The sequence below is a fragment of the Streptomyces sp. HNM0574 genome (assembly GCF_012726235.1).
Classification (GTDB): domain Bacteria; phylum Actinomycetota; class Actinomycetes; order Streptomycetales; family Streptomycetaceae; genus Streptomyces.
Window position 1 is genome coordinate 55,583 of record NZ_JAASAH010000005.1, and the last position, 57,671, is coordinate 113,253.

General features: G+C 72.6%; 47 protein-coding genes, 1 tRNA gene and 1 pseudogene (2 of these 49 running past the window's edge). 33 read left to right on the plus strand and 16 right to left on the minus strand.

Annotated features, from left to right (window positions below; all coding sequences use genetic code 11):
• The 4 genes from HCC30_RS11300 to HCC30_RS11315 all read left to right on the plus strand — a co-directional run.
• Positions 1–476, plus strand: the 3' end of a protein-coding gene (locus HCC30_RS11300; protein WP_169442321.1) for an aspartate kinase. 808 nt of this gene lie to the left of the window's left edge; the window shows 476 of its 1,284 coding nt (coding positions 809–1,284); its start codon lies off the left edge, out of view; the stop codon is at positions 474–476.
• Between the two features lie 299 nt (positions 477–775).
• The gene (locus HCC30_RS11305) at positions 776–1,372 is read left to right on the plus strand and encodes a SigE family RNA polymerase sigma factor (protein ID WP_169442322.1); all 597 of its coding nucleotides are present in this window, start codon (positions 776–778) and stop codon (positions 1,370–1,372) included.
• Positions 1,369–2,487, plus strand: coding sequence for a hypothetical protein (locus tag HCC30_RS11310; protein ID WP_169442323.1), 1,119 nt, complete (start codon positions 1,369–1,371; stop codon positions 2,485–2,487). Before HCC30_RS11305 ends, HCC30_RS11310 begins: the two co-directional genes overlap by 4 nt.
• Before the next feature lie 75 nt (positions 2,488–2,562).
• Complete coding sequence (locus HCC30_RS11315; protein WP_169442324.1) at positions 2,563–3,486, plus strand: SURF1 family protein; 924 nt, start codon at positions 2,563–2,565, stop codon at positions 3,484–3,486.
• Here the strand turns inward: HCC30_RS11315 and HCC30_RS11320 are convergent.
• Positions 3,422–5,239 (minus strand): prolyl oligopeptidase family serine peptidase, encoded by a 1,818-nt coding sequence (locus tag HCC30_RS11320; RefSeq protein WP_169442325.1) that lies wholly within the window; start codon positions 5,237–5,239, stop codon positions 3,422–3,424. The two genes, HCC30_RS11315 and HCC30_RS11320, sit on opposite strands and share 65 nt — an antisense overlap.
• A gap of 374 nt (positions 5,240–5,613) precedes the next feature.
• Here HCC30_RS11320 and HCC30_RS11325 point away from each other — a divergent pair, with 374 nt between their 5' ends.
• Entirely contained in the window at positions 5,614–6,330 is a 717-nt protein-coding gene (locus HCC30_RS11325) for a MerR family transcriptional regulator (protein WP_169442326.1), read from the plus strand.
• A 10-nt stretch (positions 6,331–6,340) separates the two neighbouring features.
• Here HCC30_RS11325 and HCC30_RS11330 read toward each other — a convergent pair whose 3' ends face one another.
• The gene (locus tag HCC30_RS11330; protein ID WP_169442327.1) at positions 6,341–7,531 is read right to left on the minus strand and encodes a CoA transferase; all 1,191 of its coding nucleotides are present in this window, start codon (positions 7,529–7,531) and stop codon (positions 6,341–6,343) included.
• A 221-nt stretch (positions 7,532–7,752) separates the two neighbouring features.
• Here HCC30_RS11330 and HCC30_RS11335 point away from each other — a divergent pair, with 221 nt between their 5' ends.
• A complete protein-coding gene (locus HCC30_RS11335) occupies positions 7,753–9,030 on the plus strand; it encodes an activator-dependent family glycosyltransferase (RefSeq protein ID WP_169442328.1) in 1,278 nt (425 codons plus the stop codon).
• Positions 9,031–9,078: 48 nt separating this feature from the next.
• Here the strand turns inward: HCC30_RS11335 and HCC30_RS11340 are convergent, their stop codons facing one another.
• The 4 genes from HCC30_RS11340 to HCC30_RS11355 form a co-directional block, all read right to left on the minus strand.
• On the minus strand, positions 9,079–9,786 hold the full coding sequence (locus HCC30_RS11340; protein ID WP_206323693.1) for an O-methyltransferase: 708 nt from the start codon (positions 9,784–9,786) through the stop codon (positions 9,079–9,081).
• 76 nt (positions 9,787–9,862) lie between these two features.
• Positions 9,863–11,065, minus strand: coding sequence for a questin oxidase family protein (locus HCC30_RS11345; RefSeq protein ID WP_169442329.1), 1,203 nt, complete (start codon positions 11,063–11,065; stop codon positions 9,863–9,865).
• A gap of 783 nt (positions 11,066–11,848) precedes the next feature.
• Positions 11,849–11,922: transfer RNA gene (locus HCC30_RS11350), tRNA-Pro, on the minus strand.
• Positions 11,923–12,082: 160 nt separating this feature from the next.
• Positions 12,083–13,015, minus strand: coding sequence for a metallophosphoesterase (locus HCC30_RS11355; protein ID WP_206323694.1), 933 nt, complete (start codon positions 13,013–13,015; stop codon positions 12,083–12,085).
• A 130-nt stretch (positions 13,016–13,145) separates the two neighbouring features.
• Between HCC30_RS11355 and HCC30_RS11360 the strand changes: the two genes are divergently transcribed.
• Positions 13,146–13,610, plus strand: a complete 465-nt coding sequence (locus HCC30_RS11360; protein WP_169442331.1) for a GatB/YqeY domain-containing protein — start codon at positions 13,146–13,148, stop codon at positions 13,608–13,610.
• Positions 13,611–13,676: 66 nt separating this feature from the next.
• Here HCC30_RS11360 and HCC30_RS11365 read toward each other — a convergent pair whose 3' ends face one another.
• Positions 13,677–15,893 (minus strand): transglycosylase domain-containing protein, encoded by a 2,217-nt coding sequence (locus HCC30_RS11365; protein WP_169442332.1) that lies wholly within the window; start codon positions 15,891–15,893, stop codon positions 13,677–13,679.
• Between the two features lie 411 nt (positions 15,894–16,304).
• Here HCC30_RS11365 and HCC30_RS11375 point away from each other — a divergent pair, with 411 nt between their 5' ends.
• The gene (locus tag HCC30_RS11375; RefSeq protein WP_169442333.1) at positions 16,305–16,643 is read left to right on the plus strand and encodes a WhiB family transcriptional regulator; all 339 of its coding nucleotides are present in this window, start codon (positions 16,305–16,307) and stop codon (positions 16,641–16,643) included.
• 274 nt (positions 16,644–16,917) lie between these two features.
• On the opposite strand, the gene HCC30_RS11380 is transcribed toward HCC30_RS11375, so the two are convergent.
• Positions 16,918–18,321 carry an ArsA family ATPase gene (locus HCC30_RS11380; RefSeq protein WP_169442334.1) on the minus strand — a complete coding sequence of 468 codons (1,404 nt, stop codon included), beginning with the start codon at positions 18,319–18,321 and terminating at the stop codon, positions 16,918–16,920.
• The gene (locus tag HCC30_RS11385) at positions 18,318–19,280 is read right to left on the minus strand and encodes an ArsA-related P-loop ATPase (protein ID WP_169442335.1); all 963 of its coding nucleotides are present in this window, start codon (positions 19,278–19,280) and stop codon (positions 18,318–18,320) included. The genes HCC30_RS11380 and HCC30_RS11385 overlap by 4 nt, the downstream gene beginning before the upstream one ends.
• A gap of 44 nt (positions 19,281–19,324) precedes the next feature.
• Here HCC30_RS11385 and HCC30_RS11390 point away from each other — a divergent pair, with 44 nt between their 5' ends.
• The 4 genes from HCC30_RS11390 to HCC30_RS11405 all read left to right on the plus strand — a co-directional run bounded on the left by HCC30_RS11390 (position 19,325) and on the right by HCC30_RS11405 (position 21,763).
• The gene (locus HCC30_RS11390) at positions 19,325–19,483 is read left to right on the plus strand and encodes a DUF4177 domain-containing protein (RefSeq protein ID WP_107421486.1); all 159 of its coding nucleotides are present in this window, start codon (positions 19,325–19,327) and stop codon (positions 19,481–19,483) included.
• On the plus strand, positions 19,480–19,956 hold the full coding sequence (locus tag HCC30_RS11395) for a RidA family protein (protein ID WP_169442336.1): 477 nt from the start codon (positions 19,480–19,482) through the stop codon (positions 19,954–19,956). The genes HCC30_RS11390 and HCC30_RS11395 overlap by 4 nt, the downstream gene beginning before the upstream one ends.
• A 107-nt stretch (positions 19,957–20,063) precedes the next feature.
• Positions 20,064–20,936 carry an NUDIX hydrolase gene (locus HCC30_RS11400; RefSeq protein WP_169442337.1) on the plus strand — a complete coding sequence of 291 codons (873 nt, stop codon included), beginning with the start codon at positions 20,064–20,066 and terminating at the stop codon, positions 20,934–20,936.
• Positions 20,933–21,763, plus strand: coding sequence for an MBL fold metallo-hydrolase (locus HCC30_RS11405; RefSeq protein ID WP_169442338.1), 831 nt, complete (start codon positions 20,933–20,935; stop codon positions 21,761–21,763). Before HCC30_RS11400 ends, HCC30_RS11405 begins: the two co-directional genes overlap by 4 nt.
• Before the next feature lie 74 nt (positions 21,764–21,837).
• Here the strand turns inward: HCC30_RS11405 and HCC30_RS11410 are convergent, their stop codons facing one another.
• Positions 21,838–22,512 (minus strand): Crp/Fnr family transcriptional regulator, encoded by a 675-nt coding sequence (locus HCC30_RS11410; RefSeq protein ID WP_169442339.1) that lies wholly within the window; start codon positions 22,510–22,512, stop codon positions 21,838–21,840.
• A 317-nt stretch (positions 22,513–22,829) separates the two neighbouring features.
• Here HCC30_RS11410 and nth point away from each other — a divergent pair, with 317 nt between their 5' ends.
• The 3 genes from nth to HCC30_RS11425 are packed head-to-tail and all read left to right on the plus strand — an operon-like array spanning position 22,830 to position 25,670.
• A complete protein-coding gene (gene nth, locus HCC30_RS11415) occupies positions 22,830–23,741 on the plus strand; it encodes an endonuclease III (protein ID WP_346776605.1) in 912 nt (303 codons plus the stop codon).
• Positions 23,738–24,457 carry a CoA pyrophosphatase gene (locus HCC30_RS11420; protein ID WP_169442340.1) on the plus strand — a complete coding sequence of 240 codons (720 nt, stop codon included), beginning with the start codon at positions 23,738–23,740 and terminating at the stop codon, positions 24,455–24,457. The genes nth and HCC30_RS11420 overlap by 4 nt, the downstream gene beginning before the upstream one ends.
• Before the next feature lie 13 nt (positions 24,458–24,470).
• Entirely contained in the window at positions 24,471–25,670 is a 1,200-nt protein-coding gene (locus tag HCC30_RS11425) for a MarP family serine protease (protein WP_169442341.1), read from the plus strand.
• Positions 25,671–26,022: 352 nt separating this feature from the next.
• On the opposite strand, the gene HCC30_RS11430 is transcribed toward HCC30_RS11425, so the two are convergent.
• From HCC30_RS11430 to acs, 3 genes are all read right to left on the minus strand, one after another.
• On the minus strand, positions 26,023–26,952 hold the full coding sequence (locus HCC30_RS11430) for an alpha/beta hydrolase (protein WP_169442342.1): 930 nt from the start codon (positions 26,950–26,952) through the stop codon (positions 26,023–26,025).
• A complete protein-coding gene (locus HCC30_RS11435; RefSeq protein ID WP_169442343.1) occupies positions 26,949–27,458 on the minus strand; it encodes a phage holin family protein in 510 nt (169 codons plus the stop codon). The genes HCC30_RS11430 and HCC30_RS11435 overlap by 4 nt, the downstream gene beginning before the upstream one ends.
• A 254-nt stretch (positions 27,459–27,712) precedes the next feature.
• Positions 27,713–29,680 carry an acetate--CoA ligase gene (gene acs, locus HCC30_RS11440; RefSeq protein ID WP_169442344.1) on the minus strand — a complete coding sequence of 656 codons (1,968 nt, stop codon included), beginning with the start codon at positions 29,678–29,680 and terminating at the stop codon, positions 27,713–27,715.
• Positions 29,681–30,061: 381 nt separating this feature from the next.
• Between acs and HCC30_RS11445 the strand changes: the two genes are divergently transcribed.
• A complete protein-coding gene (locus HCC30_RS11445; RefSeq protein WP_169442345.1) occupies positions 30,062–31,324 on the plus strand; it encodes a hypothetical protein in 1,263 nt (420 codons plus the stop codon).
• 55 nt (positions 31,325–31,379) lie between these two features.
• Here the strand turns inward: HCC30_RS11445 and HCC30_RS11450 are convergent, their stop codons facing one another.
• Positions 31,380–32,363 (minus strand): ATP-binding protein, encoded by a 984-nt coding sequence (locus HCC30_RS11450; RefSeq protein WP_169442346.1) that lies wholly within the window; start codon positions 32,361–32,363, stop codon positions 31,380–31,382.
• A gap of 101 nt (positions 32,364–32,464) precedes the next feature.
• Between HCC30_RS11450 and HCC30_RS11455 the strand changes: the two genes are divergently transcribed.
• Positions 32,465–33,289, plus strand: a complete 825-nt coding sequence (locus tag HCC30_RS11455) for an oxidoreductase (RefSeq protein ID WP_169442347.1) — start codon at positions 32,465–32,467, stop codon at positions 33,287–33,289.
• A 324-nt stretch (positions 33,290–33,613) separates the two neighbouring features.
• On the opposite strand, the gene HCC30_RS11460 is transcribed toward HCC30_RS11455, so the two are convergent.
• Positions 33,614–34,438, minus strand: a complete 825-nt coding sequence (locus HCC30_RS11460; protein WP_169442348.1) for an HAD family hydrolase — start codon at positions 34,436–34,438, stop codon at positions 33,614–33,616.
• A gap of 452 nt (positions 34,439–34,890) precedes the next feature.
• On the opposite strand from HCC30_RS11460, the gene ssd reads away from it, so the two are divergent.
• From ssd to HCC30_RS28555, 7 genes and pseudogenes are all read left to right on the plus strand, one after another.
• Positions 34,891–36,042: a septum site-determining protein Ssd gene (ssd, locus tag HCC30_RS11465; RefSeq protein WP_169442349.1), complete on the plus strand. Its 1,152-nt coding sequence runs from the start codon at positions 34,891–34,893 to the stop codon at positions 36,040–36,042.
• Between the two features lie 59 nt (positions 36,043–36,101).
• Positions 36,102–37,250: a TadA family conjugal transfer-associated ATPase gene (locus HCC30_RS11470; RefSeq protein WP_169442350.1), complete on the plus strand. Its 1,149-nt coding sequence runs from the start codon at positions 36,102–36,104 to the stop codon at positions 37,248–37,250.
• A 300-nt stretch (positions 37,251–37,550) separates the two neighbouring features.
• The gene (locus HCC30_RS11475) at positions 37,551–38,402 is read left to right on the plus strand and encodes a type II secretion system F family protein (RefSeq protein ID WP_240979525.1); all 852 of its coding nucleotides are present in this window, start codon (positions 37,551–37,553) and stop codon (positions 38,400–38,402) included.
• Positions 38,399–39,199 carry a type II secretion system F family protein gene (locus HCC30_RS11480; protein WP_169442352.1) on the plus strand — a complete coding sequence of 267 codons (801 nt, stop codon included), beginning with the start codon at positions 38,399–38,401 and terminating at the stop codon, positions 39,197–39,199. The genes HCC30_RS11475 and HCC30_RS11480 overlap by 4 nt, the downstream gene beginning before the upstream one ends.
• Before the next feature lie 399 nt (positions 39,200–39,598).
• On the plus strand, positions 39,599–39,757 hold the full coding sequence (locus HCC30_RS28550) for a DUF4244 domain-containing protein (protein ID WP_346776606.1): 159 nt from the start codon (positions 39,599–39,601) through the stop codon (positions 39,755–39,757).
• Positions 39,744–40,109 (plus strand): TadE family type IV pilus minor pilin, encoded by a 366-nt coding sequence (locus HCC30_RS11490; RefSeq protein WP_169442353.1) that lies wholly within the window; start codon positions 39,744–39,746, stop codon positions 40,107–40,109. The genes HCC30_RS28550 and HCC30_RS11490 overlap by 14 nt, the downstream gene beginning before the upstream one ends.
• A 23-nt stretch (positions 40,110–40,132) precedes the next feature.
• A pseudogene (locus HCC30_RS28555) lies at positions 40,133–40,390 on the plus strand (Rv3654c family TadE-like protein); the annotation flags it as partial.
• A 60-nt stretch (positions 40,391–40,450) separates the two neighbouring features.
• Here the strand turns inward: HCC30_RS28555 and HCC30_RS11500 are convergent.
• Complete coding sequence (locus HCC30_RS11500; RefSeq protein ID WP_169442354.1) at positions 40,451–42,886, minus strand: DEAD/DEAH box helicase; 2,436 nt, start codon at positions 42,884–42,886, stop codon at positions 40,451–40,453.
• Between the two features lie 108 nt (positions 42,887–42,994).
• On the opposite strand from HCC30_RS11500, the gene bldG reads away from it, so the two are divergent.
• The 9 genes from bldG to HCC30_RS11545 form a co-directional block, all read left to right on the plus strand.
• Positions 42,995–43,336, plus strand: a complete 342-nt coding sequence (gene bldG / locus HCC30_RS11505; RefSeq protein WP_169442355.1) for an anti-sigma factor antagonist BldG — start codon at positions 42,995–42,997, stop codon at positions 43,334–43,336.
• 415 nt (positions 43,337–43,751) lie between these two features.
• The gene (locus HCC30_RS11510; RefSeq protein WP_169442356.1) at positions 43,752–44,234 is read left to right on the plus strand and encodes an ATP-binding protein; all 483 of its coding nucleotides are present in this window, start codon (positions 43,752–43,754) and stop codon (positions 44,232–44,234) included.
• A gap of 515 nt (positions 44,235–44,749) precedes the next feature.
• On the plus strand, positions 44,750–47,149 hold the full coding sequence (locus HCC30_RS11515; RefSeq protein ID WP_169442357.1) for a sodium-translocating pyrophosphatase: 2,400 nt from the start codon (positions 44,750–44,752) through the stop codon (positions 47,147–47,149).
• Positions 47,150–47,352: 203 nt separating this feature from the next.
• On the plus strand, positions 47,353–47,937 hold the full coding sequence (locus HCC30_RS11520) for a small secreted protein (RefSeq protein WP_169442358.1): 585 nt from the start codon (positions 47,353–47,355) through the stop codon (positions 47,935–47,937).
• 289 nt (positions 47,938–48,226) lie between these two features.
• Positions 48,227–49,735, plus strand: a complete 1,509-nt coding sequence (locus HCC30_RS11525) for a class I SAM-dependent methyltransferase (RefSeq protein WP_240979528.1) — start codon at positions 48,227–48,229, stop codon at positions 49,733–49,735.
• Between the two features lie 162 nt (positions 49,736–49,897).
• Positions 49,898–50,095, plus strand: coding sequence for a hypothetical protein (locus HCC30_RS11530; protein WP_169442360.1), 198 nt, complete (start codon positions 49,898–49,900; stop codon positions 50,093–50,095).
• Between the two features lie 179 nt (positions 50,096–50,274).
• Positions 50,275–53,196 (plus strand): type I DNA topoisomerase, encoded by a 2,922-nt coding sequence (gene topA / locus HCC30_RS11535; protein ID WP_169442361.1) that lies wholly within the window; start codon positions 50,275–50,277, stop codon positions 53,194–53,196.
• Positions 53,197–53,371: 175 nt separating this feature from the next.
• Positions 53,372–56,455: a dTMP kinase gene (tmk, locus tag HCC30_RS11540; RefSeq protein ID WP_169442362.1), complete on the plus strand. Its 3,084-nt coding sequence runs from the start codon at positions 53,372–53,374 to the stop codon at positions 56,453–56,455.
• A 115-nt stretch (positions 56,456–56,570) separates the two neighbouring features.
• Positions 56,571–57,671 carry the 5' portion of a DNA polymerase III subunit delta' gene (locus HCC30_RS11545; RefSeq protein WP_169442363.1) on the plus strand. The gene runs 117 nt beyond the window's last position, so only the first 1,101 of its 1,218 coding nucleotides appear in the window; its start codon is at positions 56,571–56,573; its stop codon lies beyond the right edge, outside the window.

Genomic DNA, 57,671 nt, shown 5'->3' on the forward strand with positions numbered 1-57,671 from the left:
CGAAGGTCACGGTCGTCGGGGTGCCGGACAAGCCGGGTGAGGCCGCCTCCATCTTCCGCGTGCTGGCCGACTCCGAGGTCAACATCGACATGGTGGTGCAGAACGTCTCCGCCGCGTCGACGGGCCTGACGGACATCTCCTTCACGCTGCCCAAGGCCGAGGGCCGCAAGGCGATCTCCGCGCTGGAGAAGGCCCAGGGCCGCATCGGCTACGACAACCTGCGCTACGACGACCAGATCGCGAAGATCTCCCTCGTCGGCGCGGGCATGAAGACCAACCCGGGTGTCACGGCGACGTTCTTCGAGGCCCTGTCCAAGGCCGAGGTGAACATCGAGCTGATCTCCACCTCCGAGATCCGCATCTCCGTGGTCACGCGCAAGGACGACGTGGACGACGCGGTGCGCGCCGTGCACACGGCCTTCGGCCTCGACAGCGACAGCGACGAGGCCGTGGTCTACGGCGGCACCGGCCGCTGACGCCGGCCACTGGCCACGGCAGTCTGATCTGACCGACAATTTCGCTCCCTGTCCCGCAACCGGCTTGCGGGCAGGGAGCGTCTTTGTGTCAGCTGCCAGGGTCGAAGATGCTGTGAAATTCGGGTCATTGGGGATGGGCTGGTACGCATGAGGAGCACAGCGACAAACAGGACATCTTCGGGAACAGTGCCCTGTGCGTACAACCCTGTTGGGGGGACGGGTGTCCAACAAGCGTGGCAGAGGTACTGGGAATCGGAATCGCGACAGCGTCCGGGCCCTCCGGTGTGTGCACCGGAGGCATGCCCGTGATCGCCCCGTGGTCGGCCGCCCGCCCTGCGCGGGCGGGATCGGCGCACCCGGCGGACGCGGCGCAGCACGTGGACACTGACGACGCCGTGGCCTCAGGCACCACGGTCGACCACCTGACCGAGACGTACCGTGCCCACTACCGCTCACTGCTGGGCCTCGCGGCACTGCTCCTCGACGACACGGCGTCCTGCGAGGACGTCGTCCAGGAGGCGTTCATCCGGGTCCACTCCGCGCGCAAGCGCGTCCGTGACCCGGAGAAGACCCTCGCCTATCTGCGGCAGACGGTCGTCAACCTCTCGCGCTCCGCGCTGCGCCGCCGCATCGTCGGCCTGAAGCTGCTCTCCAAGCCGATGCCGGACATGGCGAGCGCGGAGGAGGGCGCGTACGAGCAGCTGGAGCGGGACGAGTTGATCCGGGCGATGCGCGGGCTCCAGCGCCGCCAGCGCGAGGTCCTGGTGCTGCGGTACTTCGCGGACATGACCGAGGCGCAGGTCGCCGAGGTGCTGGGGCTCTCCCTGGGATCGGTGAAGGCGTACGGCTCGCGCGGCATCGCCGCGCTGCGCACAGTCATGGAGTCCACGTCATGAACGGCGGCCACCACAACGGCGAGCAGGACGACGCCGAGTACGAGAACCGGCCGCGTCCGGAGGGCACCGGTCCGGACGCGGGCGAGGGCGGCGACGAGGACGCGCTGCGGCGGATGCTGCGCGAGAGCGTCGACGGCATCGAGCCCTCGCCCACCTCGCTGGAGAACCTCAAGCGCGCGGTGCCCGCGCGGCGCGCGCAGCGGCGGCAGGCGCTGGTCGGCGCGGCCGCTGCCGTCGTCCTCGGATGCGTCGGCGTGCCGCTGCTGGCCCAGGCGGGCTTCGTGCCCGGCGTCGGCGAGGGCGACCACCCCGTCAACGCGGGCAGCAGCCACCCGCAGACGGAGGTCACCGGCGGCCACGGCGACGGGCAGCCGCACGAGGGCAAGCAGTCCTCGGGCAAGGGCGACGGCGAGCAGGGCGGCGGCGAGCAGGAGCGCGAGGACGACGCCTCGCCGTCCCCCTCGGCGGGCAAGAGCGGCGGCGCCGACGACCCGAACGAGACCCTCGGCGTCAGCTCCCCGGACTGCGGACGCGATCAACTCGGCGGCGGGACGGCCCAGTCGGGCCCGCCGAACGGCCAGGGCCAGGTGTACGGCAGCTTCAGCGTCCGCAACACCTCGGGCGAGACCTGCACCGTGCACGGCCAGGGCGTGGTGACGGCGCTGGAGGCGGGCCGGTCCGACACCTCCCGGATAAAGATCGTCGACCACACCCCGGGGGACGCGGCCGCCGGCCTGCCCGACCCGACGACGGCGCCCGAGTCGCTGGTGCTCCGCGCCGGGGAGTCGTACACGGTCAAGTTCGCCTGGATACCGGACGGCTGCCCGGACGGCGGGCCGACGACCAAGCCGGGCGACGCACAGGACGGCGGCGACAACCCGTCGACCGGCGGCGACTCCGGCGGCACCGGCGGCGAGGGCGACCCGGGCACCGGCGGGGACGGCGACGACGGCACGGGCGGCGGCGGCAGCACCGGCGGCGACGCGGGCGAGGGCCCGTCCGGCGTGACGCTCCTGCACACGCCCGAGGTGGGCGAGCCCGCGGCCGCGGAGACCAGGCTCGACGGCGCCTGCTCCGGCACCGTCTACCGCACCGGAGTCCTCCCGGCGGGCTGACGGGTTCATGCCGTGCGGGCGGGAAGGGGCGACCCTCCGGACATCCGTCGCGGGCCGCCCCGTACCGTGGGGAGCGTGTACCGGTTTCTGCTGACCCCGCGTTGGTGGGGGATCAACCTCTTCGCCGTGTTGGCGATCCCGGTCTGCCTCTTCATGGGCAGCTGGCAGCTCTCCCGTTTCGAGGTACGGGTCGACAGCCACAGGCAGCAGGAGCGTGCCGAGGCCGAGGCGGCGCACGCCAAGGCGGAGCCGCTGAGCAAGGTGCTGCCGGTCACCACCGAGACGGTGGGACGGATGACGGAGGCCACCGGCCGCTACGACACCCGTCACCAACTGCTCGTCCCCGAACGCGAGGTGCGGGACGGCGACGCCCAGAAGCGCGGCTTCTACGTGCTCTCGCTGCTCCGCACCGACGAGGGCAAGGCCCTGCCCGTCGTGCGTGGCTGGCTGCCCGGTTCCGCCGACCCGGGCCGGGTGCCCGAGGCGCCGCGCGGTGAGGTCACGGTGCGGGGCGCGCTCCAGGCGTCGGAGTCGCCGCGTTCGCCCGGGGCCCACGCGGGCGGTCTGCCCGAGGGCCAGATCGGCGTGATCAGCGCGGCCTCACTGGTGAACGTCGTGCCGTACGGCGTCCACGACGCGTGGATCACGGTGCAGAAGACCAGCGGGACGGACGCGGCGCTGAAGCCGGTGCCGCCCGCCGCGCCCGCGAACACCGGGCTCGACATGAAGGCGTTCCAGAACCTCGGCTACACGGCCGAGTGGTTCGTCTTCGCCGGCTTCGTGGTCTTCATGTGGTTCCGGCTCTTCCGGCGCGAGGTGGAACTCGTGAAGGACGCCGAACTCGGGCTCGTACCGGAGGAGCCGTACGGCGGTGACGCCTTGGGCGCGGCCGCCGACGCCGGAGCGACGGCGGCCGCGGAGCCGGAGGACGCCGCTACCGGGCAGCCCCGCCCGGCAGATGACGGAGGGCAAAGTCGATCTCCAGCCTCAACTGCTTGATCCGCTCCTCCACGACGAGCGAGCCGTGCCCCGCGTCGTAGCGGTACACCTCGTGCGGGGCGCCGCGCGACTCCAGCCGCTCGACGTAGTTCTCCACCTGACGGATCGGGCAGCGCGGGTCGTTGACGCCCGCCGAGATGTAGACCGGGGCGCGCACCTCGTCCACGTACGTCAGCGGTGACGAGGCGGCGAAGCGCTCCGGGACCTCCTCCGGGGTGCCGCCGAGCAGCGTGCGGTCCAGCGCCTTCAGCGCCTCCATCTCGTCGTGGTACGCCGTGACGTAGTCCGCGACCGGGACGGCGGCCAGGCCGAGCGCCCAGGCCTCCGGCTGGGTGCCGAGGCCGAGCAGCGTCAGGTACCCGCCCCAGGAGCCGCCGGCCAGCACCAGGCGCTCCGGGTCGGCGAGCCCGGAGGCGACGACGCGCTCGCGCACGGCGGCGATGTCCTCCAGCTCGATCAGGCCGACGCGGTGCTTGAGCGCGTCCGTCCAGTCCCGCCCGTAGCCCGTCGAGCCGCGGTAGTTGACGCGGACGACGGCGAAGCCGTGGTCGACCCAGGCGGCGGGCTGGCCCGCGAAGGAGTCGCTGTCGTGGTGCGTCGGACCGCCGTGCACCTCGAACACCGTCGGGAACGGGCCCTCGCCCGCCGGCTTCTGCACCAGCGCGTGCACCGTGCCGCCGGGACCCTCGACCCACAGGTCCTCGACGGGCACCGTCTCCGGGGCCTTCAGGCCGGGCGGGTCGAGCACGACGGCGCCGGGCGCCTTGGTGGTGCGCACCTGCGGCGGCTGCGCGGCCGAGGACCACAGGTACTCGACGGAGCCGTCGGGGCGCGCCGTCGCGCCGGAGACGGAGCCCGCCGGGGTCTCGACCGGGGTCAGCTCGCCGGAGGCGATGTCGTACCGCCACAGGTCGCTGCGCGCGCGGTGGCTGTGCGCGACGAGCAGCGCGCTCGCGTCCGGCACCCACTCGGCGCTGATGTCGCCGGGCAGGTCGATGGCCAGCTCGCGGGTGGTGCCCGCGACCGGGTCCCAGATCATCGGCTCCCAGCGGCCGCGGCGCTGGTGGCCGACGAGCAGCCGGCTGTCCCCGTCGACGGGCGCGAACCCGAGGACGGCGAGGCCGAGTTCGACGGTGCCGCCCTCGGTGTCGTCGAGCTCGGCGACGGTCTTGCCGTCCGTCGTCACGACGCGCAGCGCGGAGTGCATGGCGTCGCCGTGCTCGGTGTGGTCGACGGCGATCAGCGTGCTGTCGTGCGAGAGGTCACCGACCCCGGCCGACTCGCGGTGCCGGTAGATCTCCACGGGCTCCTCGGGCCTGCCGCGGTGCACGACGTGCAGGGTGGAGCCGTCCTCGTCGGTGGAGCGGCCGATCACGGTCGTGCCGTCGCGGCCGACGGCCAGGCCCGCCGGGTAGGAGGCGGCCAGCCCGGGGACGGCGGGCTCGTCCTCGCCGCCGCCGAACGGCTGGCGCATCCAGACGCCGAACTCGTCGCCGTCGGTGTCCGAGAACCACCAGATCCACTCGCCGTCCGGGCTCAGCATGCCGTCCGTCGTGCCGTTGGGACGGTCGGTCACCTGGCGCTGCTCGCCGGTGGCGCGGTCCCAGGCGTACAGCTCGAAGGTGCCGGTGGCGTTGGAGATGAACAGGGAGCGGTCCGGGGCGTCCTCGGCCCACTCCGGCAGGGAGACGCGCGGCGCCCGGAAGCGCTTCTCCCAGTCGGGCATGGAATCGGTGTTCTCCGTGGTGGTCATGCGCCCATTCTGCGGTGCGGAGCGCCGCGGTGACGAAGAGCCGGTGAGAGTCCGGGGAAGCGGGCACCGGGGCCGGGGCAGGTGCGTACCGTCCGTGTTCGACGGGCGGGAGCGCGGTATGAAACGGTGGATTCTCCGCGATCAGCACTCGTAGAGAGGAGACGGCATGTCGTCGAAGCGCCGCCGCAAGAAGAAGGCACGTCGCAAGAACGCTGCCAACCACGGCAGCAAGCCCCAGTCCTGAGCGCACCGCCAGGTCGGGACCCTACCGGAGGGCTCCCCGTGTGCCGCAGGCGCGCCGCAGCGCGCGGGCACGCGGGGAGCCCTTCTGGTTTCCGTGCCACCGTGCCCCGCGAGACGAGGGAGGGAAGCCGGTGAGTGAGCGCCGGAAACGGCTGCGCCCCGTCGATCTCGCCCGCGCCGCCGGGGCCTCCACCCAGTGGGTCCGGGACTGCGAGGACAGCGGCGTCCTGCCACCCGTCCCGCGCACCGCCTCGGGCTACCGCCTCTTCGACGCCCGCCACCTCGACGCGCTGCTCACCTACCGCGCGCTCACCACGGGGTACGGGACGGCCGCCGCGCGGGAGACGATGCGCGCGGTGCAGGCCGGCGACCTGCCCCGCGCCCTCGCCCTCGTCGACGCGTCCCACGCCGCGCTGCACGAGGAGCGGCGTGCGCTGCGGGAGGCCGGGGAAGCGCTGGAGGCCGTGGCGGGGGAGCGCGCGGACAGTGACGTGCTGCCGGACGCGGACCTGCGGATCGGCGAGGTCGCCGGCTGTCTCGGCGTCCGCACCTCGGCGCTGCGCGTGTGGGAGTCCGCCGGCCTGATCGCCCCCGCCCGCCAACCCGGCACCGGATACCGGGTGTTCAGCCCCGCCGACGTCCGCGACGCCCGGATGGTGCACCTGCTGCGCCGGAGCCACCACCGCCTGCCCCGGATCCGGCTCGTCCTCGACGGGCTCCGCGAGACCGGCAGCCGCGAGGCCCTGCGCGAGGCGCTCGTCCGCCGGGACGAGGCGCTCACCGCCCGGGCCAGGGCGATGCTGGCGGGCTCCGGCGCACTGCACCGCTACCTGAGCGGCGCGGACTGAGGCCCGGGGCTCAGGTCTCCTCCCGGTCGAGCCAGGCGGCGATCTCGTCCGTGTGCTCGCCGAGCCGGGGCGGGCGGCGGTCGTAGCGGGCCGGGGTGCGGGACAGGCCGATGGGGTTGGCCACGGTGTCGACGGCCGCCCCGTCCCCGCCGGTGGCGGCGCGGGGGCCGAGCCCCAGCTCCTCGGCCAGCGCGAAGGCGCCGTCGAGACCGTTCACCGGCCCGCACGGCACCCCGAGCGGGCTCAGCACCTCGCACCATTCGGCCGCCGTGCGCCGCGCCAGCAGCGCCGTCAACTGCCCTGCCAGGGCGTCGACATGGGCGACCCGGTCCGCGTTCGTCGCGTACCGCGGGTCGTCGGCCAGCGCGGGCTCCTCCAGGCCCGCGCACAGCGCCGCGAACTGCCGGTCGTTGCCGACGGCCAGGACCAGGGGACGGTCGGCCGCGTCGAACACCTCGTACGGCGCGATCGACGGATGCCGGTTGCCGAGGATGCCCGGCACCACGCCCGAAACCGTGTAGCCGGCCGACTGGTTGACCATGCTCGACAGCAGCGTGGAGAGCAGGTTCACCTCGACGTACTGCCCCTCGCCCGTCGCCTCCCGCTCGCGCAGCGCGGCGAGCACGCCCACCGCCGCGTGCAGCCCCGTGAGCACGTCGACGAGCGCCACTCCCGCCTTCACCGGCTCGCCCGGGGCCGGTCCTGTGACGCTCATCAGGCCGCCGACCGCCTGGAGCAGCAGGTCGTACCCGGGCAGCGCGGCGCCCTTCCCGGCCCCGAACCCGGTCACGGAGCAGTACACGACGCCCGGGTTGGCCGCGCTGACCCGCGCGTGGTCCAGGCCGTACTTGGCCATCGTGCCGGGGCGGAAGTTCTCGATGACGACGTCGGCGCGGCGCGCCAGCTCCACCGCCCGGCGGCGGTCGGTCGCGTCCCGCAGATCGGCCGTGAAGGAGCGCTTGTTGCGGTTCACGGAGAGGAAGTAGGTGGCCTCGCCGTCGCCCGGGGCGTGCGGCGGGCCCCAGGCGCGGGTGTCGTCCCCGCCGTCCGGATGCTCCACCTTGATCACCTCGGCGCCGAGGTCGGCGAGCAGCATCGTCGCGTACGGGGCGGCCAGCACCCGGCTGAAGTCGGCGACCAGGACTCCCGACAGCGGCAGCCGCTCCGGCGCTCCCTCCGCGGGGTTCGTACTCGCGTCCATGCTCGTGCTCCCCTTCCACCGCGCCCGTGATCAGCCCGCTCATTCTCGGCAGGCCGGCGGTCTCCCGTACAGGGCACGTGCGCGCGTCCCGGACCTACAACTCGGCGTCAACCGGGTTGCCGCCGCTCCCCGGCCGGCCGGAGCCTTGAGCGGTCCCCGGCGCGGGGCACGAAGAAGCCGAGCGGGCCGGCGGAACCGGCCTGCGAAGGGAGCACGTTCCGATGCGCGTTCTGCTCACGATCATTCCGGCCGTCTCCCATCTGAAACAGGTCGTGCCCGTCGCCTGGGCCCTGCAGAGCGCGGGCCACGAGGTCAGGGTGGCCTCCAACCCGGAGATGGCCGAGGCGATCGTCGCCGCCGGGCTGCACGCGGTACCGCTGGGCGAGGAGGAGGACCTCGCCGCCATGGTCGGGGCCGCGGGCACCGACCCGCGTCTCGGGGACGTCATCGACGCCATGGACCTGGAGGCGGACGACCACGACCGCCGCATCGCCCTGCGGAACTACCTGCTGGCGCCGTTCGCGCTGCACTACCCGGCGGAGGAACCGCCGCCCGGCAGCCGCCCGTTCGTCGACGAGCTGGTGGAGTTCGCCCGCTCCTGGCGCCCCGACCTGGTGCTGTGGGACGGGCTGTGGTTCCCCGCGCCGGTGGCGGCCCGCGCCTGCGGAGCGGCGCAGGGCCGGCTGCTGTGGGGCCTGGACCACGTCGGGTGGGCCCGGCAGCGCCTCCTGGAGCGGCTGCGCCTGCCGGACAGCGGGCCCCGGGAGGACCTGATGGCCGCGATGATGCGCCCCACCCTCCGCCGGCTCGGCGTGGACTTCGACGAGGAGCTGCTGACCGGTCAGTGGAGCATCGACCCCACCCCCTCCGGCATGCGGCTCCCCGTCGACCTGCGGTACGTGTCCATGCGCTGGGTCCCGTACAACGGGGCCGCGGCCGTGCCCGGCTGGCTGCGGAAGCCGCCGGAGCGGCCCCGGGTGTGCCTGACGCTGGGGGTGAGCGAGCGGGAGTTCTTCGCCGACAGCATCCCGCTGATCTCGGCGCTCCTGGAGGCGGCCGCCGCCTCGGACATCGAGGTGGTCGCCACCCTCGACCGCGCCCAGCTCGCGGAGGTGGGCACCCTCCCCGGCAACGTGCGCGCCGTCGACTACCTCCCGCTCAGCCAGCTGCTCCCCAGCTGCTCGGCGATCATCCACCACGGCGGCAGCGGCTCCTTCGCCTCCGCCCTCACCCACCGGGTGCCGCAGCTCGTCATCCCCAAGGCGGGCGGCGACTACGCCAACCTCGCGCAGCACGCCGCCGGTTACGGAGCGGGCATCGCCCTGGACCGCACGGGGCTGACCGCGGAGCGCGTCACCGCGGCGCTGTTCCGGCTGCTGAACGAGCCCGCCTTCCAGGAGGGCGCGGACGCGCTGCACGCGGACCAGCTGGCGGCGCCCTCTCCCGCCGAACTCGTCCCCGTACTGGAGAAGCTGGCGGCCGAGCACGCCGCGGTCTGAGACGTCCCGGAGCGGCGTCCCGGGGGACGGGACGCCGCTCCGCGCACGTCAGGCGTTCCGGGGTACGCCCTCGCCGGCGTCACGTTTGCGGGCGAGGGTGAGGCCGTCGGCGACGGGAAGCAGCACGGACTCCATGCGGGCGTCGGCGCGGACCTTGGCGTTGAACCGGCGGATGTCGGCGGCGTTGCCGGTGCACCGGGGGTCGGCCGCCTCACCCGCGTACAGCACGTTGTCCGCGAGCAGCAGCCCGCCGGGGCGCAGGCGGGGCACCAGCAGGTCCCAGTAGGTCGCGTAGCCGTCCTTGTTGGCGTCGAGGAAGGCGATGTCGATCACCGGCTCCTCGGGAAGGGCGCGCAGGGCCTCCTCGGCCGGGCCGAGCCGCAGCTGGACACGGTCGGCGACGCCGGCGGCCTCCCAGGCCCGGCGGGCGATGTCGGTCCACTCGGCCGACAGGTCGAGGGTGGTCACGGTGCCGTGCGGGGGCAGCCCCAGGGCGAAGGCGAGCGTGGAGTAGCCGGTGAAGGTGCCGACCTCGACCACCCTGGTGGCGCCGGCCATCTTCGTCAGCAGCGTGAGCAGGGCGCTCTGCTCGTGCGGGATCTGCATCACCGCCATCTCGCCCAGGGCCCGGGTCTGCTCGGTCAGTTGCCGCTGGACCGGGGTCGGCGGTTCCGCCTGGGCGACGAGATAGCGGTACAGCTCCGGGGTCATGGGAACGGTCTTGACCTCGTCGGCGGCGTGCACGGGCACAGTCATGCGGAGTCTCCAATTCCGTACGGGAACGGTCGGGTTGAGTGCTGCGACGGATCTCCGGGGCGGAGCGGGCGCCGGGTCAGTCCTCGCTCAGGAAGCGGTCGTAGGGCGCGCTCCGGCCGTACTTGGCACGGGACAGTTCGAGATAGCGCGCACCGCGCTGTTCGATCTCCAGGTACATGGTCCGGCCGAGCGTCGGCTCGTACGGCGGGATGCGCTCCTGGGCCGCCTGCGCGGCCGCGGCGTAGCGGGGGTCGGGCCGCAGCGTGTGCTCCCGCAGGCAGGCCTCGGCCACCTTGATGACGTGGTCGTCGCCGTGCTCGACGGCGCGGGCCGCCAGCTCGGCCGGGCCCGGCGCCCCCGAGGCGTCCGCGTCCGTGAGCGCGGTGTCCTCGCTGTTCCGGCCGTTCGTCAGGTCGAGCAGGAACAGTGTCTGCACCTGCCACAGCGCGGCGACCGTCGGACCGTGCAGCTCCTCGGGCAGGTGCGGCAGCACCAGACGGGCGGCCGCCGGGGCGGTGATCCCGTGGATCGGCGGTACGGGCAGTGCCTCCGGGTGGGCCAGGTAGACGCCGGAGAACTCCGCCGTCATCTCGCTGATCAGCCACTGGGTGTGCTGCGGGCGCAGGGCGCGCAGCGCCTCGTGGTAGCCCGCGTACGTCTCCAGCGCCGAGGTGTCGTCGGTCCGGCCCCTGCCGCCGCGGAAGCGGGAGTCGCGCAGCTCGTCGCGGGGGAGGGCGGCCATCGCCTCCGCGAGGGTCTTGTCCCCCTCGAACCGCACCCGGCCGGGCAGCCGGGTCCAGCGTGCGGCCCAGAAGGCCAACCCCCGCGTGAACTCGGTGAGTTGGGCCCGGGTGGGCTGCGGGGTGGCCGCCAGGCTCCGCACCGCGTGGGCGGTACGGATCAGCCCGTGCGTGGTCCCCGCGACGAGGCCCGGCACCAGCCGGGGCCACCAGCGGACCAGCACGGTGCGCCAGGGGGCCTCGGCCAGCTCCCGCGCGAAGAAGACCTCCCAGTCGCCGAGCCGGGTGAAGTCGCCCAGCGACTCCCGCCAGTCCTCGGGGGCCAGGGCGAAGCGCGGCTCGGGGCGGTCGTGGTGCGCGAGCCCGCGGCGGTAGCCGTCGACGTAGCCCGGGATGCTGTCGGTGTAGCCGAGGGTCGCCAGCGTCTCGGCACACATGGTGCCGTGCGCGACGAACCCCTCGGGTTCGGGCCCGCGTTCGTAACCCAGGTCGTCCAGCCGTTCCAGAGCGTCGTTCACGGCGTCGGAGTAAATGGTCATGGCGCGGTGTCCTCCTTCTTCTGCGATACTCGTCGGAACGCGTCAGAACTCCGCGCCGTGAACTCCAAGTCACGGGAATGCCCGGCGCGTTCGGAATTTCTCCACACATGGGATCGGCACGGACGGCCGCTATTTCCACGGGAATGAGCGAACGGCACACCAAGCCTGTACGCAGCGCCCACCGGGGCCTCGGCCACCTGGCGACACACTCCCGCTGAAGCTAGCCAACAGCCTCTTCACCGCGGCCTGCCCCGTCAACCGTTACCTTTCAAGGAAACGACAACTCCCGGTGCACCAACTGAAACTCGCCGGCTCCACGGGGCGGGAATGACGGTGCACCGTTGCATTTCCGGGGAACTTCGGGCGGGGATTCTTTGACTGCCCCACGGGGCAAGGGGCCGGAGCAGGTGAGCAGTTGGGGCGTCGGGCGCTTCGGCGCGGATCGCTTTCCCTCTCAGGAAGGCGGACACCGGGAGCGAGTCGGCTCCCATGGGGCTCCCGGGGGTACGCGGGGGAGCGGCACACGGTCCACCCCGTTGAGCAGCGCCGCACTGCTCGCATGTGACGGCCATCACGCGCGCGCAGCCGTGCCGCGGCCTAACGAAGCTGTGGAGCAGGGCACTTGATGCCCGGGCCCGGACGCGCTTGAAGGAGAGGCTGGAGTCCGGCGACCTGGAGCTGACGGCGTGATCTTCGCCAGGATTTCGCCAAACGACCCCTGAAAACCCAGCAGGGGCCTGACCCGGTTTCCCGGATCAGGCCCCTGGCCTGGTGTTTCTTCAGTCGGGGTGGCGGGATTTGAACCCACGACCTCTTCGTCCCGAACGAAGCGCGCTGCCAAGCTGCGCTACACCCCGAAGCAACGAGCTCTACTTTAGCCCAGACGGCCGCTGACGCGAAATCCGGTTCCCCGGGAGCCTCCCCGAGCCGTGATCAAGCCGCTGACCTGGCCCCGGACCGGGCCGGTGCCGGGCCGGACGGCCAGGGCGGAGGACGCCCCGGCCGCGACCGCCGTGGTCAGTCCTCGGGTGCGGTCAGTGTGAGGAGAGTGGCCTCGGGCGGGCAGGCGAAGCGGACGGGGGTGTACCGGTTGGCGCCGCAGCCGGCGGAGACGTGCAGGTACGACTCGTTCCCTCCGGCGCGGTGCGAGGAGAGCCCCTTCACCCGGCCCGGGTCCAGATCGCAGTTGGTGACCAGGGCGCCGTAGAAGGGGATGCACAGCTGGCCGCCGTGTGTGTGCCCGGCGAGGATCAGCGGGTAGCCGTCGGCGGTGAAGGCGTCGAGGGAGCGCAGGTACGGGGCGTGGACCACGGCGAGGGAGAGGTCGGCGCCCAGCTCGGGGCCGCCCGCGACCTGCTCGTACCGGTCGCGCTTGATGTGCGGGTCGTCCAGCCCGGTGAGGGCCACCTCCTGGCCGCCCTCCAGCTTGATCCGGCCCCGGGTGTTGGTGAGGCCGGCCCAGCCGGCCGCGTCGAAGGCGTCCCGCATGCCTTCCCACGGGTTGTGGACGGCGCCGACCGCGGGCGCGTTGCCGTTCAGGCCGTGCTTTCCGGTGGCCCGCTCCATCAGGTACTTGGCGGGGTTGCGCAGCTTCGGACCGTAGTAGTCGTTCGAGCCGAAGACGTACGCGCCGGGGAACTGCATCAGCGGGCCGAGCGCGTCCAGGACCTCGGGCACGGCCTCGGGGTCGGAGAGGTTGTCACCGGTGTTGATCACGAAATCCGGACGGAGCCCGGCGAGCGAGCGCAGCCAGCGCTGCTTCTTCCGCTGCCCGCTCACCATGTGGATGTCGGAGATCTGGAGCACCCGCAGCGGGTGCATCCCGCGGGGCAGCACCGGAACGGTGAACCGCCGGATGCGGAAGGCGCGGGGCTCCACCCCCGCCGCGTAACCGACGCCTGCCGCGCCAAGTGCTGTGAGGGCGAGGGGAACTCCGTATCGCGCACGCATGCGATCCATGGTCGCAGACCCGCGCCGCACCGTGCAGAGCCGTGCGGCGCCCCACGGGGGACCGTCCCGTCGGCCGGCCCCGCGGGGAATGCGGTGGGAGCCCGGGCGCGGTGCTGGCATGCTTATGGGCATGACCACGCTCAAGTCCCGGCTCCGGGACGACCTGACCGCAGCGATGAAGGCGCGGGACGAACTGCGTTCCGCCACTCTCCGGATGGCCCTGACCGCCGTCACGAACGAGGAGGTCGCGGGCAAGTCCGCGCGCGAGCTCTCCGACGACGAGGTGCAGAAGGTGCTCGCCCGCGAGGCGAAGAAGCGCCGCGAGGCGTCCGAGGCGTTCGCCGACGCGGGCCGCGGCGAGCAGGCGGAGCGTGAGCAGGCCGAGCACGACGTCCTGGCCGACTACCTGCCGAAGCAGCTGACGGACGCGGAGCTGGACGCGCTGGTCGCCGAGGCCGTGGCCGAGGCGAAGGCGGGCGGCGCCGAGGGCCCGAAGGCCATGGGCGCCGTCATGAAGATCGTGAACCCGAAGGTCGCCGGGCGCGCGGAGGGCGGCCGGGTGGCCACGGCCGTGAAGAAGCACCTGGCCGGATAAGCAGCACCGGCCACGCACAAGGGGCGCCCTCCGAGGAGGGCGCCCCTTACGCATGTGCCGGGCGGGTCAGTCGCGGCCCGGGAGCTTCCAGCCGCCGCCGGGGCCGCCGTCGCCGCCCCCTATGACGCCGGGCGGCAGCGAGATGTCGGGCAGCGGGTAGTCCGGCTTCGGCGGCTTGTTGTCCTCGCCGCCGCCGTCGGACGGCTTCTTCTTGCCCGCGCTCTTCCCCTTCTTGTCGTCCTTGATCGGGACGTGGTGGAACTTGGGCGCCTCCCGGCCGTTCAGCGCCCCCGTCATCGCGTCCCGCCAGATCGGGCCCGGGACCTCGCCGCCGAAGACCTTGGCGTGGTACACGCCGCCGATGCTGATGTCCGTCATCTGCGTGCGGTGCGCCGGGTCACCGACCCAGACCGCGCCGGACATGTTCGGCGTGTAGCCGGCGAACCAGGCCGCGTAGCGCTGGTCCGTCGTACCGGTCTTGCCCGCGCTGTCGCGGCCGGAGAGCCCGGCCTTCTTGCCCGTACCGTCCTCGACGACGCCGCGCAGCAGTGAATTGACCGTGTCCGCCGTCTTCTTGCTCATCGCGCGCTTGCACGAGGTCTTCGGCACGGGCAGCTTCTTGCCCTTCGCGTCCGTGATGGACTCGATGGCGACCGGCGTGCAGTGCACCCCGCGGTTGGCGAAGGTCGCGTAGCCCTCCGCCATCGTCAGCGGGGAGACCTCCTGAGTGCCGAGCGAGATGGAGGGCACCTGGTCCATCTTCTTGCCGTCGGCCCGCTCGATGCCCATCTCCTTCGCCAGCTTCGTCACCGGGCACACGCCGGTGTCGCTGATGAGGGAGACGAAGTAGGTGTTGACGGACTTCGCCGTCGCCTCCTTCAGCCGGTACGGGCCGACCTCCGAGCGGTTCTCGTTCTCGACGGGCGCGCTTCCGCTCCACGGCCCCTTGCAGGTGTTCACCGGCGACGGGTACTGCATCTTGTAGGGCGAGGGGTACTTCTTGTACGGGCTCATGCCCTGCTCCAGCGCCGCCGCCGCGATCACCGGCTTGAAGGTGGAGCCCGGCTGGTAGCCGGCGCCGCCGCCCATGTCCTGGTCGACGGAGAGGTTGATCTGCGTCTCGTCCTTGCCGAAGCCGTACGGCCGGGACTGGCCCATGCCCATGATCCGGCCCGTGCCGGGCTCGACGACGGCCATGGCGGAGGCCACGTCGTCGGACTGGTTGACGTGACTCTGTATCGACGACTCGACCGACTTCTGCGTCTGCGGCGAGAGCGTCGTCTTGATCGTCAGGCCGCCCTCGTCCCAGCGCGCGGCGCGCTCCTTGCGGGTCTTGCCGAAGGAGTCGTCGGTGAGGAACACCTCGCGCACGTAGTCGCAGAAGAAGCCGGCGCCGTGCGTCGCCGTGATGCAGCCGTTCTCCGGGCTGCTGACGTTCAGTTCGATCGGCTTCTTCTTCGCCGCCTCCGCCTTGGCGCTGCTGACGGCGCCGGTGGACGCCATCCGGGACAGCACGGTGTTCCGGCGCTCGGTGGCCTCCTGCTCGGAGTTGACCGGGTCGAACCGGGTGGGCGACTGCACGATGCCCGCGAGCAGCGCGGACTCGGAGAGCGTCAGGTCCTTGGCGGACTTGGAGAAGTACCGCTGGGCCGCGGCCTCGACGCCGTACGCCTGCTGCCCGAAGAAGGTGATGTTGAGGTAGTTCTCCAGGATCTTCTTCTTGCCGAGGTTCTGCTCGACCTGGATCGCGTACTTGACCTCGCGGATCTTCCGGCCGATGGTCTGCTGCGTCGCCTCGGCGATCTTGTCCGGGTCGTTGCCCGCCTCCTCGACGAAGACGTTCTTCACGTACTGCTGGGTGAGGGTGGACGCGCCCTCCTGCACCTCGCCCTGCTGGGCGTTGCGGTTGAGCGCGCGGAGCACGCCCTTGAGGTCGACGGCGCCGTGCTCGTAGAAGCGGGCGTCCTCGATGGCGACGATCGCCTTGCGCATGTACGGCGAGATGTCCTCGAGGTCGACGACCGTGCGGTCGCGCGAGTACACCTTGGCGATCTCGCCGCCCTCGTTGTCGAGGATGGTGGTGCGCTGGCTCAGCGGCGGACGCTTGAGCTTGGTGGGGAGGCCCTCGAAGCCGTCCACCGTTCCCTTGGCCGCCAGGCCGATCCCGCCCACCGCCGGGAGTGCGAGTCCTGCCAGTACCGCCCCTGCCAGCACACTCACGCCGACGAACTTGGCGGCCTGCTGGGGTACGGAGAGCCCACCGCCCGAGCGCTTCTTTGCCATGGGCAGAAGCCTACGTGCCGATTCACCGGACAGGGGCGCATCTGTTCGCCTAGGCTGTCGCGGACTCGCCAATCCACCCTCGCCGCAGGACTGTGGTCGGTCACGGCGTTCTTGTCACTCCAGTGAGTGATCAGACCTGTCCTGTTTCGCGGCATCTGACGCCACATGTCCGTTAGTTGCTCCCGTGCGGGCCGAGGAATTGTGGAGCCGTGCCGGGAAAGGGGCACATGTCCTCCACTCACTCCAGTGGGTGATCTGCCGTATACGCATAGTCCGTTCGGGCCATCCAAGATTGGGCCCGACGGGGGTGTTGCGCCCTGCCAGGCTTCCGTAACGTCCTCAACTGGCAACGGTGAATATGCCGTTCGCCGCCGTGGGGGAGCCTCGATTCGGGAGAGGACGGCGCCGGCTATGAGCTGGGTAACCGACTGGAGTGCGCAGGCCGCCTGCCGCACTACCGATCCGGACGAACTGTTCGTACAAGGAGCTGCGCAGAATCGCGCCAAGGCGGTCTGCACCGGATGTCCGGTGCGGACGGAGTGCCTGGCCGATGCCCTCGACAATCGCGTGGAGTTCGGTGTCTGGGGCGGAATGACCGAGCGGGAGCGGAGGGCGCTGCTGCGCCGCCGCCCGACGGTCACCTCCTGGCGCCGCCTGCTGGAGACGGCCCGCTCGGAGTACGAGCGCGACACGGGCGGAGTGCTGCCCGTGGGGCTGGAGGACGCCGTGGACTACGCCGCCGCCGGGTAGGCCGGAGCGGACGCGGGAGGGAATCCGAGCCTCGGCAGCCGGCGACGGGGGCTGCCGGAACGGCCCATGTCCGCAGGTGAGCCGTAACGGTTCAGCGGATGTGAGTTCCTTGCCGCGAGAGTCCCGTACCGCCCCGTGCCCTGTACGGCACCGGGCGGGATATGCCACGCGTACGTGAGTGACGCGCCGTTCCGGGACGCTTCCTCTTCCGGACGGCCGTGCGCGTACGTGTGCTCAACTCGCGCTGTGCGCTTGGTCGTTGCGGGCCGGTAGATCACTCGGCGGGTGGTGGTTCCCGGCCCGCCAGGCGTTCGCCGATGGTCCGCAGGCCGCTCACGTCGTGCACGTCCCCGGGCAGGGCGCCGACCTCGGCGACCGGTACCTCGGGGTGCAGTGCGGTGAAGCGGTCCCTGGTGCGCCGTTCGCGCTCGAGCAGGCGCATCCGTTCCGCGTGCAGGCGCAACAGCCCTGCCGCGAGGAGCCGTTCGGGGCCGCCGTCAGCGCGCGCGGGGGAGTCCGCGCCGTCGGTGGCGGGTTCGGTTCCGGGGGAGGACGCCTGCGCGGTGGGGGAGCCGTCGTCGGTGTCCGGGCGGCCGCCGTCCGCGGGCTGTACGTGACTGCCCGGGGCACCGGCCGTTGGTGCGCTGAGATCCTCCTTCCCGGACCCACGATCCACAATGCAGCCTTCTTCAAGATTTTCCGCGGCCGCCAGCGCACGCCCCGCGCTCAGCGAGGCGGCGCCGCTGCCGTGCATGCGGTTGAGGACGAGCCCGGCCAGCGGCATGTGTTCGGCGGCGAGCCGCTCGACGAAGTACGCGGCCTCGCGCAGCGCGTCGCGCTCCGGCGCCGCGACGACGAGGAACGCGGTGCCCGGCGCCTGGAGGAGCCGGTACGTGGCGTCCGCCCGGGTGCGGAAGCCGCCGAACATGGTGTCCATCGCGGCCACGAACGTCTGGACGTCCCGCAGCAGTCCGGCCCCCAGCAGCTTGTTGAGGGCGCCGGTGAACATCGACAGGCCCGCCATCCCCAGGCTGACGACCTTCAGGCCGGCCTTGCCGCCCGCCTTGGCCGGGGCCGTCAGCAGCCGGATGAGCTTCCCGTCGAGGAAGGAGCCCAGGCGCTTCGGCGCGTCCAGGAAGTCCAGCGCGGAGCGGGAGGGCGGGGTGTCGACGACGATGAGGTCCCAGGTGTCGCCGGAGCGCAGCTGGCCCAGCTTCTCCATCGCCATGTACTCCTGCGTGCCCGCGAAACCGGCCGACAGGGACTGGTAGAAGGGGTTCTCCAGAATGGCGCGGGCGCGTTCCGGGTCGGCGTGCGCCTCGACCGTCTCGTCGAACGTCCGCTTCATGTCGAGCATCATGGCGTGCAGTTCGCCGCCCGCGGCTTCGCCGACGCCGGCCACGCGGCGGGGCACGTTGTCCAGTTCCGTCAGGCCCAGCGACTGGGCGAGCCGCCGGGCCGGGTCGATGGTGAGGACGACGACGCGGCGGCCCCGTTCGGCCGCCCGTACGCCCAGCGCGGCGGCGGTCGTCGTCTTCCCGACGCCGCCGGAACCGCAGCACACGATGATGCGGGTCGCCGCGTCGTCGAGCAGCGGGTCGATGTCCAGCGTCGCGGGGACGGATATGGAGCCCGGGTTGCCGGCTCTGTCGCCGGGCCCGGCCGGGTGCTCGGTCATGCTGCCTCCGTCGGCGGCCACTGTTCGCGCAGTTCGGCGGAGAGCCCGTACAGGCCCGCCAGTTCCACACCCTCGCCCAGCAGGCCGAGTTCGTGCACGGGGGTGCCGAGCCGCTCCAGCGCGGCCCGCTGCCCGCGCTCCAGCCGGACCCGCTCCGTGTGCTCCCGCGCCTGCGCGAGCAGCGGCGCCACGAGCGTCTCCGGACGGCTGAGCCCGGCGCCCGCGAGGGCGCGCGCGAGACCGGGGGACGCCGGCGTCCCCTCCAGGCCCTCGACGGGGAGCCGCGGGCGCACCATGTTGACCAGGACGGAGCCGACGGGCAGGCCCGCCGCGCGCAGTTCGCGCACCCCGTCCACGGTCTCCTGCACCGGCATCTCCTCCAGGAGCGTCACCAAGTGCACCGCCGTCTCGGGGGACTTGATGACGCCCATGACGGCCTGCGCCTGGTGGTGCACGGGTCCGGCCTTCGCCAGTCCCGCGACCTCCTCGTTGACGCCGAGGAAGCGTGTGACGCGTCCGGTGGGCGGCGCGTCCATGACCACGGCGTCGTAGATCCGGCGGCCCTGTTTGTCCTTGCGGCGCACCGCCTCGCACGCCTTGCCGGTGAGCAGGACGTCGCGGAGGCCGGGGGCGATGGTGGTGGCGAAGTCGATGGCGCCGAGCTTCTTCAGCGCCCGGCCCGCGCTGCCCAGTTTGTAGAACATCTGGAGGTAGTCGAGCAGCGCCTTCTCGGGGTCGATGGCCAGCGCGTACACCTCGCCGCCGCCGTGCGAGACGGCGATCTTGCGCTCCTCGTACGGGAGGGCCTCCGTCTCGAAGAGCTGCGCGATGCCCTGGCGTCCCTCGACCTCGACGAGCAGCGTCCGCCGCCCCTCCTCGGCGAGTGCGAGCGCGAGTGCCGCGGCCACCGTCGTCTTGCCCGTGCCGCCCTTGCCCGTCACCACATGCAACCTGGTCACGCCCCGGAGCCTAACCACAAGGCCGAACGGCTACGCTCGGCACCATGACGAAGTGGGAATACGCAACCGTGCCGCTGCTCACGCACGCGACCAAGCAGATTCTGGACACCTGGGGCGAGGACGGCTGGGAGCTCGTCCAGGTCGTTCCGGGCCCGACCGGCTCCGACCAGCTGGTGGCCTACCTCAAGCGGGAGAAGCAGTGACCGGCCGGGTCGAGGCCCGGCTCAGCGAACTCGGCCTGGTGCTGCCGGAGACGGCGGCCCCGGCCGGGGTCTACGTCCCCGCGGTGCGCAGCAGCCGTTACGTCTTCACGGCGGGCCAGCTCCCGCTGGTGGACGGCAAGCTGCCGCTGACCGGCAAGGTCGGCGCCGAGGTCACGGCGGAGGAGGCCCAGGACCTGGCGCGGACCTGCGCGCTCAACGCGGTCGCCGCGGTCAAGTCCGTGGTGCGGGACCTGGACCGCGTCGCGCGGATCGTCAAGGTCACCGGATTCGTCGCCTCCGCACCGGACTTCACCGGTCAGCCGGGCGTGCTCAACGGCGCGAGCGAGCTGCTGGGCGAGGTCTTCGGCGAGCAGGGCCGGCACGCGCGCAGCGCGGTGGGCGTCGCCGTGCTGCCGCTGGACGCGCCCGTCGAGGTCGAGCTCCAGGTGGAGATCGACGGCTGGGACGACTGACGCGGGAGGACGCGGGTCCTCCCGCCCGGGAGCGGCTGCCCGCGGGGCCGTGCGTACGGCCTCCGGGCGCTCTCGAACATCACGGCGAGGCGCCGTAGCATCCGCCCATGTCGTCCTCCCAGAACGGCCGGAACGGCCAGTGGTATCCCCCGGAGTGGCCGGACCGCATCCGTGCGCTGTCCGCCGGGGAGCTCACGCCCGTCACCCCGAAGCGGGCCGCCACCGTCATGCTGCTGCGGGACACCGGCAGCGGCCCCGTGGTTCACATGCTGCGCCGACGCGCCTCCATGGCTTTCGCCGGAGGCGCGTACGCGTATCCGGGCGGCGCTGTCGACCCGCGGGACGAGCGGCCGGTCGCCTGGGCGGGCCCGTCCCGCGCCGAGTGGGCCGCCCGGTGCGGCACGGACGAGGCCACCGCGCAGTCCCTGGTGTGCGCCGCCGTGCGGGAGACGTTCGAGGAGGCGGGCGTGCTGCTCGCCGGGCCGGACGCCGGGACGGTCGTCGCCGACACCACGGGGGACGAGTGGGAGGCCGACCGGGGCGCGCTCGTCGCACGCGAGCTGTCGTTCGCCGATTTCCTCGACCGCCGGGGCCTCGTCCTCCGCAGCGACCTGCTGGGCGCGTGGGCCCGCTGGATCACCCCCGAGTTCGAACAACGGCGCTACGACACCTGGTTCTTCGTCGCCGCGCTCCCCGAGGGTCAGCGCACCAGGAACGCCTCGACCGAGGCCGACCGTACGGACTGGCTGCTCCCGGCCGAGGCCGCCGCCGGCTACGACCGGGGCGAGCTGCTGATGATGCCGCCCACCATCGCCACCCTGCGCGAGCTGGCCACCTGCCCGACGGCCGCCGAGGCACTGTCCGGCGCGGAGGGACGCGACCTCACGCCGGTGCAGGCGCGGGCCCGGCTGGAGGGCGGCGAGATCGTGCTGAGCTGGCCGGGACACGACGAGTTCACGAAGAGGATCGAACGCGCATGACCGACGCCGCATCTCTCCCCGGCCAGCCGCGCGGCGGCGTGCTCAGCGGTCAGGGCACCGCACGCGCCACCTGCGTCCTGGCGCCCAACCCGTCGCCCATGACGCTCGACGGCACCAACACCTGGATCGTCGCCGAGCCGGACTCCGACCGCGCCGTCGTCATCGACCCGGGCCCGCTGGACGACGGCCACCTGCGGGAGGTCGTCGCCCGGGTCGAGGCGTCCGGGCGGCGCGTCGGCCTCACCCTGCTCACGCACGGCCACCCCGACCACGCCGAGGGCGCCGCCCGCTTCGCCGAACTGACGGGCACCGCCGTCCGCGCGCTCGACCCGGCGCTGCGCCTCGGCGACGAGGGGCTCGGCGCGGGGGACGTGATCGGCACGGGCGGTCTGGAGCTGCGGGTCGTGCCCACTCCGGGGCACACGGCGGACTCGCTGTCCTTCCATCTGCCCGCCGACGGCGCCGTTCTGACGGGGGACACGGTGCTCGGCCGCGGCACGACCGTCGTCGCGCACCCCGACGGCAGGCTCGGCGACTACCTGGACTCGCTGCGCCGCCTGCGCTCGCTCACGGTGGACGACGGCGTCTCGACGGTGCTGCCGGGGCACGGTCCGGTGCTGGACGACGCGCAGGGCGCCGTCGAGTTCTACCTGGCCCACCGCGCCAACCGGCTCGCGCAGGTGGAGACGGCGGTGGAGAACGGCTACCGCACCGCCTCCGAGGTCGTCGCGCACGTCTACGCCGACGTCGACCGTTCGCTGTGGCCCGCGGCGGAGCTGTCCGTACGGGCCCAGCTGGAGTACCTCGGCGAGCACGGGCTGGTCTGAGCGCCCCGCACACGCGAAACGGGTAAGGGGCGTCCCCCCGAGGAGGGGCGCCCCTTACCCGTACGTCCGGCCCGTCAGCGGCTGCGCTTGGCGAGCCGTTCGATGTCGAGGAGGATCACGGCGCGGGCCTCCAGCCGCAGCCAGCCCCGGCCCGCGAAGTCGGCGAGCGCCTTGTTGACCGTCTCACGGGAGGCGCCGACCAACTGGGCCAGCTCTTCCTGCGTCAGGTCGTGCACCACGTGGATGCCCTCCTCGGACTGCACGCCGAAGCGGCGCGAGAGGTCGAGGAGCTGCTTGGCCACACGTCCGGGGACGTCGGAGAAGACCAGGTCGGACATCGAGTCGTTGGTGCGGCGCAGCCGTCGGGCGATGGCGCGCAGCAGGGCGGTGGCGACCTCGGGGCGGACGTTCAGCCAGGGCTGGAGGTCGCCGTGGCCGAGGCCGAGCAGCTTGATCTCGGTGAGCGCGGAGGCCGTCGCCGTACGGGGGCCCGGGTCGAACAGGGACAGTTCGCCGATGAGCTCGCCGGGGCCGAGCACGGCCAGCATGTTCTCCCGGCCGTCGGGCGACGTGCGGTGCAGCTTCACCTTCCCCTCGGTCACCACGTACAGACGGTCGCCGGGGTCGCCCTCATGGAACAGGGCCTCGCCTCGGGCAAGCGTCGTCTCTGTCATGGAGGCACGCAGCTCAGCGGCCTGCTCCTCATCGAGCGCCGCGAAGAGCGGGGCGCGCCGCAGAACGTCGTCCACGAGTTCTCTCCTTGTCGACCTGCCCATGGGCTCTGTCGAACCCATGATGCCGGACGGTGAAACAGTGCGATCAGTCACAAGTTTGACTCACGTGGCCACCGACTCCTAAGGCAGGGGGCCTACGGGGCCGTGAATCGCCGTCGTGCGGGGCGAATGTCAGCGCGCCCCCTTACGCTGGCCGAGTGTCCAATACCCCGTTGTGCGCGGGAAGAGAGGGGGCCGGGCGGGTGACGGCAAGGAAAGATTCCGCTGTGGGCGAACAGGAGCCCGCCAAAGCATCAAATGGGGAAGATGCGACAAATGGGGCAGTGAAGAAGGTGTCACCCCGAAGCGGTGCGACAAACCCCGCCCCCGGCACCGGAAACCGGTCCAAGGTCGCGAAGGGCACGACGAGCGCGAAACCGGCGAAGAAGACGGCGAAAGCGGCAAAGCCCGCGAAGACCGCCAAGCCCGAGACGCGGCTGGGCATGGTCCGCAGGGCCCGCCGGATCAACCGCGAGCTGGCGGACGTCTACTACTACGCGCACCCCGAGCTCGACTTCGGCAACCCCTTCGAGCTGCTGGTCGCCACCGTCCTCTCCGCACAGACCACCGACCTCCGGGTCAACCAGACGACGCCCGCGCTCTTCGCCGCGTACCCCACCCCCGAGGACATGGCCGCGGCCGACCCCGAGCGGCTGGAGGAGCTGATCCGGCCCACCGGCTTCTTCCGGTCCAAGACGAAGTCGCTGATCGGTCTCTCGGCCGGGCTGCGGGACACCTTCGGCGGCGAGGTGCCGGGCACCATGGACGAGCTGGTCACGCTGCCCGGGGTGGGCCGGAAGACGGCCTTCGTCGTGCTCGGCAACGCCTTCGGCGTCCCCGGCCTCACCGTCGACACCCACTTCGGCCGCCTGGTGCGCCGCTGGAAGCTCACCGAGCAGACGGACCCGGACAAGGTCGAGGCGGAGATCGCCGAGATCATCCCGAAGAGCGAGTGGACGATGTTCTCGCACCGCACGATCTTCCACGGCCGCCGCGTCTGCCACTCCCGCAAGCCCGCCTGCGGCGCCTGCCCGATCGCGCACCTCTGCCCCGCGTACGGCGAGGGCGAGATGGACCCGGAAAAGGCGCGCAAGCTCCTCAAGTACGAGATGGGCGGCAAGCCGGGCCAGCGGCTGAGGCCCCCGGCCGACTACCCGGGCGAGCCCGCGCCGCCGCTGGGCACCGCGGCGGGGGCGGCCACGTGACGGCTGCCCACTCCTCCTCCGCGGCCGACGCGGCCGACGGCGCCGCCGGGGACGTGACGGTCACCGACGCCGGTGTCCCGGACTGGCTGCGGCCCGTCGTCCGCCTCGCGCGGGACGTCGAGCCGCGGCAGCTCAGCCGGTTCCTGCCGCCGGCGGACGGCGGAGGCAGGCCCTCCGCGGTGCTCGTCCTCTTCGGGGAGTCGCGGCAGGGGCCCGAGATCCTGCTCATGGAGCGTGCCTCCAGCCTGCGTTCGCACCCGGGGCAGCCGTCCTTCCCCGGCGGCGCCCTCGATCCCGGGGACGGCGATCCGGAGGGCGAGGGTCCGCTGCGGGCCGCGCTGCGGGAGGCGGAGGAGGAGACCGGGCTCGACCCGTCCGGGGTGCAGATCTTCGCGACGCTGCCCGCGCTCTACATCCCCGTCAGCGGCTTCGTGGTGACGCCGGTGCTCGCCTGGTGGCGCCGGCCGACGCCGGTCGCGCCCGTCGATCCGGCCGAGACCGCCCGGGTGTTCACCGTGCCCGTCTCCGAGCTGACCGATCCGGCCAACCGTGCGACGGCGGCGCACCCTTCGGGGCACACCGGGCCCGCGTTCCTGGTCGGTTCGGCGCTGGTCTGGGGCTTCACCGCCGGCGTGCTCGACCGCGTCCTGCACTACGCGGGATGGGAGCGCCCCTGGGACCGGAACAAGCGCGTCCCGCTCGACTGGCGCGCGTGAGACGGTAGCTCCCGTGAATGCGCTGGACATCCTGCTTCTGCTCGCCGCGGTGTGGTTCGCGGTCGTCGGCTACCGCCAGGGCTTCGTCGTCGGCATCCTGTCGGTGACCGGCTTCCTGGGCGGCGGCCTGGTCGCGATCCTCGTGGTGCCCGTGGTCTGGGACGGGCTCACGGACGGCGCGAAGCCCGGGACGTTCGGGGTGGTGGGCGCGGTGATCCTGGTGATCGTCTGCGCCTCCGTCGGCCAGGCGGTCACCACTCATCTGGGTAACAAGCTGCGCCAGCACATCACTTGGTCGCCCGTACGAGCCCTGGACGCCTCCGGCGGCGCGCTGGTGAACGTCCTCGCGATGCTGATCGTCGCCTGGCTCATCGGCTCCGCCCTCGCGGGTACGTCGCTGCCGACGGTCGGCAAGGAGGTGCGCAGCTCGAAGATCCTGCTCGGCGTCTCGCGGGTGATGCCCCATCAGGCGACGGGCTGGTTCAACGACTTCTCCTCCGTCCTCGCGCAGAACGGTTTCCCGCAGGTCTTCTCGCCCTTCGCGAACGAGCCGATCGAGCACGTCCCCGCGCCCGATCCCCGCCTCGCGCACAGCCCCGTCGTGGCGCAGGCGAAGCGGAGCATCGTCAAGGTCGTGGGCACGGCGCCGAGTTGCGGGAAGGTGCTGGAGGGCACCGGCTTCGTCTTCGGCAGGCAGCGGGTCATGACGAACGCCCACGTCGTCGGCGGTGTCACGGAACCGACCGTGCAGATCGGCGGCGAGGGCAGGACGTACCAGGCGCGGGTGGTGCGCTACAACTGGAAGCGCGACATCGCCGTCCTGGAAGTCCCCGAACTGCGCGCCCCCGCGCTGAAGTTCGCCGACCGGGACGCCGAGCGCGGCGCGGACGCCATCGTCGCCGGCTTCCCGGAGAACGGCGGCTTCGACGTCCGCTCCGCCCGGCTCCGCGGCCGCGTCGAGGCCGACGGCCCGGACATCTACCAGCGGGGCACGGTCAACCGCGACGTCTACTCGCTCTACACCACCATCCGCCAGGGCAACTCCGGCGGCCCGCTGCTCACTCCGGGCGGCGAGGTGTACGGCGTCGTCTTCGCCAAGTCCCTCGACGACCCCACCACCGGGTACGCGCTGACGGGCGACGAGGTCCGCGAGGACGTCCGGCGCGGCCGCGTCGCCGACAAGCAGGCCGACAGCCAGGGCTGCGCGATGTGACGGCGGGGCGCCGGTCAGCCGCGCGTGTGGCGGAGGCGGGCCCCCACCCAGCGCGCCCGGCGGCGGAGAATACGAGGAATGTCCAGCTCGCTCATCCCGGGCGCCGGTGGTCCTCCGGGCCCTGCGGGAGAGTGCTCACCACGGCTCGGTCCGGTGCCCTGCACCGGGACCCTTCCCTTGGTGAAGCTGCGCTTACGTGCCACGTCACGGTAGTCGTGCGTCCAGCCCATACAGCGCACTGTGCCCGTGGCCCAAGGTCAGTAATCGCCCCGCGGCTACTCGATGGGCCTATGCGGCGGGCATGTGAGCGAATACCCGGGCGCGCTCCCCGGCACGCGCTCCGGCTCGCGGTCTAGCGGTCCGGTTCCTCGTCCTTCAGCCAGCTGATCAGCTCGGCCGAGAAGGCGCCGGGGTCCTCCTCGTGCGGCCAGTGCCCCAGCCCGTCGAAGAGCCGCCAACGGTAGGGCGCCTCCACGTACTTGCCCGACCCGGCGGCGCTCCGCGTGCGCAGCACGGGGTCGAGCGAGCCGTGCAGATGGAGGGTCGGCACGCGGACCGGGCGCTTCATCCGCCGGTTGAACTGGATGCCGTCGGGCCGGGCCAGCGAACGCACCAGCCAGCGGTACGGCTCGATCGAGCAGTGCGCCGTCGACGGCACGCACATCGCCTGCCGGTAGTGCTCCACGGCGTCGTCCTCGGGAAGCTTCGGACCGGCCCACTCCCGGATCAGACGCCCCACCAGGGCGCCCTCGTCCGCGACGAGCTGACGCTCCGGCACCCAGGGCCGCTGGAAACCCCAGATGTACGAGCCGGCCGCCGTCTGCCGTATGTCGCCGAGCATCGCCGCCCGCCAGCGGCGCGGGTGCGGCATCGAGGACACGGCCAGCCGACGGATCAGCTTCGGCCGCATCACGGCCGCCGTCCACGCCAGGTACCCGCCGAGGTCGTGCCCGACGAGCGCCGCGTCCGGCTCACCCAGGGACCGGATGACGCCGGTGACGTCGAGGGCGAGGTTGGCCGGGTCGTAGCCGCGGGGCGTGCGGTCGCTGCCGCCCACGCCCCGCAGGTCCATCGCCACCGCGCGGTACCCGGCGTCGGCCAGCGCGGTCAGCTGGTGCCGCCAGGCCCACCAGTACTGCGGGAAACCGTGCAGCAGCAGGACCAGCGGCCCCTCGCCCAGCTCCGCGATGTGGAAACGCGCCCCGTTCGCGGCCACGTCCCGGTGGGTCCAGGGGCCGTTCTCGGGGCGGATCACGTTCACGGGTCTCGCGGGGTTGGTCATACGCCCGAGCGTGTCACATCGCGCGCGCCGCCGGAGACGGCCTTGGCGCCGGTGTAGTCGTCGGTGTGCGCTCCGCTGCCGAGCTTGACCTGGCCGTTGCCCGCGGCCCGCGGGTGCGGCTTGGCCTTCTGCAGCACGGCGGCCGTCTGCTTCGCCGAGGCGATGGACTTCTCCGGCGGCTTGATCTTCTTGAACTTCCGCAGGGCCCACAGCAGCAGGATCAGCGCCAGCAGGATGAACGCGCCGCCCACGATCAGGAAGGACCAGGCGAGCCCGAGCCCCAGGTTGTGGATGCCGTAGGCCGCGGCGAAGCTCAGCACGGGGAGCGAGAAGAGCAGCAGCACGCCGGCGGCGATGGCGAAACCACCGCCCATCACGCCCCGCTTCACGTCCTGCCGGATCTCGGCCTTCGCCAGCGCGATCTCGTCGTGCACCAGCGCGGACAGTTCGGTGGTGGCCGAGGCGACCAACTGGCCGAGGCTGCGGCCGTCGTCGGCTGCGCTCATCGGTATCTCCCTCTTCTCTGCGGCTTCTTCGGGCCGGTCGGTCCCGGCTCGCACGGTCTACTCGTCAGTCAGATCATGCCGGACCATCGTCCTCCACGCGTTCCCGCCGGGCCACCTCGGCAGGCCCCGTGGCGGCGAGCCGTCTTCCATCCGTGATGTGCGCGGGCCCGCGGAACGCGCGGAGGGGCACCCGGCCGCGTGCCGGGTGCCCCTCCGAACCGTGCGGGCGCCGCTCCGGCGCCGCGCGGTGTGCGTCAGTCGTCGCCGCCGGACGTGGGCAGCTGACTCTGGATCAGGTCCATCACGGACGAGTCCGTCAGCGTCTGCGTGTCACCCAGGGTGCGGTTCTCCGCGACGTCGCGGAGCAGGCGGCGCATGATCTTGCCGGAGCGGGTCTTCGGGAGCTCCGCCACCGGCAGGATGCGCTTCGGCTTCGCGATCGGCCCGAGCTGCTTGCCGACGTGCTGCCGCAGCTCCTCGGCCAGGCCATCGGCATCCTCGGCGTTGTCGCCCCGCAGGATGACGAAGGCGCAGATCGACTGCGTCGTCTGCGGGTCGGTCGCGCCGACCACGGCGGCCTCGGCGACGGCCGGGTGGGCGACGAGCGCCGACTCGACCTCCGTCGTCGAGATGTTGTGGCCGGAGACGAGCATGACGTCGTCGACCCGGCCGAGCAGCCAGATGTCGCCGTCGTCGTCCTTCTTCGCGCCGTCACCCGCGAAGTACTTGTCCTCGAAGCGGGACCAGTAGGTGTCCAGGAAGCGCTGGTCGTCGCCCCAGATGGTGCGGAGCATCGCGGGCCACGGCTCGGTCAGCACGAGGTAGCCGCCCGCGCCGTCCGGCACCTCCTCCGCCTGCTCGTCGACGACCTGCGCGGAGATCCCGGGCAGCGGACGCTGCGCGGAGCCCGGCTTGGTGTGCGTGACACCCGGCAGGGGGCTGATCATCATGCCGCCCGTCTCCGTCTGCCACCAGGTGTCCACGACGGGGGTGCGGTCGGCGCCGATGTGGTGCCGGTACCAGACCCACGCCTCGGGGTTGATCGGCTCGCCGACGGACCCGAGGATGCGCAGGGAGGAGAGGTCGTACTTCGCCGGGATGTCGTCGCCCCACTTCATGGAGGCCCGGATCGCGGTCGGCGCGCAGTACAGGATGGTGACGCCGTACTTCTGGACGATCTCCCACCAGCGGCCCTTGTGCGGGGAGTCCGGGGTGCCCTCGTACAGCACCTCCGTCGCACCGTTCGCGAGCGGCCCGTAGACGATGTACGAGTGCCCGGTGACCCAGCCGACGTCGGCGGTGCACCAGAACACGTCCTTCTCCGGCTTCAGGTCGAAGACGGCGTGGTGGGTGTACGCGACCTGGGTCAGGTAGCCGCCCGTGGTGTGCAGGATGCCCTTCGGCTTCCCGGTGGTGCCCGAGGTGTAGAGGATGAACAGCGGGTGCTCGGCGTCGAACTGCTCCGGCGTGTGCTGGTCGCTCTGCCGCTCGACGAGGTCGTGCCACCACACGTCGCGGCTCTCGGTCCAGTCGATGTCCTCCTGCCCCGTCCGGCGCACGACGAGGACGTTGCGGACGTTCTCGGTGCCGGGGCGGGTCAGCGCCTCGTCGACGGCGGGCTTGAGCGAGCTGGCCTTGCCCTTGCGGTAGCCGCCGTCCGCGGTGATGACGACGCGGGCGTCGGCGTCCTGGATGCGCGCGGCCAGCGCGTCGGCGGAGAAGCCGCCGAAGACCACCGAGTGCGGTGCGCCGATGCGGGCGCAGGCCAGCATCGCGACGACCGTCTCCGGGATCATCGGCATGTAGACGGCGACCCGGTCCCCGGCCTGGACGCCCAGCTCGGTCAGCGCGTTGGCGGCCTTGGAGACCTCGCTCTGGAGCTGCGCGTACGTCAGGCTGCGGGAGTCGCCCGGCTCGCCCTCGAAGTGCACCGCCACGCGGTCGCCGTTCCCGGCCTCCACGTGCCGGTCGACGCAGTTGTACGCGACGTTGAGCTTGCCGTCCGCGAACCACTTCGCGAAGGGCGGGTTCGACCAGTCCAGCGTCTCGGTGGGTTCGGTGCCCCAGTCGAGCCGGCGCGCCTGCTCGGCCCAGAAGCCCAGCCGGTCAGCCTTCGCCTGCTCGTACGCTTCCGCGGTGACGTTGGCATGGGCGGCCAGGTCGGCGGGCGGAGCGAACCTCCGCTCTTCCTTGAGCAGGTTGGCCAGGCTTTCGTTGCTCACGACATCTCCCTTTCCCAGGGTGTCCGCTGTGTCCCGGGGGCTAGCTCATCAGCCCCGACGCCTCGGTGACAAGGGTCTCAGGCAAAAAGTGGTATAGACCTGTTGCCGCTCGTGCGCCCACCCCGTGCCCGCACGACCGCCCAGCGCACAAAGGAATGTGAGGGGCAGTCAGCGGTTGCCGCGTATCCGGCCGTCGCTCTCCTTTCGCGTGTCGCCCGCCGTGCGTCGTCGTACGGCCGGGACGGCCGTCGCTCCGCAAAACAGGTGAATAAAGCAGCATGGTCAGCTTGTCGTACTTACTACTTATCTCTCTAATGTCACTTTGGTCCGACGTGAACGCGCAGGCGAGCAGCGGCGCGACGTCGACACCAAGGCGGACGGATGAGACCCAGACGGAGATGGACGACAGGCGCGGCGACGGTCACGGCACTGTCGGCGCTGGCGGTGGCCATCGGGGGCTGCACCAACGAGCAGACCGGATCCAGCGGTTCGGACGACTCGGAAAACGTCAAGGGACGGAAGGGCGGCACCGCGCAACAGGCCCAGCGCACGGCGCCGCAGCTGATCGGTGACGGCTCCACGGCGCGCACCGGGCAGCAGCCGCACCAGCCGGTACCGAAGAAGCTCAAGAAGGGGAAGAAGCCGCCCCAGTTCGTGGTGTTCTCCTGGGACGGCGCGGGCGAGGACAGCAAGGAGCTCTTCTCCCGCTTCCGCAAGGCCGGCAAGAAGTATGACGCCGCGCAGACGTACTTCCTCACCGGCCTCTACGTGCTCCCCGAGGACAAGTCCGACCGCTACCGTCCGCCGCAGCACGCCCAGGGAGCCTCCGACATCGGGTTCCTCAAGGACGAGAACGTCCGGGCGACGCTCAAGCAGATGCGTGCCGCGTGGCGGGACGGCAGCGAGATCGGCACCCATTTCAACGGGCACTTCTGCGGGGCCGACGGCGTCAACAACTGGTCCGCCGAGGACTGGAAGAGCGAGATCCGCCAGGCCAAGTGGATGGTGGAGAACTGGAAGACCACCACGGGCTGGAAGGGCGCCGACCCGCTGCCCTTCGACTACGGCAAGGAACTCATCGGCGGCCGCACCCCCTGCCTGGAAGGCCAGGAGAACCTGATGAAGGCCGCGTCCGAGATGGGCTTCCGGTACGACTCCAGCGGCAACGGCAAGCAGGTGTGGCCCGGTAAGAAGCACGGGCTGTGGGACATTCCGCTCCAGGCCGTGCCCATCCCCGGGCGGAACATCGAGACGCTGTCCATGGACTACAACTTCATGGCCAACCAGTCCGTGACGCCCGACGGCCCCAAGGAGAAGCACGCCGAGTACGGGCGCCAGATGCGCGAGGGGCTGCTCGCCGGCTTCGACCGCGCGTACAAGGGCAACCGTGCGCCGCTGATCATCGGCAACCACTTCGAGGACTGGAACGGCGGCGTCTACATGGACGCCATCGAGCACACCATGAAGACCGTCTGCCCGAAGAAGGACGTCCGCTGCGTCTCCTTCCGGCAGCTGGTCGACTGGCTGGACGAGCAGGACCCGAAGGTGCTCGACGCACTGCGCGGGCTGGAGGTCGGACAGAGCCCCAAGGGCGGCTGGAAGAAGCTCACCTCCGCCGCCGCGGAGGGCACGAAGCGGAGCTAGCCGAGGCGCCCCCGTTCCGGAACGCTCCGGGACGGGGGCACCCCGCGTGACGCGGTCAGGCCGGCTGCGGCGCCGTCCGCTCCGACAGGACGAAGCCCGGGTCGACCTGGGCCGCCAGGTCGATCCCCGTCCGCTCGTTGCCCCAGCTCTCGGCGTTCCGCAGGTGGAAGTGCACCATCTGGCGCGTGTAGCGCTCCCAGTCGCGCTGCTCGTACGCGCCGTCGGCCGTGGAGTGGAGCGTGTCCAGGGCGTTCCTGTTGACCTCCTCCAGCTCGCCGAACGGCTTCGGGCGGCCCTTCTCCATCGCGCGGACCCAGTCCGAGTGGCCGACCGTGACGAGCAGGTCGTCGCCCACCTCCTCGCGGAGGAAGTCCAGGTCGTCGGGGCTCTGCACCTTGTTGCCGACGACCCTCAGCGGGACGCCGAAGTCCCGCGCGTACTCCTTGTACTGCCGGTAGACCGAGACGCCCTTGCGGGTCGGCTCGGCCACCAGGAACGTCATGTCGAAGCGGGTGAACATCCCGGACGCGAAGGAATCGCTGCCGGCCGTCATGTCCACCACGACGAACTCGTCCCGCCCGTCGACCAGATGGTTCAGGCACAGCTCCACCGCGCCGGTCTTGGAGTGGTAACAGGCGACGCCCAGGTCCGAGTCCGTGAACGGGCCCGTGGCCATCAGGCGGATGTCGCCGCCCTCCAGCGGGACGCTCCGCGCGCAGGCGTCGTAGACGGGATTGCTCTCGTCGATCCGCAGCAGCCGGGAGCCGGACCCTGGCGGCGTCGTCTTGATCATGTCCTGCGCGGAGCCGATCCGCGGGTTGGAGCCGCGCAGATAGTCCTTGATGAGCGGGAGCTGCGCGCCCATCGCGGGCAGCTCGGCCGACTCCTCGTCGGTCAGCCCGAGGGCCGCGCCCAGATGCTGGTTGATGTCCGCGTCCACCGCGACGACGGGTGCGCGGCGGGCTGCGAGCAGGCGGATGAACAGTGAGGACAGCGTCGTCTTGCCGCTGCCACCCTTGCCAACGAAAGCGATTTTCATAAGCAGAAGACTAGGCGCGGCCCGCGCCGCCACCAACGCCCGAGGTGGGGAAGACCACTCGATCGGGCGGTGGAGCCGGACCGGCGCGTAGGGTCGTACGCATGAGTAGCAGCACCGCTGACCCCCTGGCGCCGCTCGGCGCCCTGCCCGGCGTGACCGACGCCGTGGACTCCGTACGGAAGGCCGTGGACCGGGTCTACGGGCACCGCATCATGCGCCGCCGCAGCAGCGAGGTGAGCGCGGAGGCGGCGCTGCGCGGGGCGCGCGGTTCGGCGGCGCTCGACGGTGCCGACTGGGCACTGGAGGAACTGCGCAGGCGCAGCGACTTCGGCGTCGAGGGCGAGCCCCGCACGGTCGGCGCGGCGCTGCGGGTCACCGCCGAATCGGGCCAACTCCTCGACGTGTGGCGGCAGTCGCCGCTGCGCGTGCTGGCCAGGCTGCACCTGGTCGCGGCGGGCGGCACCGCGACGGACGAGGCCGTCGGCCGGCCCCGCCTCGCCGGGGAGCCCGTCGAGGACCCCGTCGCGGGCGTGGAACTGCCGGACGCGGACGAGGTCGCCGCCCGGCTGGACGGCCTCGGGCAGCTCGTCGTCGACGGGAGCGAGGCGCCCGCGCTGGTGCAGGCCGCCGTCGTGCACGGCGAGCTGCGCGTACTCCAGCCCTTCGGCTCGTTCAACGGGCCGGTGGCCCGGGCGGCCGCTCGCATCGTCCTGGTCGGCAGCGGCCTGGACCCCAAGGCGATCGCGCCCGCCGAGGTCGGCCACTACGAACAGGGCCGGGACGCCTACCAGGAGGCGCTCCGCGGCTACGCCTCCGGAACGCCCGAGGGCATGGCCGCGTGGATCGCCCACTGCGGAAGGGCAGTTGAGCTGGGAGCGCGGGAGAGCACCGCCGTCTGCGAGGCGCTGCAGCGCGGAGCGGCGTAGTCCGCCGGGCCCGGACAGAGTTGCGGCGGCACCGCCGCTCGGGCGGTGCCGCCGCTGACATGTCCACCGGGTTACCAGTGCGTGCTCACTTGTATGTCCACCAAGTCGGGACGTTGCCCGTCTCCTGGTGCGACCGGCCCGATCCGCGGGCTAGGCGTCGCGTGGGTGCCCAGTATTCATGCGATGCGGTCCGTGGGGCCTTGCGTTGACGGGATCCTCCCGGATGCCGTTGGTCTCGCGGGCCGTTGATTCCTTTGTAGCGCGCAACGCCGCAAAGCGAAAGTCCTCACCGCATATCTTTACTTTCGCCGCGAAACGGGCGGATCAGACGCGGCGCCGGCTCGCGTACCAGACCGCCCCCGCTGTCGCCGCTGCCGCGCCCACGGCCGCCGCCATGATGGTCAGGGCCGGACGGGACGGCATCGCCAGGCTCGGGATGCGCTGCTTCAGCCGCACCGGCCGCGAGAACGACAGCACCGGCCACTCCCGTGTCACCGCCTCCTTCCGCAGCCCGCGGTCGGGGTTCACGGCGTACGGGTGGCCGACCGACTCCAGCATCGGCACGTCCGTCACCGAATCGCTGTACGCGAAACAGCGGCTCAGGTCGTAGCCCTCCTCCACCGCCAGCGCGTTGACGGCCTCGGCCTTCGCCGGCCCGTACGCGTAGTACTCGACCTCGCCCGTGTAGCAGCCGTCCTCGACCACCATCCGCGTGGCGACGACGCGGTCCGCGCCGAGCATCCGGCCGATGGGCTCGACGACTTCGGCGCCGGACGAGGAGACGATCACGACGTCCCGGCCCGCGAGATGGTGCTCCTCGATGAGCGACGCCGCCTCGTCGTAGATGAGCGGATCGATCACTTCGTGGATGGTCTCGGCGACGATCTCCTTTACCTGCTCGACGTTCCAGCCGCGGCAGAGCGCGGAGAGGTACTCGCGCATCCGCTCCATCTGGTCGTGGTCGGCTCCGCCGACGAGATATACGAACTGTGCGTAGGCAGTGCGGAGTACGGCACGGCGATTGATCAGGCCACCCTGGTAGAAGGACTTGCCGAACGTCAGCGTGCTCGACTTCGCAATGACCGTCTTGTCCAGGTCGAAGAACGCGGCTGTGCGGGGCATCGCTAGGTTTTCCACGGAGGCGAGCATAGGCGCCAACCATTCGGCGTAAGGTGTGGCGCGTGGGTTTGCCTGAGAAGGGCCTCGGGTACACCATGGAAGTCACGGATCGTTCGCGACCGTGCTAACCCGGCCCGGCTCCTCCCCCCCCGAGTCGGCCGTGGAGACGACCCCCGCTCTCCCCCCCGGCGGGGGTCGTCGCATGTCCGGGGGCATTTTTCGGGGCGAGGGTGTGGCTCGCCGGATTTGTTGATCTTCGTCGACCCCCTTAGCGCTTGATCGAATCCTGTTACGGGCAGTAATCGCCAGGCTGCTCTCCGGATGTCATCGGGACGGGGGGCGAAGTTATTCACAACCCCCGGGTTGTCCACAGTTCTGGACCATGATCATCAAGTTTTCCCGGTCCGCCTCACAGTGATTCCCAGCGGCGTCCGCAGGTGTTTGCGGAAGCGAGGGTTCGAGGTGTGAAGGGGGACTGGAGCGTGGCCGAAACCATTCTGATTGTCACGGAGGACGAGGACCTTCTCGACGATCTGCTGCGACTCTGCGCAGCCGCCGGGGTGGAGGCCCAGGTGGCGCACGGGGCTCCGGGGAGCCAGGAGAGCTGGGCCTCCTGGGGCGGAGCGGGCGCCTGGGAGGCGGCCGGACTCGTCCTCGTCGGCGACGACTGCGCCGGGACGGGCGGCTTCGGCGGCCCCGACGGCGCCCGGCCCGGCGCTCTGCGGAGGGACGGCGTACTCCTCGTCGGACGCGATCTCGACGACCCCGGTGTGTGGGAACGCGGGGCGCGCATCGGCGCGGAGGGCATCGTCATGCTGCCCGACGCGGAGAACTGGCTCGCGGGCCGGATCGCCGACGCGGCCGAGGGCATCGGACGCCCGGCACTGACCCTCGGCGTGATGGGCGGCCGCGGCGGCGCCGGCGCCTCGACGCTCGCCTGTGCCCTGGCCGTGACGGCCGCGCGTACCGGGCGGCGCACCATGCTGATCGACGGGGACCCGCTCGGCGGCGGCCTCGACGTACTCCTCGGCGGAGAACGGACGGAAGGACTGCGATGGCCGGCGTTCGCGGAATCACGAGGCCGGGTCGGAAGCGCCGCGCTCGAGGAATCGCTGCCGAAACTGCACGACTTGAGCGTGCTCAGCTGGGACCGCGGGGACTCCGTGCTGATCCCGGCGGACGCGATGAAGTCCGTGCTCGCGGCCGCACGGCGCCGCGGCGGAGTGGTCGTCGTCGACCTGCCCCGGCGGATCGACGAAACCGTCGCCGAAGCGCTCGTCCAGCTCGACCTCGGGCTGCTCGTCGTCCCGGCCGAACTGCGCACCGTGGCGGCGGCGAACCGCGTCGCCTCCCGGATGCGGATGATGCTGCGCGACCTGCGCGCCGTCGTCCGCACCCCCGGCGGGCCCGGCGGGCCGCGTTCCTACGGGACGGGGCTCGACGACGAGGAGGTCGCGGGACTGCTCGGGCTGCCGCTCGCCGGTGAACTCCCCTGGGAGCCCGGGCTCCTGGAGTGCGTCGAGACCGGCATCCCGCCCGGCGCGCGCCGGCACGGGGCGCTGTCCCGCTTCTGCGAGGAGTTCTGGGCCAAGGCCCTCGGCGACGACGCGGCGGAAGGGGGCCGGGGGCGGTGAGCGGGGCGTTCCGGGGCCGGCGTCCAACGGGCGGGGAGGAAAGGGAGGTTGAGGCGGCCGTGCCGGGGGACGCGCTGCTGGAGTCGGTGCGGAGGAAGCTCGCCGAGACCGGTTCGGAGCCGACCCCGGCCCGGGTGGCCGACGCCCTGCGCGCGCGGGGCGGGCTGTTCGGGGACAGCACGGTGCTCGGGGTGGTCGAGGCGCTCCGCTCGGAAATGGTCGGAGCGGGGCCGCTGGAGCCGCTGCTCGCCGACCCGGAGGTCACCGACGTCCTCGTCACGCGCTACGACGAGGTCTGGGTGGACCGCGGCCGCGGCCCCGAGCGCGTACCCGTCCGCTTCCGCGACGCCGGGGCCGTGCGACGGCTGGCACAGCGGCTGGCGACGAGCGCGGGGCGGCGGCTGGACGACGCCAGGCCCTGGGTCGACGCCCGGCTGCCGGACGGGACGCGGCTGCACGCGGTGCTGGAGCCGGTCGCCGTCGGCTCCACCTGTCTGTCCCTGCGCGTCGTGCGGCCGCGGGCCTTCCGGCTCGACGAGCTGGCGGCGGCGGGGACGGTCCCGCCGGGAGGCCAGGAGGTGCTGCGCGCGGTGCTCGACGCGCGGCTGTCGTTCCTGGTCAGCGGCGGTACGGGCTCGGGCAAGACCACGCTGCTCAGCAGCCTGCTGAGCCTTGTCGCGCCCGGGGAGCGCCTCGTCCTCGCGGAGGACTCCGCCGAACTGCGGCCCGCACACCCGCACGTCGTCCGTCTGGAGGCCAGGCCCGCCAACCAGGAGGGTGTCGGCCGGGTCGGGCTGGACGACCTCGTACGCCAGGCGCTGCGGATGCGTCCCGACCGGCTGGTCGTCGGCGAGGTGCGCGGAGCGGAGGTGACCGACCTGCTCGCGGCGCTGAACACCGGTCACGAGGGCGGCTGCGGCACGGTGCACGCCAACGCCGCCGCCGACGTCCCCGCGCGCCTCGAAGCGCTGGGGACGACGGCCGGGCTCGACCGGGCCGCGCTGCACAGCCAGTTGGCGGCGGCCCTCGACGTCCTCGTCCACCTGGTGCGCGACCGGAACGGGCGCCGCCGGATCGCCGAGATCCACGTCCTGGAACGCGACCGGGACGGGCTGGTCACGACCGTTCCGGCGCTGATCTGGGGCGAGCGGGGGTTCGTGGAGGAACGGGGGGCCGGCCGGCTGCGGGTGTTGTGCGGGCGGGGGTGAGGTGCGGGGTTTGCGGGGGCGGACTGTCTCGTGCGGGGCGGAATCAGCTGCGGCTCCCTTCGGGGCCGGTGAACGTCGGCGGGCGAACAGGGCCGGGGCTGAGGGGAGTTGGCGGCGCGTCCGGCCCGGTTTCGGGCGGGCAGGGCGGTGCGAGGAGCGGGACGGGATGAACGGGGAGCCGGAATGGTGTGGTTCGGGACGGCGGCGGCCGGTGACGCGGGGGACGTGGGGCTGGTGCCCGGTCCCGAGTCGGCGCCGCTGTACGCGGCGGTGGTGTGCGCGGGAGCGGCGGTGCTGCTCATGGCCGGGCGGGACGAAGGCGCCCGCCGGGCACGGCTGTTGCTCGCGGGCGGAGGTGAGCCGTCGGGCGCGGCCTGGTGGGGGAGCCCGGTGGAGGGGCCGTGGCGGAAGCGGCTGTCGGGGGTGGCCGGGCGCGTGGAGTCGCTGAAGGGTTCCGGCCGGTCGCCGCACGAGTGGTGGTGTCTGCTCGCGGGCGTCGTGCTCGGGCTGCTCGGGGCCTCGTGGCTGCCGGTGCTCGCGGGTGCGGCGGCCGTGCCGCTCGGGGCGCGTGCCCTGCGCAAGCGGGCCAGGAGCGCGGCGGTGGAGCGGAAGGAGGCGGCGGTGGTGGAGCTGTGCACGGCGGTCGCCGGTGAGCTCCGGGCCGGGCACCAGCCGGAGCGGGCCCTGCTGTCCTCGGGCGAGATCGCCGTACGGGGGCTGGGGGAGGACGGTTCGGCCGTACTCGCGGCGGCCCGGTTCAACGGGGACGTGCCCGGCGCCCTGCGCGCGGCCGCCCGTGCGCCCGGTGCCGGGGGACTGCTCGGTGCCGCCGCCTGCTGGCAGGTGGCGGTGGAGGGCGGCGCGGGGCTCGCCGAGGGGCTGGACCGGGTGGCGGCCGCGCTGCGGGCCGAGCGCGACCAACGGGAGGACCTGCGGGCCCAGTTGGCGGGCCCACGGTCGACGGCGGTCGTACTGGCCCTGCTCCCCGCGTTCGGCCTGCTGCTCGGCAGCGCCATGGGCGCCGACCCGCTGCGGGTGCTGCTGCACAGTCCGGCCGGGCTCGTCTGCCTCGCGGTGGGCGGAGCGCTGGAGTGGGCCGGCCTGGCCTGGGTCGCCCGGCTCGTCCGGTCCGCCGAGGGAGGTACGCGGTGACGGCCGAAGTCGTACGGCAGGTGCCGCTGTTCGTCGTGTGCCTGGCGGCCGTGGCCTGCGCGGCGGGAGCGCTGTCGCGGCAGCACAGACGGCTGACGCGCCTGAACCACCTGCTTCCCGGGCAGCCCAGGCGTCCGCGCGGGACGGCGCTGCGCCGCCGCACACGGCGGCACAACGTGGTGGAAGGCAGGCCAGGCCGCGGGCGTGAGGCCGTGGCGGCGGCGGGGGCCGGGGTGCTCGCGGCGGTGGTGCTCGACGGGCCCGTGGGGTGGGTGGCCGGAGCGGCCGTCGCCTGCGGAGCGTGGCGGCTGCTGCGTACGCGCGGGAGCCGGGACTCGTCCGGCCGGGGCGCCGAGGCCCGGGACGCGGTGCGCCAACTGCCCCTGGCCGCCGAGCTGCTGGCCGCCTGCTGCGCGGCGGGGTCGTCCCCCGAGCGTGCGGCGGACGCCGTGGGCCGGGCCCTCGACGGTCCCTTGGGCCGCCGGCTGCTCCGCGCCGCGACGGAACTGCGGCTCGGCGGCGACCCCGTCGAGGTCTGGCGACGCTTCGGCGCCCTCCCCGGCAGCGAGGGCCTGGCCCGCTGCCTGGAACGGTCCGCCACCGCCGGAACCCCGGCGGTGGACACGGTCACCCGCCTCTCGGCCCAGCTCCGCGCCGACCGCAAACGCGCCGCCGAGGCCCGCGCCCGCCGCGCCGCCGTCCTCGTCACGGGCCCCCTCGGCCTGTGCTTCCTCCCCGCCTTCCTGGCCGTGGGGGTGGCCCCGGTGGTGCTGGGGCTGGCGGGGTCTCTCCGGTGAGGGAAAACGGGCCGCCCCGAACAACAGAACGGAACCGCACACATGAAGCCGAACGAACCCGTACCCGACCAGAGAGGCCACCCGACGGACCAGAACCGCCGACGCGCACCGACCCGCCTCGGCAGGAACCACCCGAGCAAGCACCAGCCAGACACCTGCACAAAGGAGAACGGCATGAACCCACGCACCCCCGCAGGAGCGCCCGTCGTGGCGAGTGCGCGGTGGCGGCGGCCGAACAGGAGGATGCCGAACCGGCTGCACCGGGCGCACAGTTCGTACCGGGCGCAGCGGCCGTACTGGAGCAGGGGCCGGCGCTGGGGCAGCCTGCGGCCGGAGGCCTCGGCCGCCCGGCGGGCGCCGGAAGCCCGGCGCGCGCGGCGGTTCACGGGAGCGGGCCCGGTGCTCCGTGGCGACGCGGGGATGACCACCGCCGAGTACGCGGTCGGCACCCTGGCCGCCTGCGGTTTCGCGGCCGCGCTCTACAAGGTGGTGACCAGTGGCGTGGTCAGCGGCGAGATGCAGCAGCTGATCGAGAGGGCGCTGAGTGCGGAGATCTGAGCGGCCGCTCCGCGGGGACGGCGGCTACGTCACGGCCGAGGCGGCCGTCGTCATCCCCTCCCTGGTGCTGCTGTTGGGGGCGCTGCTGTGGGGAGCGACGGCCTCCGTCGCGTACATCCAGTGCGTGGACGCGGCCCGTGCCGGGGCGCGGGCGGCGGCCCGGGGCGAGACGGCGGAGGCGGTGCGCACGGCGGTCGGGGACACGGCGCCGGAGGGCGCGCGGGTGGAGCGGATACGGGAGGGGGACCTGCTGCGCGTCCGGGTGCGTGCGCGTACGCCGGGCCCCGGGCCGCTGGTGGTGGAACTGCGCGCGGACGCGGTCGCGTTCGCGGAGGACAGGGTGGGGACGTGAGGCGGTGCCGTGGGGACCGGGGTGTGGCGACGGTGTGGGCGGCGGCCGGCGGCGCGCTGCTGTGCGGGGTGCTCGCCTCGGTGCTGGCGCTCGGGCAGGCGGTGTCGGTGCGTCACCGTGCCGCCGGTTCGGCGGACCTGGCGGCCCTCGCCGCCGCGGACAGCGCGCCGGAGGGCGAGGCGCGCGCCTGCGCGACGGCCCGCAGGGTGGCCGGAGCGCAGGGCGCCCGGCTCGTCCGGTGCACGGTGCGCGAAGGCATCGCCGATGTGACCGCCGTCGTCCGGCTCGGCCCCTACGCCCCCGCACTCCGCTCCCGGGCCGGCCCACCGGCAGGGCACGTCTCAGGACGCCAGGAGCCGCGTGAGGAGGCGGATGGCGCCGCGTTTGTGGAGCGGGTCGTTGCCGTTCCCGCACTTGGGCGACTGGATGCACGACGGGCAGCCGGCCTCGCACTCGCAGACGGCGATGGCGTCGCGGGTGGCGGTGAGCCAGTCGCGGGCCGTGTGGAAGGCGCGTTCGGCGAAGCCCGCGCCGCCGGAGTATCCGTCGTAGACGAAGACCGTGGGAAGGAGGGTGTCGGGATGCAGGGGTACTGAGACGCCGCCGATGTCCCAGCGGTCGCAGGTGGCGAAGAGGGGCAGCAGGCCGATGGAGGCGTGCTCGGCGGCGTGCAGCGCGCCGCCGAGGATCTCGGGGGAGACCCGGGCCTCGTCCAGCTGGTCCTCGGTGACGGTCCACCACACCGCGCGGGTACGCAGGGTGCGGGGCGGGAGGTCGAGCTTGGTCTCGCCGAGGACCTCGTTGGTGATCAGCCGCCGCCGCAGGTACGAGACGACCTGGCTGGTCACCTCGACGGTCCCGAAGCACAGCCGGGCCTCGCCCCACGGCTCCTCGGCCTCGGTCTCCAGCACGGACACCGAGGTGGTCTCGCGCGCCATCGTCGTCCAGGGCGGGCTGCCCTCCTCGACGAGCGCGGCGCTGTCCTCCAGGTCCAGGTGCTGGACGACGTAGGTGCGGCCCTGGTGCAGGTGGACGGCGCCCTCGTGCACGCTCGAGTGCGCGGCCGCCGCGTCGACGGTGCCGAGCAGCCGCCCCGTACCCGCCTCGACGACCTGGACGGGACGGCCGCCCGAGCCGCGGATGTCGGTCAGGTCGGAGGCGCGTTCCTTCCGGGTCCAGAACCAGGAGGTGCCGCGGCGGCGGAGCAGCTTCTGGCCCTCCAGCTTGCGCAGCAGTCCGGGAGTCGTGGGGCCGAAGACGTCCGTGTCGGCCTCGGTGAGCGGGATCTCGGCGGCGGCCGCGCAGAGATGGGGCGCCAGGACGTAGGGGTTGTCCGGGTCGAGGACGGTGGATTCGACCGGGGCGCGGAACAGGGATTCGGGGTGGTGGACGAGGTAGGTGTCCAGCGGGTCGTCGCGGGCGACGAGTACGGCGAGGGCACCCTCGCCGGTGCGTCCGGCGCGGCCGGCCTGCTGCCAGACCGAGGCCCGCGTACCCGGGTAGCCGGTGATCAGTACGGCGTCGAGCCCGGAGACGTCGACGCCCAGTTCGAGCGCGTTGGTCGCGGCGAGCCCGAGCAGGTCGCCGGTGTGCAGGGCCCGTTCGAGGGCGCGGCGTTCCTCGGGCAGGTAGCCGCCCCGGTACGCGGCGATCCGGCCGGGCAGGCTGCGGTCGACGGCGCCGAGCCGGTCCTGCGCGATGAGCGAGATCAGCTCGGCACCGCGCCGGGAGCGGACGAAGGCGACGGTGCGGACGCCCTGGACGGCGAGGTCCGTCAGCAGCTCGGCGGACTCGGCCGTCGCGGTGCGGCGTACGGGAGCTCCGCGTTCGCCCTCCAGTTCGGTGAGCGGCGGCTCCCAGAGCGCGAAGACGAGTTCGCCCCGGGGCGAGCTGTCCTCCGTCACCTCCGCCACGGGTACGCCGGTGAGCCGGCCCGCGGCCTCGCCCGGCGCGGCGGCGGTGGCGGAGGCGAGGACGAAGACGGGCTCGGAGCCGTACCGGGCGCACAGCCGCCGCAGCCGCCGGATGACCTGGGCGACGTGCGAGCCGAACACGCCCCGGTAGGTGTGGCACTCGTCGATGACGACGTAGCGCAGCGCGCGCAGGAAGGAGGACCAACGGGCGTGCGCCGGCAGGATGTTCCGGTGCAGCATGTCCGGGTTGGTGAGGACGTAGTTGGCGAACAGGCGTACCCACTCGCGCTCCTCGACGGGGGTGTCGCCGTCGAAGACGGCGGGGCGCACGGAGTTGCCCAGCGGGGCGGCGAGCGCGGCCACCGCGCGGCGCTGGTCGGCGGCGAGCGCCTTGGTGGGGGCGAGGTAAAGGGCGGTGACACCACGGCCGTTGGGGGCTTCCGAGCCGTCGAGGACGCCGCTGAGCGTCGGTACGAGATAGGAGAGCGACTTCCCGGAGGCCGTCCCGGTCGCCACGATCACGGACTCGCCGCCGACGGCGTGCCCGGCCACCCTGGCCTGGTGCTCCCACGGCCGGTCGATGCCCGCCTCCCGTACGGCGTCGATCACTTCGGGCCGGATCTGACCGGGCCATTCCGCATGGCGACCGACTCGCGGGGGCAAGTGCTCCGTATGAGTGATACGCGCGGCGCGATCTTCTCCGGCGGCCAGGCGGTCGAGCACCGTACGGGGATCGCTGTGGGAGACCTTTCGGGAGGGCACAGCAGGTGAGCGTACGCTCGGGGGCCGTGGCGGCGGTTCGTTGGCCATCGCCATCGAGTGTGTCACCGGCGCGACGGACAATGGCAACAAGACGTCGTGCACCCACGCCGGTAAGTGATTGAATGCCTTTGCGGCTGCCGATCCGCTCCCTGTCCTCGGCCGGGAGGCCCCGGGGGGCGGACGACTCGATAGCAAGGTGCTGGAGGATCCGTGGACCTGTCCCTGTCGACCCGGACTGTAGGCGATCGGACGATCGTCGCGGTCGGTGGCGAGATTGATGTATACACCGCGCCGAAGTTGCGCGAGCAGCTGGTCGAGCTGGTGAACGACGGCAGCTACCACCTCGTTGTGGACATGGAGGGCGTGGACTTCCTGGACTCCACGGGCCTCGGGGTGCTCGTCGGCGGGCTCAAGCGTGTGCGGGCCCACGAGGGTTCGCTGCGGCTCGTCTGCAACCAGGAGCGCATTCTCAAGATCTTCCGGATCACTGGCCTGACGAAGGTGTTCCCGATCCACCGGTCGGTCGACGAAGCCGTTTCGGCGACGGACTGACCTCTCGTCCCGCGCCCCGGCTTCCGGCCGGGGCCGGGGCGGGTGCCGTTCCGGGCCGGACGTCGCCGGCCTTCGCACCGGCCCGGACCGGCGATTGGTGCTCCGTACGCCCGCAGGGCTCCGGCCCCGCGGGCGTCAGCGCGCGGGTGTGCTCGCGCCGGGCCGCGCACGTACGAGTGGCCGCCGCGGCAGGCGATCGAGCAGAGCCGTGACGGCGTGGTCCGGGGGCTTGTTCTCCAGGGCGCGCGCCGGGTCGTGTGCCGCGGGCGCACGCCGGGCGTTTACCGGCGGCGGAGGAGCGCAGGCTCCCTTCGGGTACGCAACTCCCCTGCGGGAGCGGCCGGTTCGCCGAAGCCGTGCGTCCCGAGAGCGAGAACCAGGCAAGACCGAGATCAGCACGACCGAGGGGGATGGCATGGCCATCGTGGAACTCCGCTTCAGCGCGCAGCCGGAGCACGTGCGTACGGCGAGGCTGGTGGCTGCCGCCGTGGCGCGCCGGGCGGGGGTGGACGAGGCCGTGCTCGACGAGGTGCGTCTGGCGGTCGGTGAGGCGTGCTCGCGCGCCGTCGGGCTGCATGTGGGCAACGGGATCGACCGTCCGGTGCGGGTCGCGCTGATCGAGGACGAGAAGAAGTTCTCCATCGAGGTCGGCGACGAGGCCCCCGCCGCCCCGCATCCGGCCGGACTGGCCGACGCCGAGGGCGCGTTGGTGCCGGGCACGCGCGATGACGGCGCGGGCGTCGGCAGCGCCGACGGGCTGGACGAGGACGGCGACGAGAGCGAGATGGGCCTCGCGGTGATCAGCGGGCTCGTCGACGACGTCGAGGTCAGCTCCGACGAGAACGGCGGGCTCATCCGCATGAGTTGGCCCGTGGCCCCCGACTCGGACCTTCCCTGAGCAAGTTTCCCCGCGGCCCGCGCCTGTCCCGGCTCCACGCCGGTCCGACGGCCGCGGGCGTACGCGTGTGCCGCCGCACGCCCCGTGAACTGCCCCTGCCCGCAAGGCGTACGGCTTCGGCGTCACCTCAACTCCCCCTGAACTAAAGCAAGTTCGCCGTTCCGGTCACGTTTAAACGCGCGCACAGGCTTCAACTCGCGGTGTATTTCGGGCCGTTGTGGCGGGTGCTGGAGTAGGGTTTTCGTGGGGGGCGAGAGGGCTCCGATAAGGCTTGTGATCGTCTTTTTCGGGGCTCTGACGCGATCATTTTTACAACGTCAGCAATTTTGTCAGCCTCGCCCGTGCGGGCGAATTTCACTGGCCCGCTTCTTTCGATCTTCGCCGGTGCAGGCGAATTGCCAGCGCTGCGCCCTGTTTTGATCCTGAACGGCTCCCTACAATCCGTCCACATCTCCTGCAGCAGGGAGTCGTGTGATGCGTCGTACGCTCTCTGCGCCAAACGTCGAGGAGGACGAATGGCGGGGCACCTGAGCCCGATTCAGAATCATCATCAACTTGCGGACGCGGTACTGACGAGCGCCAACCGGGGCCTGGTCATCGTGATCGCGGTGGTCGCGCTCGCGGCGCTCGGTGTCGCGGTGGTGCTGGTACGACAAGTCCTCGCCGCGGGTGAGGGCACCGACAGCATGAAGAAGATCGCGGGCGCCGTCCAGGAGGGCGCGAACGCTTATCTGGCACGGCAGTTGAGGACCCTCGGGGTATTCGCCGTCGTCGTCTTCTTCCTGCTGATGCTGTTGCCGGCCGATGACATGAACCAGCGGCTCGGCCGTTCGGTCTTCTTCCTCGTCGGGGCGGGATTCTCGGCGGCCACCGGCTATATCGGCATGTGGCTGGCGGTGCGCAGTAATGTGCGTGTGGCGGCGGCTGCCCGTGAGGCGACTCCGGCCGAGGGAGAACCGGCGAAGGATCTCACCGCTGTTTCCCACAAGGCGATGAAGATCGCTTTCCGTACCGGCGGCGTGGTCGGCATGTTCACCGTCGGGCTCGGACTGCTCGGCGCCGCCTGCGTCGTCCTCGTCTACGCGGCGGACGCGCCGAAGGTGCTGGAGGGCTTCGGTCTCGGTGCCGCGCTGATCGCGATGTTCATGCGGGTCGGCGGCGGCATCTTCACCAAGGCGGCCGACGTCGGCGCCGACCTCGTCGGCAAGGTCGAGCAGGGCATCCCCGAGGACGACCCGCGCAACGCGGCCACCATCGCGGACAACGTCGGCGACAACGTGGGCGACTGCGCGGGAATGGCCGCCGACCTCTTCGAGTCGTACGCGGTGACGCTCGTCGCCGCGCTGATCCTCGGCACCGCCGTCTTCGGCGACGACGGGCTCGCCTTCCCGCTCATGGTCCCCGCGATCGGCGTGATCACGGCCATGATCGGGGTGTTCGCCGTCGCCCCGCGCCGCAGCGACCGCAGCGGCATGACGGCGATCAACCGCGGATTCTTCATCTCCGCGGTGATCTCCCTCGTCCTGGTCTCCGTCGCCGCGTACGCGTATCTGCCCGCCAGCTACGCGGAGTTGACCGGTGTCTCCGGCGACGACGCGCGGGCGATCCTCGGGCACGAGGGCGACCCGCGGGTCCTCGCCATCGTCGCGGTCGCCATCGGAATCGTCCTGGCGGCGCTGATCCAGCAGCTCACGGGGTACTTCACCGAGACGAACCGGAAGCCCGTGCGGGACATCGGCCGGACGTCCCTGACCGGCCCGGCGACGGTCGTCCTCTCCGGCATCTCCATCGGCCTGGAGTCGGCGGTCTACACGGCGCTGCTGATCGGGCTCAGCGTGTACGGCGCGTTCCTGCTCGGCGGCGGCACGGTGATGCTGGCGCTGTTCGCGGTGGCGCTCGCCGGCACCGGGCTGCTCACCACCGTCGGCGTCATCGTCGCCATGGACACCTTCGGCCCCGTCTCCGACAACGCGCAGGGCATCGCCGAGATGTCCGGCGACGTCGAGGGCTCGGGCGCGCAGGTGCTCACCGACCTCGACGCCGTCGGCAACACCACCAAGGCCATCACCAAGGGCATCGCCATTGCCACCGCCGTGCTCGCCGCCGCCGCGCTGTTCGGCTCGTACCGTACGGAGCTGACCTCGGCGCTCGGGGAGGCCGGTGAGGGCACGGGCAAGATGATGGAGCTGCTCGACATCGCGCAGCCGAGCACGCTGGTCGGCCTGATGTTCGGCGCCGCGGTCGTCTTCCTCTTCTCCGGTCTGGCCATCAACGCCGTGTCCCGCTCGGCGGGTTCGGTGGTGTACGAGGTGCGGCGGCAGTTCCGGGAGAAGCCCGGGATCATGGACTACACGGAGAAGCCGGAGTACGGCCGGGTGGTCGACATCTGCACCAAGGACGCGCTGCGCGAGCTGACCACCCCGGGGCTGCTCGCGGTGATGGCGCCGATCCTCGTCGGCTTCACCTTCGGCGTCGGCGCGCTCGCCGCGTTCCTCGCCGGTGCGATCGGCGCCGGCACCCTGATGGCCGTCTTCCTCGCCAACTCCGGCGGTGCCTGGGACAACGCGAAGAAGCTCGTCGAGGACGGCCACCACGGCGGCAAGGGCAGCGAGGCGCACGAGGCGACCGTCATCGGTGACACCGTCGGCGACCCGTTCAAGGACACGGCCGGTCCGGCCATCAACCCGCTGCTGAAGGTGATGAACCTCGTCGCGCTGCTCATCGCCCCGGCGGTGGTGCAGTTCAGCTACGGCGACCAGGCGAGCGTCGGCGTCCGCGCCGGTGTGGCGGTCGTCTCGATCGCGGTCATCGTCGGCGCCGTGTACGTCTCCAAGCGGCGCGGTATCGCCGTTGGTGACGAAAACAACATGGAACGGTCGGAAAGTTCGGCCGAACCCGCCGCGGCGACGCGCTGACGGTCGTTCAGAAACCGTCCAACTGGCGGGCGGACGAGGCGTTTTGACGCTTCGTCCGCCCGTTCGTGATTTCTGCTGACGTACGGTGGGCACCCGCGAGCCGCCGCGTCCGGTTTGGTGCAAATGGCTTTAATCAGGGACAGATCATTCGCCTGGCTCCACCCCGGGAGCGTCCCGGCGTGTATGTTCCGGGCCGAACAGCCATGGAAGGGACCGATCCGGTGAACAAGAAGCTCGTGGCGGCACTGTCCAGCGGTGCGGCACTCGTTCTCACGCTGACAGGTTGCGGCGACGACAGCGGCAAGAAGACCGAGGAATGGGCCAAGAAGGTCTGCGACCAGGTGCAGCCTCAGGTCAAGAAGATCCAGCAGGCGAACGCATCCATCGGTGAGGCGTCCGAGAAGAAGCAGTCCTCCGCGGAGGTCAAGAAGACGGACTCGGCCGCCTTCCAGGACATCTCCGACGCGTACAAGGCGCTCGGCACGGCGGTCGACAAGGCGGGCGCACCGCCCGTCGACGACGGCGAGAAGCTCCAGAAGGACGCCGTGAAGGAGCTCAAGGGCATCTCGAAGGAGTACGCGGGGCTGAAGCGGACGGTCGACAAGCTCGACACCAAGGACCAGGCGAAGTTCGCCGAGGGGCTCAAGGGCGTCGCGACCGAGCTCGACAAGCTCGGCAAGAGCGGTGACAAGGCGCTGAGCGACCTCCAGTCCGGCGAGGTCGGCGAGGCCATGGCGAAGCAGAAGGGCTGCAAGCGGCCCGACACCAGCGAGGCCCCCTCCTCGTAGCGGCGGCCCGGACCGCTCCACCGCGAGCCGGTCCGGCGCCCCGTGATCCCCGGTCAGCCCCCGTCCGCCGACAGCGCGGCCGGGGGCTGACCGCTGGTCGTCGCCGGAAGGGCCAGACGACACAATGGGTGGCGTGAGTACGAGCCCCCGCCACCCCGGTTCCCCCGACACCGACGCCCCCGCCGACGCCCCGTCAGGCACCGGCACCGACGCCCCCGCCGCGGCGGCCGGGCACGGGTCCCCCGCCGTCCCCGCGGTACCGGCGGCCGACCCCGACCGCGTCGCCCGGCTGCGGGCCGCGCTGCTCGCCGCCGGGTTCACCGCCGACGGCCTCCTCGAACTCCTCGGCGGGCCCGCCTACTCGGCGCTCGCCCGCAGCGAGACCGTCCCGGCGCTGCGGGCCACGCGCGGCGGCGGCCCGCTGCCCACCCTCGTACGCCTCTTCCTCCTCCAGCAGTCGGTGCCCGCGTCCCGCGCCGCCGCCGTCCTCCCGCTGGACGACGCGCTGGCCGACGGCTGGCTGGTGGGCGAGGGCGCCGCGGACGAGGCCGGTTCGGTACGGGCGACCGTCGACATCCGGCCGTACGGCGGGCCCGACGGGCAGGACTGGTGGATCGTCGCCGACCTCGGCTGCGCCGTCGGCGGCGCCGGCGGCATCGGCGCCCGGCACGAGGACGTCGTGCTCGGCGTCGGGGGCGCGTCGACGACGCTCGCGGGGATCACGGTGCGCAAGCCCGTCGCCCGCGCGCTCGACCTGGGCACCGGTTCGGGCATCCAGGCGCTGCACGCGGCGCAGCACGCCACCCGCGTCACGGCCACCGACGTCAACCCGCGGGCACTCGCCTTCACCCGGCTCACGCTCGCACTCTCCGGCGCGCCCGGGGCCGACCTGCGCGAGGGCTCGCTCTTCGAGCCGGTCGAGGGCGAGGAACCGTACGACCTGATCGTCTCCAACCCGCCGTTCGTCATCGCGCCGCAGGCCGCGCCCGCCGAGGGCGACGCCGCGGGGCGGCTGACGTACCGCGAGGGCGGGATGAGCGGCGACGACCTGTGCCGCACGCTCGTCGAACGCGCCGGTGAGCACCTCGCCGACGGCGGCTACTGCCAGCTGCTCGCCAACTGGGAGCACCGCGAGGGCGAGGACTGGCAGGAGCGCCTGCGCTCCTGGGTGCCCGCCGGCTGCGACGCCTGGATCGTGCAGCGCGAGGTGCAGGACATCGCCCAGTACGCCGAGCTGTGGCTGCGGGACGCGGGGGACCACCTCGCGGGGCGTGACGTGTACGAGGCGCGGTACGCGGCATGGCTGGACGAGTTCGAACAGCGCGGCACGACGGCCGTCGGATTCGGCTGGATCACGCTGCGGAAGAGCGGCGCCGAGCGGCCGCACGTCCAGGTCGAGGAGTGGCCGCACCCGGTCGAACAGCCGCTGGGCGAGGAGGTCGAGGGACACTTCGCGCGCCAGGACTTCCTCCGGGACACCGACGACGCGGCGCTGCTGGACCTGCACTTCCGGCTGGCGGACGAGGTCGTGCAGGAGCAGGTCGGGATGCCGGGCGCCGAGGACCCGGAGCACGTGGTGCTGCGTCAGAACCGGGGCATGCGGCGCGCCTCCAAGGTGGACACCGTCGGCGCCGGGTTCGCCGGGGTCTGCGACGGCTCGCTGCCCGCGGGCCGGATCCTGGACGCGATCGCCCAACTCGTCGGCGAGGACCCGGTGATACTGCGGGACCGCACGCCGGAGGCCATCCGGCTGCTGGTCGGGCAGGGCTTCCTGCGGCCGGTCCCGGACGCGGACTGACCGGGAGCACCGGCCCGGACCTGCCCTTACGCCCCCTCCTTCCGCCCGTCCTCCCCCGTCCCGCCGTCCCCGGCGCGGGCCGGTGGGCCGGACGGGTGGGTGGTGGGGGCGTGTTCATCTCGCGTTCGCGGCGGTGTCGGGGCGGGGTGTGAGGGTCGCCGCATGGAAAGTGCACCAGCTGCCTTCGTCGGAGTGGCCCTCGCCGTGTTCGGGGCCGCGCTGATGCTGTGGACGACCGTGCGGGCCAGGAACGGGGAGCCCGTCGCGGAGGGCGTGGGACGGGTTCCGGCCGTCGTGCTCGTGGGGATTTCGGGTGTGATGTCGCTCATGGCGGGAGGTTGGGTGCTGCTTCGGGGGTGATCAGGGGCGATCACCCCGGGTATCGGGCGGCAGGATGGTTGGCTGTCGGGTTACCGTTCGAGTGGCGTTGCGGACTTTTCCCGTTTGACATGGGGGCGGGAGGTACCGTCACACTCCGCAGCGACGAGCGACCGAAGCTGCCGACCGCCCGACCGCCGACCGGAAAGAAGAGCCTGAAGTTGTCCCCGACCAGCGAGACCGCAGACGGCGGGCGCCGACTCGTGATTGTCGAGTCGCCTGCCAAGGCCAAGACGATCAAGGGCTATCTGGGCCCTGGCTACGTGGTCGAGGCCAGCGTCGGGCACATCCGCGACCTTCCGAACGGCGCCGCCGAGGTCCCCGCCAAGTACAAGGGCCAGCCCTGGGCGCGTCTCGGCGTCAACGTCGATCACGACTTCGAGCCGCTCTACGTCGTCAACAGTGACAAGAAGGACCAGGTCAAGAAGCTGAAGCAGCTTCTCGCCGAGTCCGACGAACTGCTGCTCGCCACCGATGAGGACCGCGAGGGCGAGGCCATCGCCTGGCATCTCCAGGAGGTCCTCAAGCCCAAGGTGCCGGTCAAGCGGATGGTCTTCCACGAGATCACCAAGGACGCCATCCAGAACGCGGTCAGCAACCCCCGCGACCTCAACCAGCGCCTGGTCGACGCGCAGGAGACCCGCCGCATCCTCGACCGTCTCTACGGCTACGAGGTCTCGCCCGTGCTGTGGAAGAAGGTCATGCCGCGGCTGTCGGCGGGCCGGGTGCAGTCCGTGGCGACGCGGCTCGTGGTCGAGCGGGAGCGCGAGCGGATGGCCTTCCGCTCCGCCGAGTACTGGGACCTGGCGGGCACCTTCGCGACGGGCCGCGGCGGGGACGTGTCCGACCCCGGCACCTTCGGCGCGAAGCTGGCCACGGTCGACGGCCGCCGCGTCGCGCAGGGCCGGGACTTCGGCTCCGACGGGCAGCTGAAGAACCCGGACCAGGTGCTGCACCTGGACGAGGAGAACGCGCGGGCGCTCGCCGCCTCGCTGGCGGACACGGCCTTCGCCGTCCGTTCCGTCGAGTCGAAGCCGTACCGCCGCTCGCCGTACGCGCCGTTCCGGACGACGACGCTCCAGCAGGAGGCGAGCCGGAAGCTCGGCTTCGGCGCGAAGTCGACGATGCAGGTGGCGCAGAAGCTGTACGAGAACGGCTTCATCACCTACATGCGTACCGACTCCACGACGCTCTCCGACACCGCGATCACCGCGGCCCGGGCCCAGGTCACGCAGCTGTACGGGGCCGACTACCTACCGGAGAAGCCGCGCGTCTACGCGGGCAAGGTCAAGAACGCGCAGGAGGCGCACGAGGCGATCCGTCCCTCGGGCGACCGCTTCCGCACGCCCGCCGAGACCGGCCTGACCGGCGACCAGTTCCGGCTCTACGAGCTGATCTGGAAGCGCACCGTCGCCTCGCAGATGAAGGACGCCACGGGCCAGTCCGTGACGGTGAAGGTCGGCGGCGCCTCGGCGGACGGCCGGGACGCCGAGTTCACCGCCACCGGCAAGATCATCACCTTCCACGGCTTCCTCAAGGCGTACGTCGAGGGCTCCGACGACCCCAACGCCGAGCTCGACGACCGCGAGCGCCGCCTCCCGCAGGTCACCGAGGGCGACGCGCTGAGCGCCGAGGAGATCACCGCCGAGGGCCACGCGACCAAGCCTCCGGCCCGGTACACCGAGGCCACGCTGGTCAAGGAGCTGGAGGAGCGGGAGATCGGGCGTCCCTCCACGTACGCCTCGATCATCAGCACCATCCTCGACCGGCGGTACGTCTTCAAGAAGGGCACGGCGCTCGTCCCGTCCTTCCTGAGCTTCGCCGTCGTCGGCCTGCTGGAGAAGCACTTCGGGCGGCTCGTGGACTACGACTTCACCGCCAAGATGGAGGACGACCTCGACCGGATCGCCGCCGGCGACGCCGAGGCCGTGCCGTGGCTGCGCCGCTTCTACTTCGGCGAGCAGGACGGCACCTCCGGCACCGGCGAGGCCCCCGCGCCCTCGGCCGCCGACTCCGGCAACGGCGACGGCGACCACCTCGGCGGCCTGAAGGAACTGGTCTCCGACCTGGGCGCGATCGACGCGAAGGGCATCTCGTCCTTCCCCGTCGGCGAGGGCGTCACGCTGCGCGTCGGCCGCTACGGCCCCTACGTCGAGGGCCCCTCCGAGGACCCGGACCAGCCGGGGCAGCGCGCCGACGTGCCGGACGACCTGCCGCCCGACGAGCTGACCGTCGAGTACGCGAAGGAGCTGCTGGCCAAGCCCAGCGGCGACTTCGAGCTGGGCACCGACCCGGAGTCGGGCCGCCCGATCGTCGCCAAGGACGGCCGGTACGGTCCGTACGTCACCGAGGTGCTGCCCGAGGGCACGCCGAAGACGGGCAAGAACGCGGTCAAGCCGCGGACGGCCTCGCTGCTGCGCTCGATGTCGCTGGACACGGTCACGCTTCAGGACGCGCTCAAGCTGCTCTCGCTGCCCCGCGTCGTCGGCACCGACCCGGAGTCGGGCGAGGAGATCCTCGCGCAGAACGGCCGGTACGGGCCCTACATGAAGAAGGGCACGGACTCGCGGTCGCTGGAGACCGAGGAGCAGATCTTCACGATCACGCTGGAGCAGGCGCTGGAGATCTACTCCAAGCCGAAGCAGCGTGGCCGGGCGGCGGCGAAGCCCCCGCTGAAGGAGCTGGGCAACGACCCGCAGACCGAGAAGCCGGTCGTGGTCAAGGACGGCCGCTTCGGCCCGTACGTCACCGACGGCGAGACGAACGCGACGCTGCGCCGGGACGACGACGTCGAGTCGATCACCCCGGAGCGGGGCTTCGAACTGCTCGCCGAGAAGCGGGCGAAGGGCCCGGCGAAGAAGACGGCCAAGAAGACCGCGGCGAAGAAGGCCCCGGCCAAGAAGACGGCCGCGAAGAAGACCACGGCCAAGAAGACGGCGGCGAAGAAGACCGCCACGAAGAAGACGGCGGCGAGCAAGACGGCCGCCACCAAGACCGCGGCGAAGAAGACGGCCACGAAGTCGGCGGCCAAGAAGACGGCCGCGAAGAAGACGGCGGCCGGTTCCGAGGACGCCGAGAGCTGAGCCCCCGACGAGCGCCCGGTGCCCCCTGCGGCACCGGGCGCTCGCGCGTTCCCGGGGCGCATACCGGGCGCATCCCGGACGTGCCGCGCACCGGCGTTCACAGAAACCTCACCGATCCCTTCCGTATGTCCGGGCGCGGGCACACGGTGTCGGTGTCTCGCTATACGCTGGCGGGATGACGCGTGCAGAGCAGCCAACGGGCGCGACCCCCGCGACCCCCGACGACGCACTCGCCGCAGACTCCCGCGAGCGCGCCGTGGGCGCACTGCTGCGCATCCCGCCGCTGCGGCGGCTGTGGAGCGCGCAGTTCACCGGAGCGATCGGCGACGTACTGTCCCTGCTGGTCCTGTTGCTGCTGGGCCTCCAGGCGGCGACGGTGCAGGCCGGCGGCGGCGACCCGGTCTTCGGCGGGGGGTATCGCGGGACGGCGCTGGTCGTCGCCGCGGTGTTCGCCACCCGGCTGGTGGCCACCCTCGTCTTCGGCGCGCTGCTGCTCGGGCCGCTGTCCGCGCTGCTCGCGCCGGGCAAGGGCGTGCTCGACCGGCGCTGGACGATGTTCGGCGCCGACGTGCTGCGCGCCCTCGCCCTGATCGTCGCCCCGCTGTGGATCGACTGGACGCCGGGCGTCGCCCTCGTCCTCGTCCTGGTCACCGTCTTCGTGCTCGGCGGCGCCGAGCGCGTCTGGGCGGTGGCCAAGGACAGCGCCGCGCCCGCGCTGCTGCCGGCCGCGCCGCCCGGAGCGGTCCGGCCCGCGCCCGACCACCACGAGGCGCTGCGCCGGCTGTGGCTGCGGAGCACCTTCCTCGCGCTGCCCGCCGCGGCCGCCGCGCTCGTCGTGGTGACGCTGATCAGCAATCTCTTCGGCGCCGGCATCGACTGGTTCCACACCCACCAGGCCGCGCTCTCCTCGTACGTCGCGGCCGGGCTGTTCGCCGCGTCCCTCTCCACCGTCTACTTCCTGGACCTGCCCGCCACCGCCACCCCGCGCCCGCGCTCACCGCTGGAGGGGCTGCGGCGTCCGCGCCGGGCGGTGGCTTCCGCCGAGGACGGCGCGAAGGCCCCGGCGAAGGCCCCGGCCGAGCGCGGGCGGACGGGCGCGATCCCGCTGCTCGTGCTGGCCTGCTCCTCCGTCGCCGCCGCGATCTCCGCGGCCGTCGCGCTCGCCCTGCTGCGGGCCGTCGACCTCGGCGGCGGTCCGGTCGGCTTCGGGCTGCTCGTCCTCGCGCTGACCGGCGGCACCGCCGTCGGCATCCGGCTCGCGCCCAGCACCCTGCCCGGCCTCTCGCGGCGCCGGCTGCTGGCGCTGGCCATCGCCGTCACGGGCGTGCTGCTGCTCGCGGCCGGGCTGGTGCCCGACCCGACGAGCGTGTGGCTGCTGACCCTGCTCGCCGGCGTCTCCGCCGGTGTCTCCGCCAACACCGGGCACGTGCTCCTCGACCAGGAGACGGAGGAGGCCCGCCGGGCCCGCACCACCGAACACCTGCAGGCCGTCGTCCGGATCGCGATCGCGCTGGCCGCGCTGATCGGGCCCGCGCTGGCGGCGCTGATCGGCCCGCACCGGGTCGAGAAGGGCGCGTTCGTCTTCGAACACGGCGGCGCCGCCTTCACGTTGATGCTGGTCGGCGCGCTGCTGCTGCCCGTCGCCGCGTTCGTCCTCGGACGCACGGACGACCGGCAGGGCGTGCCGCTCCGCCGCGATCTGCTGGAGGCCGTCGGCGGCGGCGAGCCGAAGCAGGCCCCGGCCGCCACCGGCTTCTTCATCGCGCTGGAAGGCGGTGACGGCGCGGGCAAGTCGACGCAGATCGAGGCGCTGGCCGAGTGGATCAGGAACAAGGGCCACGAGGTCGTCGTCACCAAGGAGCCGGGCGCCACCCCCATCGGCAAGCGCCTGCGCTCGATCCTGCTCGACGTCTCCTCGGCCGGGCTCTCGCACCGCGCGGAGGCCCTGCTGTACGCGGCCGACCGCGCCGAGCACGTCGACAGCGTCGTCCGTCCCGCGCTGGAGCGCGGCGCCGTCGTGCTCTCCGACCGGTACATCGACTCGTCCGTCGCCTACCAGGGCGCCGGCCGCGATCTCTCGCCCACCGGCATCGCGCGGATCTCCCGCTGGGCCACGGACGGACTCGTCCCGCATCTGACGGTGCTGCTCGACGTCCCGCCCGAGACGGCCCGTGAGCGCTTCACCGAGGCGCCGGACCGGCTGGAGTCGGAGCCCGCCGAGTTCCACGAGCGGGTGCGCGCCGGCTTCCTGACGCTGGCCGCCGCCGACCCGGCGCGGTATCTCGTCGTCGACGCCGCGCAGGAGCCCGAGGCCGTCACCACCGTCGTCCGCCACCGGCTGGACGCGGTGCTGCCGCTGTCCGAGCAGGAGCGGGCGGCGCAGGAGGAGGCGCGCCGCAAGGCCGAGGAGGAGGCCCGGCGCCGCGCGGAGGAAGAGGCCGCGCGGAAGGCCGAGGAGGAGCGCCAGGAGCGCGAGCGCAAGGAGCAGATGGCCCGGCTGCGGGCCGAGGAGGCGGAGCGCAAGAAGCGCGAGGCCGAGCTGGAGAAGCAGCGCGAGGAGGCGCGGCGCGCGCAGGAGGCCCGGGAGCGGGCCGAGGCGGAGCGGCGCAAGGCCGAGGAGGAGCGCGAGCGGCGCGAGGCCGAGGAGCGGATGCGCCGCGAGGAGATCGAGCGGCAGCGCAGGCTCGCGGAGGAGGAGGCCCGGCTGCGGGCCGAGGCCGAGGAGCGGCGGCTGGAGAAGCAGCGCAAGGCGGAGGAGGCGCTGCTGCGCTCCGAGCACGCGCGCGGCTCCGGAAGCGGCACCGCCGCTTCCGCGTCGGCCGCCCGGTCCGTCGAGCCGGACGGCTCCGAGGCGGACACGGCGCAGATCCCGCAGATCTCCGCGGAATCCGCCGCTCCGTACTCGATGAGCAAGGAGCAGCGCTCCTCGGAGGAGACGGCCGAGCAGCCCGCCCCGTACTCCATGCACAAGATGCACAAGCCGGGCCGCCGCACGGCGGACGAGAGCGAGGCGGAGCGCACCGCCGTCCTCCCGCAGGCCGGGCAGCAGCCGGGCTCCGCGGACGAGACGACGGTCCTGCCGCAGGTCGGCGAGGACGAGGACCGTACGCGGGAACTGCCGCAGGTCGACGCGGAGTCGGGCCGTCCGGCGCGGCCGCGTCCGGAGTGGGCGGAGGAGACCCCGCTCGACGACGTCCCGAGCCTCGCCGACGAGCTCCTCGGCCCGCACGAGGAGCAGGAACGGCGCGGGCGCCGCTAGCCCGCCACCGGAGGCCGGGTCCCGTCGGGGCCCGGCCTCCGGTGCGTCCGGCTGTCGGTGGCATGGACGACAATGGACGACGGCGTCACGGGCAGCGGCAGGAGGTACGGCACGGATGGCGGTCTGGGACGACCTGGTCGGTCAGGAGCGGGCGGCGGCGCAGCTCGGCGCGGCCGCCGCGGACGCGGACGCGTTCGTCACGGCCGAGAGCACGCGCGCGGGTTCGGCCGAGCTGTCCGGCTCCTCGATGACGCACGCCTGGCTCTTCACGGGGCCGCCCGGCTCCGGCGGCCCGTCCGCTGCCCGCGCGTTCGCCGCCGCGCTCCAGTGCGTCAGCCCGGACCGCGCCCTGCGCAGCGGCCCCGGCTGCGGCTTCTGCGACGGCTGCCACACCACCCTCGTCGGCACGCACGCGGACGTCGAGATCGTCCGTACCGACCTGCTGAGCATCGGCGTGAAGGAGACGAGGGACCTCGTCCGTCGCGCCCAGATGTCCCCGGCGGGCGGCCGCTGGCAGGTGATCGTCCTGGAGGACGCCGACCGGCTGACCGAGGGCGCGGGAAACGTCCTGCTCAAGGCCATCGAGGAGCCCGCGCCGCGGACGGTCTGGCTGCTCTGCGCCCCCTCCACGGAGGATGTGCTGCCGACGATCCGCTCCCGCTGCCGGAACCTCGCGCTGCGCACACCCCCGGTCGAGGCCGTCGCCGCCTCGCTGGTGCGGCGGGACGGCATCGAGGAGGGCATGGCCTCGTACGCGGCCCGCGCCACCCAGGGCCACATCGAGCGCGCCCGCAGGCTCGCCACCGACGAGCGCGCGCGGGCGAGGCGGGCCGCCGTGCTGAAGCTGCCGGACCGGGTCGGGGACGTGGGCCAGGCGCTCAAGGCCGCGCAGGAGCTGATCGACGCGGCGGGCGCGGACGCCAAGGAGGTCGCCGAGGAGCTCGACGCGAGCGAGACCGAGGCCCTGCGCGCCGCGCTCGGCGCCGCCGAGGGCAAGGGCAGCCGCATGCCGCGCGGCACGGCGGGCGCGATGAAGGAGCTCCAGGACCGCCAGAAGCGCCGGGCCACCCGCACCCAGCGGGACTCCCTGGATCTCGCGCTGACCGACCTCACCTCCTTCTACCGGGACGTCCTGGCACGGCAGTTGGGCTCGGACGTCGCCCTCGCGAACGACGAGGTGCGGGACGTCGTCGAGCGCGTCGCCGGATCGTCCCGC

Coding starts and splice junctions, on each gene's coding strand:
- HCC30_RS11360 (WP_169442331.1), top strand. CDS start 13,146: ATGACCACGCTCAAGTCCCGGCTCCGGGACGACCTGACCGCAGCGATG.
- HCC30_RS11445 (WP_169442345.1), top strand. CDS start 30,062: ATGAGACCCAGACGGAGATGGACGACAGGCGCGGCGACGGTCACGGCA.
- HCC30_RS11520 (WP_169442358.1), top strand. CDS start 47,353: ATGGAAGGGACCGATCCGGTGAACAAGAAGCTCGTGGCGGCACTGTCC.
- HCC30_RS11435 (WP_169442343.1), bottom strand. CDS start 27,458: ATGAGCGCAGCCGACGACGGCCGCAGCCTCGGCCAGTTGGTCGCCTCG.
- HCC30_RS11380 (WP_169442334.1), bottom strand. CDS start 18,321: ATGACCGAGCACCCGGCCGGGCCCGGCGACAGAGCCGGCAACCCGGGC.
- HCC30_RS11405 (WP_169442338.1), top strand. CDS start 20,933: ATGACCGACGCCGCATCTCTCCCCGGCCAGCCGCGCGGCGGCGTGCTC.
- HCC30_RS11510 (WP_169442356.1), top strand. CDS start 43,752: ATGGCCATCGTGGAACTCCGCTTCAGCGCGCAGCCGGAGCACGTGCGT.
- HCC30_RS11365 (WP_169442332.1), bottom strand. CDS start 15,893: ATGGCAAAGAAGCGCTCGGGCGGTGGGCTCTCCGTACCCCAGCAGGCC.
- HCC30_RS11400 (WP_169442337.1), top strand. CDS start 20,064: ATGTCGTCCTCCCAGAACGGCCGGAACGGCCAGTGGTATCCCCCGGAG.
- HCC30_RS11455 (WP_169442347.1), top strand. CDS start 32,465: ATGAGTAGCAGCACCGCTGACCCCCTGGCGCCGCTCGGCGCCCTGCCC.
- HCC30_RS11335 (WP_169442328.1), top strand. CDS start 7,753: ATGCGCGTTCTGCTCACGATCATTCCGGCCGTCTCCCATCTGAAACAG.
- HCC30_RS11320 (WP_169442325.1), bottom strand. CDS start 5,239: ATGACCACCACGGAGAACACCGATTCCATGCCCGACTGGGAGAAGCGC.
- HCC30_RS11530 (WP_169442360.1), top strand. CDS start 49,898: ATGGAAAGTGCACCAGCTGCCTTCGTCGGAGTGGCCCTCGCCGTGTTC.
- HCC30_RS11305 (WP_169442322.1), top strand. CDS start 776: ATGCCCGTGATCGCCCCGTGGTCGGCCGCCCGCCCTGCGCGGGCGGGA.
- HCC30_RS11430 (WP_169442342.1), bottom strand. CDS start 26,952: ATGACCAACCCCGCGAGACCCGTGAACGTGATCCGCCCCGAGAACGGC.
- HCC30_RS11345 (WP_169442329.1), bottom strand. CDS start 11,065: ATGACCATTTACTCCGACGCCGTGAACGACGCTCTGGAACGGCTGGAC.
- HCC30_RS11340 (WP_206323693.1), bottom strand. CDS start 9,786: ATGACTGTGCCCGTGCACGCCGCCGACGAGGTCAAGACCGTTCCCATG.
- tmk (WP_169442362.1), top strand. CDS start 53,372: ATGACGCGTGCAGAGCAGCCAACGGGCGCGACCCCCGCGACCCCCGAC.
- HCC30_RS11460 (WP_169442348.1), bottom strand. CDS start 34,438: ATGCTCGCCTCCGTGGAAAACCTAGCGATGCCCCGCACAGCCGCGTTC.
- HCC30_RS11515 (WP_169442357.1), top strand. CDS start 44,750: ATGGCGGGGCACCTGAGCCCGATTCAGAATCATCATCAACTTGCGGAC.
- HCC30_RS11375 (WP_169442333.1), top strand. CDS start 16,305: ATGAGCTGGGTAACCGACTGGAGTGCGCAGGCCGCCTGCCGCACTACC.
- HCC30_RS11390 (WP_107421486.1), top strand. CDS start 19,325: ATGACGAAGTGGGAATACGCAACCGTGCCGCTGCTCACGCACGCGACC.
- HCC30_RS11355 (WP_206323694.1), bottom strand. CDS start 13,015: ATGCGTGCGCGATACGGAGTTCCCCTCGCCCTCACAGCACTTGGCGCG.
- HCC30_RS11310 (WP_169442323.1), top strand. CDS start 1,369: ATGAACGGCGGCCACCACAACGGCGAGCAGGACGACGCCGAGTACGAG.
- HCC30_RS11450 (WP_169442346.1), bottom strand. CDS start 32,363: ATGAAAATCGCTTTCGTTGGCAAGGGTGGCAGCGGCAAGACGACGCTG.
- HCC30_RS11475 (WP_240979525.1), top strand. CDS start 37,551: ATGGCCGGGCGGGACGAAGGCGCCCGCCGGGCACGGCTGTTGCTCGCG.
- HCC30_RS11330 (WP_169442327.1), bottom strand. CDS start 7,531: ATGGACGCGAGTACGAACCCCGCGGAGGGAGCGCCGGAGCGGCTGCCG.